This is a genomic window from Rhodococcus yunnanensis NBRC 103083 (genome assembly GCF_001895005.1).
GTDB lineage: Bacteria > Actinomycetota > Actinomycetes > Mycobacteriales > Mycobacteriaceae > Rhodococcoides > Rhodococcoides yunnanense.
In genome coordinates, this window is the sequence record NZ_BCXH01000007.1 from 1 (window position 1) to 57,671 (window position 57,671).

Here is a 57,671-nt window from a genome sequence, read left to right on the forward strand (position 1 = left end):
TGTGGCGCGTTCCGATACAGTCGATCCGCTCGGCTCGTCCGCCGGCACCGACAGCAAGACGGGCCGGTTCTGGAGGATCCTCGTCGCACTACGATGGCCTGCCCTGGTGGTCGGGCTTCCTCATCGGTAGTTCACTGACATATCTGTTGGTTCCTCCCACAAGACCCCCGACAGTGTCGTCGAGTTCGACTCATCGGATCTACTGCCGACGCCGGTCTCGGATCTGTGCGAACTTTGTTCGTGGAGAAGCCCGCACCCGGACCCGTCGGCCTCGTACTGACGCAGAAGCTGTCCACATCGGACACGGTCTCCGACCCGATCGAACAGACAGTCTCTATACCCGCACCAAACCCCGGAGTCCACCCTCGGATCCGACGAGCGTTCAGCGACAACGATGCTGGAGCAACTCGGCGCGGTCGTGGAAGTCGTCCGGGCCGTGGACGCGTCGGTTCCACGCGGCCAGGTACTGGCCGTCGATTCCCCTCCTGGAGTCACCATGCCGACTGTCGTGACGTTGACATCGAGCGCAGACAACGAGGTTCATGTCTGGAGTCGTCCTCACCATCCGCTCGTAGCGCACCCGACCGACAATCCTCGACTATCTCCGTCCTCGACGCGTGCGCTCGGCGAAACGGTCGAGTGCGTCGATGATTTCGTCTGCCTGCCAGACGCGGTTCCGTCGCCCCTTCGAGGTCTGATAAAGAATCCCTGCGTCGACCAGTCGATCGATCGCCCGCTGAGCAGCTATGTCGCTGACACCGAATGTCCTTTGCGCGAAAGGGTTGTCGATCACCGGTTGTGCAATCAGAGCGTCGAGGAGACTCCACACCACGGATTCACGACGCGCTACGACGCTTGCGACGAAACGCTCTCTCACGTCGGCCAATTCGTCGACAAGCATCCTGCCGTTGGATACAGCGGCGAACGCCGCGGCATTCAGACGGCGAATGATGGGTTCGACATCGCCCTGTCGGTACTCGTCGAGGCTCGCAAAATACGCCGCAGTGTCGGCTAGCAGACCCGCGGACAATGGCACCGTGACGCGTTCGACCACTCCTGCCGTACGAAGCATCGTGTGTATCAACGACCTGCCGGTACGGCCGTTCCCGTCGGTGAACGGGTGGATCGTCTCGAACTGCGAGTGCGCGACGGCCACTTGAGGGAGAACAGGAAGATCGGTCCGCGACGCAAACGTGAAGAGATCACCCAAGTAAGCCTCGAGCCGCTCATGATGCGGCGGAACGAATGCGGCTTGGTGGGGTCCGAAATCAGAGCCACCGATCCAGACCTGCTGAGTTCGCCATCGTCCTGCGTCGGGATCGCCTGCGGGCTCCATCAGTGCTTGATGCATGGCCAGCACCGACTCGGCAGACACCGTCGAACCTACTGCCAGGGCGGCCTCCATCGCGCGCACGTTGCCGCCGACGATAGACGCGTTGCGGCTCGTAGGTGAACCCAGCTCGGCCAGCGCGAGGGAGCGTGCGCCGACCGTGAGGTTCTCGATTTGCGACGAAGCAGCGCTCTCGGACCTCAGCAAAATCGAACTCATCGGCGCCAACTCGGTCGACGAGCCGAGGCGCTGCGATGCGTACTCGTCGAATCGAACGATTTCGCGTAGCGCATCCTCGGATTCGGCCGAGACGTCATCGGTGAGTCGGAGTTCCAGATCGGCGATCCGCGGAGGCACCGCAGCCCGGTAGACGCCGCCTGCATGCAGCCTGCGTTGCGTCCTGGAGGCAGCGGCAGAAGACGATTGCCATGGCCGATCTTCGTACTCGACGGCGGCCAGGCCACTGTTCCGATCATTGGCCACCGATGAACCATACCAAACCTTAGGCGCATATCGTCTGGTATGGAACCGTAACGCGCGGACGGATGACCGATATCGATCACCTACACAAAGCGCCTCTCCAGCATCGGAAGCGCCTTCGCGGAGACGCGGTTGCCAACAATCACGCGATGCGAAGAGACAACCGGGATGATCGGTACAGCATCCGCAACGGACGCGGACTTGATATCCGAGACACGGCCCGCCAGCTCGCTCGACGTTCCGACAGGGCAGCCCCGACACGCCCGTAATCGCTATCGAACCCGGACACGCGGTAGCTCTGACGACGATCTGGACCGACTCTGATACGCGCCCCGCGTAACACACCCCTCACACGCACTACGAGAACCAGTAATGGTCTACCCATACCGTCGACAGGACAGACGACGGACGGGAGTAGACGAGGGTGTGGATCAACCGAATCGCCGCAGCACTGGCCCTGGTGTCGGCCGTTCTGCACTTGCGGATGGGCGTGAGCGACATCGCCGGAGCCTTTGTTACGGCGATGGCTCTGCTGTGCGTGTACTGCGCTGTGGACCTGGTCCGCTCGGCAGGCAACCGCGCCTGGTTGATGGTTGCGGTCACCAGCGCAGGTATGTTGCTCGCCCACGCCTCGTTCCCCGCGCATCATCATCACGCAGCCGACCAGACCTCGAGTATGACGATGGCGTCGGTTGTCGCCGCCGCGGAACTCGTACTCGCCGGATCCGTCGTCTTCTTCCGCACCCGCCGCATTCCGCCTGAATTTCGTCCCTACCGATTGCAGGAGCTCCGATGACCGACACGTTCGCACCCGTCACCACCCACCCGCTGGAACCGCTGAACCCGCAGGAGATTTCGCAGGCGTCGGCGATCGTGATTCGCGAACAGAACCTCACCGCCTCGGCCCGCTTCGTCTACATCGAACTGAACGAACCGTCGAAAGAGCAACTGAAGCAGGGACTTACGGACCGTCGTGCATTCATCGTCCTGCGTGACCGCGATGAGCACGCAACATTCGAGGCCGTCGTGTCCCTGACCACCGACGAGGTCGTCTCCTACGAGCAGATCCCGGACGCCCAGCCGCCCATCACGCTCGAAGAGTTCCTGCAGTGCGAGGACGTCATCAAAGCCGATCCCCGCTGGCAGGAGGCGATGATCAAGCGCGGAGTCACCGACTTCAGCCTCGCCATGGTCGACAAGTGGGCCAGCGGACACACCACGGACGACGACAACCCCGGCGGCAGGCGCCTTGCGCGCCCACTCACCTTTGTGCGCAGCGAAGCCCAGGAGAACGGCTACGCCCGGCCCGTAGAGAACCTCGTCGTGACCGTCGACATGGACACGATGGAGGTCGTCGACGTCGCCGACACCGGAGTCGTACCTATCCCCCGGACGCCCGGCAACTACCTACCCGGCTTCTACGAACGCCCCGGCAACGTACCCGAATTCACCGAGCAACGCGCACCGATGAAGAAGATCGACATCACCCAGCCCGACGGGCCGTCGTTCAACGTCGACGGCCACTACGTCGAATGGGCGAATTGGCGCCTGCGCGTGGGGTTCACACCGCGCGAAGGTCTGGTGCTGCACGACGTCAACTATGTCGACCGCGGTACGGTTCGTCCCGTCATCCACCGCGCATCCCTGTCCGAGATGTACGTCCCCTATGGCGATCCCGGCGACAGTCAGTGGAACAAGAACGTTTTCGACGAGGGAGAATACGGACTCGGCGTGCTGGCGAATTCCCTGCAGCTGGGCTGCGATTGCCTCGGCGAAATCCACTACTTCGACGCGTACGTCAACGACCAGGACGGGCAGCCCATCGAGCTTCCGAACGCGATCTGCATGCACGAGGAGGACTACAGCATCGGGTGGAAGCACACGGACTTCCGCGACAATCTAGGTCAGGTGCGGCGCAACCGCCGCCTCATCGTCTCGCTCTTCGCGACGGTCGGCAACTACGACTACGGCTTCTACTGGCACCTCTACCTCGACGGGTCGATCGAATTCGAGATCAAGCTGACCGGCATCATCTCCACCGGCGCCATCGAGCAGGGACAGATTCCCGAGTTCGGCACCCTCGTCGCCCCTGGCTTGTACGGGCCGCATCACCAGCATTTCTTCAGCGTCCGGCTGGACATGAAGGTCGACGGCGAACGCAACAACCTGTACGAGCTCGAAGCCGAGGCCGTGCCCGTCGGACCGGAGAATCCGCACGGCAACGCGTGGCGTCAGACCAAGCGGCAACTGACGAGCGAATCGGAGGCACAGCGCGTCGCCGACCCGCTCAAGGCTCGGACATGGCTGATCGCCAACGCCGACAAGAAGAACAAGCTCGGCGGACACATCGGCTACAAGATCGAACCGTCGGGTGCGGTGGCTTTGCCTCTCGCGCAGCCGGGTTCGCAGCAGGTGCGCCGCGGCGGCTTCGCAACCAAGCACATGTGGGCGACGCCGTACGCCGAGCGCGAGCGCTACGCAGCCGGTGAGTACGTGGCGCAGAACCCCGGACACGACGGACTCGTCGCCTACACGGCGCAGGACCGGTCTCTCGACGGCGCCGACCTGGTCATCTGGCCGACCATCGCCGCCCATCACGTCGTGCGTCCAGAGGACTGGCCGGTCATGCCGGTCAGCCATGTCAGTCTGCACCTCAAGCCGACCGGCTTCTTCGACGGCAATCCGATGCTCGATCTGGCGCCTGAGACTCCGAAGGTCGGTGGGCACTGCTGCGACTGATCGCTGCTGCGGAGCCGGTCGCCACAGCCTGGGCGACCGACGTCCACGATCCTGAGAGTTCGCCGACCCCGCACTTGACGTGGTTCCTCGTCATTCGAGTCCATGGCACGCCAATCCGGATGCCATGGCCCACGCGGCTCCCCGACTCTTCCAAGCGGAAACCTTTCCCACTCTTGCCCGCCCCAATCGAGGACAGCTCATCGGCTAGGTCAAGTAGCCCGAGTGGATAGCAGCTTCGTCGGCGTGCTCGGCACCTACGAGTGGAAATACATAGTGGGCTAAGCACTTTCGTTCACATGGGCGAAGCCCCCACGAACGATGAGGTTCGCACGTTCAACCGCGTCCGGTCCGCCCGGAACAGGTCCACCGAGTACTCGACGGGTCGTTCCTGCTGGTCGTAACCGATGCGCTCGAGCTTCAAGATCGGCGTGCCCTCCGGCTGCCCGAGCAACGCACCGACCGGTGCGGTCACGGTGGCCAGCTCGATCGACTCGTCCGCCATGCACACCGAAATACCCAGCAAAGTCCGGAGCGCTTCGTAGACGGAGTTCAGCGGCGTCTCCAGCACCCGTCCGCAGATGCTTCCGCTGAGGTACATCTGCTCCAGCGACAACGTATCGCCATCGGCAAACCTCAAGCGCAACAACGACACGACCGGCCCGTCGCCCAAAACCCGAGCCGCGTCCGCAGAAGGACTGGTCATCCGCGCGGAAATCACTTTCGTGCCGTCGCGGAAACCCTGTTCGTGCAACATCTGTGGCACACCTTTGACGGTGTTCAAACTTCGCAACAGCCGCCGACTCTGACACACCGACAGCGCACTCTCGGGCGACGGCGAACCGGGAGACACCGCAGTCAGGTAGGCACCACCCGCACGCCCTTTGAGACGGCGAATCACTCCGTCGCGTTCCAGCAGGTCCATGGCCTTGCGGACCGTGGTACGCGACGTACCCAACCGCTCCGCCAATTCGCGCTCGGGCGGAAGACGAGGCACCGAGCGCTGCTCGAGCTCCTCGACGAGGCGCACCAACGCGCCGTGGGTCTGCTCCATCATCAGCACCGGCCCACCTCCTGCTCTCTTTGTCAGCTCAATCTAACGTGCCGTGGCGCCGTCGAACCACCGTCCACCTGCTGATTTACCCATGATTAACACCGCTGGTGTCCTATGTCATTTCACCCCGGCCATGCGTTACATGCAGTTCACACACGGCGAACAAAACCAGAAATGGTCTACGCCCATCGTTCTACCTGTCAAGAGAAGTCCACTCATCGAAAGGTGCACCACTGTGGAGGATTCCCGGTCGGCTCGCGCCGCACTCGGCGTGGAGCTCGCCCGCTCGGCGGGAGAGATCGCCCGTCGCTGGTTCGACACCTCGGCCCTCGCGGTCGAGTCGAAACAGGACGGTTCCCCTGTTACGCAGGCGGATCGCGAGATCGAGCAGTTCATCAGAGCAGAGGTCGCCCAGCATTACCCCGATGACAGCTTCCTCGGCGAAGAGTTCGGCGAAACCACCGGAACGTCGAAGTATCGCTGGATCGTCGACCCGATCGACGGCACCAAGTCCTTCGTCCACGGTGTTCCGCTCTACGCCAACCTGATCGCGCTCGAGGAGGACGGCACCATCGTCGCCGGTGTCATCAACCTCCCCAGCGCCGAGGTGCTCATGCACGCCGAACGCGGCAAGGGATGCTGGAAAAATGGTAAGCAAGTTCATGTTTCGGACAAAACGGAACTCGACGGCGCCTACGTCATGGCCACCTGGCTCGAAGACTGGCATCCCGACTCCATCGTCGACCTCCAGTCCGCGGGCGCCGTGATCAGAACCTGGGGCGACGCATACGGCTACATGATGGTCGCCAGCGGCCAAGCCGAGGCGATCGTCGACTACACCACGCAGGCATACGATCTCGCCCCCATGCCGGTCATCATCGAAGAGGCCGGCGGCATGTTCACCTCGCTCGACGGAGTGCGAGAGATCAACGGCGGCAACGGCATCGCCTCCAATGGCGCCGTACACGACTCGGTTCTCAAAATAGTCAACCAAGGATGACGCACATGAAAGAGTACATTCGCGGCCTGAGCCGGAAGAGCATCATGACGTTCTTCGGCAGTATCTACGCTCTCGCTCTGCTCTTCGCGCTGTTCCCTCCGCTCTACATGTGGGGCAGCGGCATTCGATTCGAGATCCTCGGCATTCCGTTCGCCATCATGTACTGGCTGATCAACGGCGTCGTTCTCGGCCTGACCCTCTGGGGCCTCTACATCGTCGAGGACATCCGCGGCGAACTCGACGAGGACCTCCTCCCCGCTACCGCACCCCTCACTGGAGAATGACATGTTGATCATGCTGGGAATGCTGGCGGTCTTCTACGCCATCGTCATCTTCATCCTCTACACCACACAGCAGAAGACCAGTCCATCGTTCGACGAGTACTCCGTCGGCGGCCGCTCCTACGGCCCCTGGTACGTCGCGATGAGCTACGTCAACTCGTGGTGGCCGGGATCGGTGTTCATCGCGTTCTTCGGACTCGCCAGCGGCGCAGGCGTGTTCGGCCTCTACGGCCTCGCGTACTCGAGCCTCGGAGTCGCGATGATGTACTTCATGGCCACCCGCGCCTGGCGCTGGGGAGCGAAATACAACCTCCGCTCGCAGCCCGACCTCCTGGGCCTGCGCTTCAACTCACGTGGCACCAAGATCGTCGCCAGCGTCATCGGCATCGTCTCGCTGTTCCCGTGGGTCGTCCTCGGCATGCAGGCGCTGGGTGAGGTCTTTCAGATCGCCAGTGCCGGGGCATGGTCCGTCACCACATGCCTGTTCGTCGGCCTGGCCGTCATCGTCGTTCGCCAGTTCTGGACCGTGAAGATGGGCATGCGCGGTCTGATCATGACCGACATGTTCCAGGGCATCGTCGCCTACGTCTTCTCCGCGGGTCTGTGCCTGGTCCTGCTCTCCGGAGTTGCCGGCGGCCCGATCAGCTTCGCCACCCTCGGAGATGTCGCCGACGAGTACCTGAAAGTCCCCGGCGACGGCGATGCCTACGGCCCGTTCTACCTGTTCGCCCTCATCTTCACCGGCGTCGTCGGATCGCTCTGCTGGCCGACGAGCTTCCAGCGCATCTACACCGCGTCGAGCGTGCGTGCGGTCAAGTCCGGCACCATCCGCACTGTCCTGATCTCCGGCGTCTTCTACTCCCTGCTCATGCTCGTCGGCATCGCCGGCACGGTCATGACCGACGTCGCCGATTCACCCCAGACCGGCTGGTTCACCATCGCAGAAAGCTACGGCGGAACATGGCTCCTCGGACTCGCCGCCACCATGGTGTTCGCAGCATCCATGGGCCACATCGACGGCAGCGTGCAGGTCTGCGGCCTGCAGATCGCCAACGACCTCGTCAACTCCGACAAGCGCAAGCTCACCGACAGCCAGCTCACCAAAGTCGCCAAGATCAGCATGCTCGGGTTCATGGCAGCCGCAGCCGTCGTCGCCTACGCCACGTTCAACATGACGCGTCTGCAGCTCCTCGCTCAGATCTCCTACCAGGGCGTCGTGCAGCTCGCCATCCCGCTGTTCCTCGGCATCTTCTGGCGCGGCGGCAACGGCAAGGGCGCGGTCTCGGGCATGATCTCCGGCTTCGCCGTCGCCCTCGTACTCACCGCGGTCTATCCGGACGACATCGCCGGGCTCGGCAGCCTCACCGGCGGCGTCGTCGGCATGGCCGTCAACCTGGCCGTCTTCCTCATCGTCTCCAAGGTGACCGGTACCACGGCCGAGGAGAAGGCACGCGTCGACGACATGTTCGAAGCCGGTAAGCGTCCCGTCCGTACCGCTCCCGCCGATCTGTCCTTCGAAGGCCAGATCGACGAGATGGCCGCCACCCCCGCTCCGGAAAAGATCTGACGTGACATCTGGTCATTCCGCAGGCTCCACTCCTGCGGCATTCTTGGACGATTTCGCGACGATGTCCTCGTTCGGCGCCACCGCAGCTGGCGGCGTCGACCGGGAGGCGGCGACAGCCGACGACGGTCGAACCAGGCGGTTTCTCGCCGACTGGTTCGACCGGCACGGCCTCACCACCACCGTCGACGCTGTCGGAAACATGTACGGCAGCATCGAATTCGTCCCCGGTGCGCCCTACGTGCTCGTCGGCTCGCATCTCGACAGCCAGCCGACGGCCGGAAAGTACGACGGCGCCTACGGTGTCCTCGCCGCCGCTCATGCCGTGCGCGGCATCGTGGAGATGGTGGAACGTGGTTCGCTGATACCGCAGTTCAACATCGCTGCGGTCAACTGGTTCAACGAAGAAGGGTCCCGCTTCTCCCCTTCCCTCATGGGAAGCGGAGTCTTCATCGGCAAGTTCGACGCCGACGAGATTCTGAAGGTCACCGACCGCGTCGGCATCTCCGTTCGAGATGCCCTGTCCGATATCGGCTTCCACGGCAATGATCGACAGCCCGAAGCCGTCTCCTACGCCGAGATCCACATCGAGCAAGGGCCGATCCTCGAGCAAGAAGGCACGACGATCGGTATCGTGACTGCCAATTGGGCAGCGCGGAAGTATTCGATCACCGTGCACGGCGAGCAATCGCACACCGGCGCAACCCATATGGCCCTGCGCCACGACGCGTTGGTCGGCGCAAGCAAGATCGTCGTCGCCGCCAGAGAACTCACCCAGCAGTTCCCCGAGGGTTTGCTGCTGGCCTCTGTCGGGCAGTTCGACGTCGAGCCGAACTCTCCTATCGTCGTGCCGTCCAAGGTCACCATGGCAATCGATATCCGGTCCTCGGATCCCGATGTCCTCGAACAAGCCCACGAGATGCTCATGGCAGCCATCGACAAGGAGACCGAGGTACGCATCAGCATCGACACCTCCGCGCTCCGGCCATCGACCAGCTACCAGATCGAAGGTGTCGAACTCGCCGAGAAGGCTGCCACCGACCTAGGACTGTCGTATCGCCGGATGCTCACCATGGCAGGACACGACTCGGTGAACCTCAAGGACATCGTCCCGACGGTCATGCTCTTCGTCCCCAGTGTCGACGGCATCTCGCACAGTGAGAAAGAGCTGACGCACGACGACGACTTGCTCCACGGCGTCACGATGCTCACCGAAACCGTCGCTCGCCTGGTTCGCGGCGATCTCGAATCCAGTTCGTAGAAGGATCATCCCTTGACCAATCCCCTGCTGACTAAGACCACTGCGGAGCTCCGTGCAAGCTTCGCCAGTGGTGAATCGACGCCGAACGACGTCCTCGACGCGACACTGGCCCATATCGAGACGACCAACCCGGTGATCAATGCAATCGCCTTCGTCGACGAGGCAGGTGCACGCCGAGCCGCGCAGGGAGCGACGGACAGACTCCGCACCGGCCGAGCGTTGTCGGATCTCGATGGCATTCCCGTCACGATCAAGGACAGCATCAATGCCGTCGGAATGCCCTGGCGACATGGGGTATTGGCGAACAAGGATCTGCCGATGTCGACTGTCGACGCTCCCCCGGCCGCGCGGTTGAAGGAAGCAGGCGCCGTCATTCTCGGCAAGACCACGATGCCCGACATGGGCATGATGGCCGCCGGCGTCAGCTCCCTGTACGGAATCACCCGCAACCCATGGGATCTCACGCGCAACACCGGCGGGTCGAGCTCGGGTGCGGGAGCGTCTCTGGCGTCGGGAATCGGGTTCGGCTCTGTCGGTTCGGATATCGCCGGTTCCGTAAGGCTCCCTGCCGGGCACTGCGGGCTCGTCGCTCTGAAACCGACGCAGGGACGCATCCCGCATCTGGCGCCGTCGACGATGCGTTCTGCCGGACCGATGGCACGCACAGTCGACGACCTCATCGACCTGTACCGCATCATCACCCGCCCTGATGCGCGGGACACCTGGGCCCTGCCACACGAGGACACCGAGGACATCCACGCGCCTCTCACTCCTGCCGGGCTCCGCATCGGCGTCATGCTCGACATGGGCTACGGCCCACCCATTTCCGACGACGTACTCCACGTGGTCCACTCTGCAGCGAGCCACCTGCGAGCAGCGGGTGCCGTTGTCACCGAGATGCCCCCGATCTTCGGCGAGGACCCGTACCCGGCTCTCGACCGACTGTTCCAGGTACGGGCTCGGACGGAGTGGGAGTCGATTCCGGAATCTCGACGATCGGAAGTATTACCTGCCGTCGCCGACTGGGCCGTGCCGGCGTCGAATTACACTGCCGCGCAATTCTCTCGGGACACCGATGCGGTCATGCGGTCGCAGGAGATCGTGCGGGCGAGGACGGCCGAGTTCGATTTCGTGATCAGTCCGGTGATTCCGACGGTCGGGTTCGGTGCCGAAGAGGTCGGCCTGAATCCTGCACAACCGTTGGGGCACTGCAGCTTCACTGCGTGGTTCAACCAGAGCGCACAGCCGGCATCGGCGTTGTGCTTCGGATTCGCCGAGCACATGCCCGTGGGGATACAGGTCGCCGGGCCGCGGTTCGCGGATCAGGCAGTCCTGCGTTTGACGAAGTGGCTCGAAAGCGCACGCGAGTTCGACATGAACTGGCCGACGGAAGTTGCGGCAGAGAAGATCGGAGTACTCGGATGACGGTACGAGAAGCACTGAGCGAGTTGGGTGTGTGGGCCAGTGCCGAACTTACATTGGACCCCGCCACCACCATGGCGAGTCCGAGCTGGTGGGGCGCAGACTCCGAGCGCTACTCGGCCAGGTCGACCATCCCCGACGCCTCCGCCGGTTCCGCGGCGTTCGTCAAGGTGATGGAACCGCATGCGCGGGACTACGTCGACGTCGGAGCAGCATTCTCAGCTGCCACTGCCGCCGGTGAGGCCGGCATCGGCCCGAAGATCTTCATCTCCGACGCCGAGACTGGCGTCCTGGTGATGGAGGACTTCACCGGAATCAGCTCGACCGCCACTCTGGATCTGTTCGACGAGGACGCGAACGTCGAGAAGCTCGTCGCACTGCGGACGTCCGTGCACGGGATGACCGGGGTGACGCGTCGGGCATCGGTGTTCGAGGACTTGGCTCTGGTGCGCGGCCTGATCGCCACGGTCGGCGGGGCGCTGCCTGCCGACTTCGACTGGATGCTGCGCACCCTCGCCCCAGCTCAGGCCGCAATCGAGAGCTCCGGCTTCGACGCGGTCCCCTGCCACGGTGATGGCAACGTCTCCAACGTCCTCATGCTCGACGACGGCAGCATGCGCCTCGTCGACTGGGACGTCGCAGCCCTGATGGACCCGCTGCAGGACATCGGCGCACTGTTGGCGGAGATCCGCCCGTTCGACTCCGACGCACGTGAAGTCTTCGAGATGGCCTGGGGGACGTTCGACACCGCGCTGTTCGACCGCGCCCGAATCTACGGCATCGCCGACTCCCTGCGCTGGGCGCTCATCGGGTCGTATGCCGATGCCGTGAAGCCGGGTACGCACGAGTATTCGAAGTTCTCCGACTGGCAATTCCTGCGCGCGCGAGCAGGATTGCGTGACCCACATTTCGACGACCGCATCCGAAACATCTGAGGTGACCATGAACGACATCGCGATCGGATCCGCCCGCACCGAAGCCGAGCGGCAAGTCGAAAAGGCGCTCGCTGCTGTTCCAGAGTGGGAAGGGCTGCAGCTCACCTACTCCCCGGTGCCCGGCGGCCTGATGAACAGCAACTGGCGCATCACCGTCGAAGGCAAGTCCAAGCGCTACTTCATGAAGCTCCCCGGCAGCGGCACCGACGCCTTCATCGACCGAACGCTCGCCAACGAGGCCGCCCGACGTGCAGGCGCACTGGGGATCGGGCCGGAGGTGGTGTTGTTCGATCCAATAACCGGGGTCGAGGTGATCGAATTCCTGGAGGGCTACCGGGCCTGCACCAACGGTGATCTGAAGCGTCCGGAAATTCCGCTGGGGATGATCGATGTGTATCGGACCCTGCATTCGGGCAGCACACTGAGCGTCACGAAGACGATCTTCGACATGATCGACGAACACCTCGAACAGGTCGCTGAATTGGGTGTGCGGCTACCGCGCGATGCGGAGGTGATCCTGACCGAGTACCGCCAGGTCAAGGCAGCGATGTTGGCAGCTGGCCTGGATCTGGTTGCGTGCCATAACGATCCGATGCCCGGCAACATCCTCATCGGCGAGGGGTTGCCGATGAAGTTGGTGGACTACGAGTTCGCCTCCAACAACGACCGCGCCTACGAGCTCGCCGTCCTGGTCACCGAAATGTTCTACGGCGAGCCGCAGATCATGGAGCTGATCGAGGAGTTTTTCGGTAAAGCCGAGTGGCCCATGATCTCCCGCGTCCAGGTCTGCAGCTTCCTCGCAGACGTCAAATGGGGTTTGTGGGGGTGCGTGAACCACAAGCTATCCGATGCCTGGGACTTCGACTACCACAAATACGGGTCGTGGAAGCTGTCGCGGGCGAGAATCAAGATGGGCGATCCGCGGTGGGCCTACTGGGTGCAAGGATTGTGATCGAGCTGGCATAAAACGGTGTTCACGTTCCCTCAGAACCCCTTTTTGCCCAGCCACGTCAGCGCCACCTCGGCGACGTCGCGCCACCCGCTGTCGATGGTCAACGAGTGCCCACGCCCCTCGAACTCGTGGAACTCGGTGTCCGACTCACCCTTGGCATAGAGCCCGAACACCTCCTTGGTGACCTTCAGCGGAACGGTGTGATCCTCGGTGCCGGAGGTCAGGAGCAGCGGTCCGCGGTCGGCGAGGTGGGTGTCCACCTTCGCGGGTGAGTGCTTCGAGAAGTTGGCTGCGGCGTCTTCGAACAGTGGCAGTCCGGGGCCGGGGATGGTCCAGCGGGCGTGTAGATCGTTCGACTCCTCCTCGGTCAGGGTGTTGCCGAACGAATACTTGAACTGCGTATCGGTCAACGACACCGTGCGGTGCCGGTTGGCGGGGTTACCGAGGACCGGGAAGCCCGATCGCAGCTGCGAGAACGGCAGTGCCTTCACACCCTTGATGGGAGCGGGGTCGATCGCCACTGCCGCGGCAGCGTGACCGGTCGCCAGGAGCTCTTGCGCGATCAGTCCGCCGAACGAGTGGCCGACGATCACCGGCTTGTCGCCGTCGACCGCGGTGATGAGGTCCGCGTAGTGTTCGACGATCTGGGCGATGCCGACGTTGTCGAGAGCGTCAGGGTTGTCCCGCGTGGCGGCGACCGTACCGCCATCGCCCGGCCAGCCTGGTGCCGACGTCACGTACCCACGCTCCACGAAGAGATCTTCCCAAGGCTGCCACGCGCTGGAGTGGATCCACAGGCCGTGGATGAAGATCACCGGATTGGTCTTGGCGGTCGGTGAGGTCATTGTCTTTATTCTCCTTCGGTGGGGTGATATCAGATGGTGGGTACGTATCCGCCGTCGATGCGGACGGTGGACCCGGTCGTGTTGCCCGAGCGGTCGCTGGCCAGAAAGACGACGAGGTCGGCGACCTGTTGCGGCGTCGTGAACCTGCCTGTCGACGCGCCGGACGCCGCCGATGCGACGGCGTCGTCCGGGCTGATGCCATTGGCCGACGCAACCTGCGCGGCGATGCCGTCGTCACCCAGCCACAGACTGGTGGACACGGGGCCGGGCGCGATCGAGTTCACCCGAATTCCCTGCGGGCCGAACTCTTTGGACAGACTCAGCGCGTAGCTGGCCAACGCGGCTTTGCCGGCGCTGTAGTCGACGATGTTCCATTCGGGCAACACGGCATTGACGGATCCGGTCATGACGATCGAGCCTCCACCGCGCGCCAGAATGTGCGGGATCGCCGCCCGCGTCGTCCGTACTGCGGACAGGAAGTTCAGTGCCAGCGCAGACTCCCACTGCTCGTCGGTGACCGACAGGATCCCGTCGAACCGGGCCTTCACCGCCCCGGCGTTGTTGACCAAGACGTCGATGCCTCCCCGCCCGGCCGCGGCGGCCACCAGAGCAGCCGGACCGTCGGGCGTCGACAAGTCGGCAGAGACGAAGGCGACGGACCCCGCCGCTTCGAGAGCCTGCAGTTCCGGAGTGCTGCGCCGGGCGCCGGCGACAACGAACGCTCCTGCTTCGACGAACGCCTCGGTGATCGCGAGGCCGATTCCCTTGCTCGCTCCGGTGACGACAACGATCTTGCCGGTGAGGTTCAAATCCATGGGAAGAGCGTGCGCCGACGGTCATGCGACGGACATCGGTCAAACGACTGCATTGCTGTACCAACGCCGGAGCCCTGAGTGCTGTACAACTTATGAGTGCGGGCGGGAATCGGCCTGGTCGGTCGAGACGAAGAGCTGGTCGAGCTGAGCCGGTTTCTGCATGCGCCCGGCCAGGGTGCTCTGGCCATCCGCGGTGACGCGGGCGTCGGAAAGACCGCCTTGATCAACGATATTGTCGACCGAGCTCGGCGCGAGGACTGGCGGGTGCTGCGCGCGATCGGCGTCGAGAGCGAAAGACCGTTCACTCTCGGCGGCCTGAATCAGATGGTTGTCGGGCTGCGGCAGGAGTGGTCCGGGCTCGACCGGCACGATCAGGATGTGTTGGCGCCGGTCTTCGGAGCCGATCCGGTCCAGGCGCCGTCGCCGGTGTCGCTGGCAACGTCGCTGCTGGCTCTACTCGAGGCCGCGTCGCATGCGCGGCCGGTGCTGTTGGTGATCGACGATGTGCACTGGCTCGACGAGCTGAGCGCCACCGTTCTCTGTGTAGCCGGCAGGCGCGCCTGCGACCCGCGGGTGAGGATCATTGCCGCGTTTCGTCCACAGTACGGTGTCGAGTTCTCGACCGCCGGCTGGATCGAGCTCGATCTGGGTCCGCTGAGGTCGGCAGACGCACGGCACATCGTCGATCGAATAGCGTTGTCGCTCAGCGTCTCCACCCGGAGGACTATTCTGGACTTCGCCGCGGGCAACCCGTTGGCTCTCGAAGAGTTGCCACGCTACGCCGATCAAATCGACACGTGGACGGTGTCATTGCCCCTGACCGACCGGCTCGTGACGGTGTTCGGTGGCCGCTTCGGTCTACTCGATGCGCGGGTCCGCACCGAGCTGCTCCGCGCGGCTCTCGACGGCACCCGGGCAGACATGTCCGCCGAGGTGGGATCGCGGTACACGATGACCGATGTCGAGCAGGCCGTCGAGCAGGACCTGTTGACCGTGAGTCCGCTGGGTGACATCGTCTTTCGGCATCCACTGGTACGTGCGGCAGTCATTCATCGAGCCAGTGCAGCCGAGCGACGGGCGGCGCACGCCCACCTGGCCGAGCTGTACGCCGACTCGCTGGTGCGCCGGGCGACTCATCTCGGTGCGGCGTCGACGCTCCCTGACCAGTCCGTGGCCGACCTGTTGGAACAAGCTGCACAACTGTCGATCCGGCGAGGGGGCGCGACTGTCGCTGTCGATTGGCTCCGCCGGGCCTCCCAGCTGTGTACCGACCCGTCTCGGCGTGATGCGTTGCGCGCGGAGGCCGCATTCGTCGCGTCGCAGGCGAGCCGATTCGACGACGCACAAACGTTGACCGACAACGACGAATCGGTGGCAGCTGTCCTCACCGACGCCTACCTCGCGCTCTATCGGGACGGCGACGTGATCGGGACGCATCGGCGCGTACTTCGTGCCCTGCGTGACGCCGGCACTCTCGACGACGCCACGCTGGTGCGCTTGGTCAAGTTGCTGCTGGCCATCTCGCTGTACAGCGGGGACGCCGCATTGTGGGTCCTGACGGACGAGATCGTCGACCGTCTGTCCGACCGGCTCGATGTCGACGCGCTGCTCTATCGCGACGCGTTGGGAGATGTTGCACGACGGGGACATACGGTCGGTGCGCGCCTCTCCGCGTATCGCGACGGGCAGACCTCTCGCGAACCCTGGGACGTAGTGCACGTGAGCGTCAGCGCGTATTTCGTCGACCGCCTCGCCGACTTTCGAGCGACGGTCCAGCACTTGTTCGAACGGGACCACGACCGAGGCGCAGTCACGAACGCGATGACGATGCTGCATCTGCTGGCCCTCGACCAGATCGGGTCCGGGGACTGGGCCGCGGCGCAGCGGTCGGTACACATCGGGGTCGAGCTGGCGACTACCCACCGGAACGAGCTGTTCCGCTACCAGTTCATCGCATACGACGGCTTCCGCGCCGCGTGTGCCGGGGATGCGGTTCATGCTCGGCGGTGTGCGGCCGAGGTCGACGCATGGGCGGGGCCGCGGCGACTCGGCATGCTGCTCGGCTTCGTGCGCCGCAGTGCAGTTCTCGTTGCGCTCGCCGAGGGTGACTACGAGGAGGCCTACGTCGCCGCACTCCGCATCACGTCGGCCGGCGAGTTCCGGCCGTACTCGCATGCGGCGATCGATGTTCTGTTGGACTTCGGCGTAGCCGCTGTACATGTGCATCGACATGATTGGGCGCGGGCCCACGTTGCCGAGGCCGAGCGGTTGAAACTCCGCGACATTTCTCCACGGCTCGAGGCTGTGGTGACCGCTGTCGATGCGATGTCGGCCCCCGACTCGGAGGCAGGGGCGTTGTACGTCAAAGCTGTGGACCATCCCGGTCTACAGGATTTCCCGTTCGACCGCAACAGGATTCAGCTGTCGTACGGGATGTGGTTGCGGCGTCGACGACACACCGCAGAGGCCCGAGAGGTGTTGGCATTGGCGGCCGAAGGCTTCGACGACTTGGGTGCACCGCCATGGGCTGACCGCGCGCGGACAGAGCTGCGTGCTGCCGGAGGTGGAGTGAAACACTCGGATGCCCTGACGGCGCAGGAGCGCAAGGTCGCCGAACTCGCTTCCATGGGCCTGTCCAACAAGGAAATTGCCAGTGAGCTCTTTCTGTCACCGCGGACAGTGGGGGCTCATCTGTATCGAATCTTCCCCAAGCTCGGTGTGAAGTCTCGCGCTGGACTCGGGCAGGCATTGCGAGACGTGCCCGGGCGGTAGAACCAGAGACATCGGCGGCGCGGCCCGATGCAACTCCCATGGGCGCTCTCGGCCAAAGCATGTCAATTCAAGCCGGCAGCCACTCACGCATACAAAGGAACCGGGGACCCTTCTGACGCGCCGTTGTACCGATCCACCACTTTGTTCAGCTCGATTTGAAGGTACAGCGAGTTCAGGCCGAAGACAAAAGCCAACAACCAGGACAGAGCCGGTGAGCACGTGGGCGGCAGACCTGCCTTGATCTGCGCCTCTCGGACGAATCGACCGGTGTTGTGGTAGCTGATGAGTGGGCCGATGACCGTCCAGCCGAGCAGAAGCAGCACCAGCAACGACCCCGCGACCGGCACGGTTCTTCGCTGATCGAAGTCGCGTAGCTCACGATGGATCTTGTAATACCACACAAAGTGGTAGATGCCGAGAGTGATGAGTGGCAGGCCGATCCACACTCCGAGAGGGTTTCGACGCTTCATGGCGAGCCCGTTGGCAACGGGCTGTTCGTAGCCGGCCTGGCCTGACTCGAATTGCGACATTTGTTGGCATTCTCCTGAAATGGCAGGGACATTCGTTGCACGCGAGGCCGCATTACTCTGCTGATTCATGAGGCCAACGATGCCATCGAACGACGGATGGAGGGGTGGGCGCGCTTACGTCCAGACCCTCCTTGGTCACCCATCGTTATCCGGCCGAGCCTGTGGTCGACGAACCTGTCGGGCCTCCGATCAGAGCTGATCCGGTGTCGATCGCCGCAGGGACGAAAGAAGCTGGTCCAACCAGAATTTCCTTCGTCGCAGTGAAAAAGGATCCCGCTGAACGAGTAACTGTTGCAGTGATCAGATACTTGCCGTCGAAGGGCACCTTGACCAAAGCTCCCGGGTTCGTGGTGTTGCACCGCCCATTGGACTCGTGGATCTCGATGAATCCAAAATATCCCCGAATCGTGATTTCGGTTTTGCAGCCGATTCCAAGAAGTTTCTCACCCTGCGACCACGGTTGCACGTCCAGCCAGAACTCCGTCGGCTTCAGGAGATTTCCCTCATAGATTTCCGGCGCTATCTCCTCATAACTCCCCGTGGTGATTTCTATGAAATCGATCGGTGTCAACTCCGCTGCCGCAGGCGACGCGGATACGACTGTCAATGCGGCAGTGACTGCCGTCAGTAATGCCCCGCGAATCCAAAACGGTCTCCTCATGCGCACTCCAATCTTTCATCTTGATGTCAGGCATCCGCAACTGCTCGACACAGATCATTCAGGGTCAGTGCGATGTTCGACGTCCACCGATCGAATGAACTCCGGCCCGTATTTCTATTGTCATTCGTTCGAGGGACTGCGCTAGGGGCGGAAGCTTCGTACGATACGGATTTCATGGCAGTCCGCCGTGTCGTTTCCGTTCGAAAGGCCTCGAGGTGACGAACTCCGAAGTCTGTGTGCGGTGCGGTTCTCGGCTCGCCCTTGGCGCACCGTTCTGTGGGGTGTGTGGTGGGACAGTGTCCAACCGCGCGGTGGCACCGCCTACCGAGGCCGAGCGGGCGTCGCTCGTTCCACCGCCTCCATCGAACGATTCGATCGTTCTGGACGCACAGCTTCTTCCAGCGTCACGAGGACTTCGTCCAGTAGCCACGGTAATCGATTTCGGCGCAGTCGCGTTCGGTCCCTTCGCGTTCACCATGCTCGGGCTCGCGCTGTCCAACAGTGCTGTTGCGGTGATCGTCGGCCCGCTTTCCGCTGTGTGTGTCTGGATCTGGCTCGTGGTGTGGAATGGGGTTCGTGGTCTGTCGTTCGGCAAGGCGGCGCTTGGCTTGCGCCTCGCCGATTCAGCTACGTTCAGACCCGTCGGCGTTGGACGTTCCATCGCTCGAAGCCTGGTGTTCCTGAGTCTCCCGGGACTGTCGGCGCTGAGCACGTTCTTCGACTCTTCCGGGCTCCGCAGAGGTTGGCACGACCGCGTTGCGCGCACCGTAGTCATCGACGTGGTCAAGGGCGCGAACCCGATCGGCCCCCAGATCGTGACGACGGCATTCCGCAAGCCCGACCGTGGTGTACTCGCCGTGGCTTCCCCGGTTCCCGTAGGCCATGTGCCGCCGTCTTCTGCCCTCCCACCGCCTCCGCCCCCACCATCGGGCACTGACGCAATGAGTTCATGACATGCACCTGAAGCTGATTCTACGGCGACCGTCGGGCCAGACCGTCGACCTGTCGATGGTGGCCGACGCCACCGCGTCCGTCGGGGACGTCGCGCGCGCACTCGCCGACGGCGACCCGAGAAGTTCCATCGCGTCCAACCCTGACCTCACACTGACCGTCGAACAGTCGGCGTTCGAATCTGCCGTGGACGGACGACAGCTGGACCCAGGAGTAAACCTCGTCGATTCCGGAGTCCGGTCGGGTTCGACAGTCACCATCGGAAAATACAGCCGCAGCGCCAGTGTGAGCCGCCGCGGGCGAGCGATCGCCATGCTACGGGTGCTGTCGGGCCCCGACGCCGGACGCGAGTTCCTCCTACCGGAGGGAGCAAGCACCATCGGCTCGTCTGCCGAGTCGGACATCTCGCTGAGCGACGGCAACGTGCTGGGTTCGCATGCTCGCATTCACGTCGGCGAGAGCATCGAGATCGTCGACCACACTGCAACGGGTGCCGGCATCCACATGGGCGGCAAATGGATCGAGAGAACTTTCGTTGCTGGATCCGACGTCGTCGGGCTTGGCGACACGACTATCGCGGTTTTCCACACAGTGCGCGCGCGAACCGATTCGATCGACAGCCCGGCGATGGAATTCAATCGCTCACCGCGGGTGATCCGGCGTTTCGACGGCCGCACATTCGAGGCTCCGCAACCGCCGAAGCGTGTCGACCCCAATCGATTCCCGATCGTCTCGATGTTGGCACCGCTGTTTCTGGGTCTCGTGCTCTTCGCGGTTACACGCAATACGCTGACCGTGGTTTTCATCGCCCTGAGCCCGTTGCTGATGCTTGGCATGTACATCGACACCGCATTGCAGAACAAGCGCAAGCACCGCGACGCCATCGAACAGTTCGCAACAGGATTGCGGGCCACGGCAGCCGACATGCAGTCGGCACAAACCATCGAACGGGCCGTTCGCCTCGGCGAGACACCATCTGTCTCCGACGCCGTCGAAGCCGTACACCTGCTCGGCACGTTGCTCTGGACCCACCGGCCCGAACACGCCGGGTTTCTCACTGTTCGTATGGGATTGGGAGATGCCCCATCGCGCAGTGCGCTCGATCTGCCCAGCCGAGCCGAGTCGCTACCGGAATATTGGCAGCAGCTCGAGACCATGCGCGACGAGTTCGCCACCATCACCGATGTCCCGATCGTCGCCGATCTTCGTTCCAGCGGCTCGTTGGGAGTGTGCGGGCCGAGAGGGGTCGTCGACGGTGTGGCTCGTGGCATCGTCATCCAGTTGGTGGGACTGCATTCGCCTGCAGAACTGACGATCGCCGCTGTCGCGTCGTCCGCGACGCGACCCTCGTGGAGCTGGCTCGAGTGGCTGCCCCACAGCGGACCGACCTACAGTCCCCTGTCGGGTGATTTGTTCGCCGACTCCGCCGACGGCGGTATCTCGTTGGTAGCTCGACTGGAAGATCTTGTTCGCGACCGACTGGACGCGTCGGAAGTCCGTACCGGCCTCCGAAAGTCCTTGGACACAGAGCAAGACGGAAGACCCACGTTGAACAAGACCGACCCGATCCTGCCCGTCGTGGTGGTGGTGGTCGAGGACGACGCACCCGTCGACCGATCACGACTCACTCGGCTTGCCGAGCGCGGCCCTGATGCCAACGTCCATCTCATATGGGTAGCAACGCAGTTGACAAGCGTGCCCGCTGCCTGCAGATCGTTCCTCCTCGTCGAGACGAACACGTCAGGCTCGACGGCCGGTGAAGTGCGCGTCGGAAAGCACACTTTCCCCGTCGCCAGCGAAACCGTCGACGTGCCGGACGCTCGACAGATTGCACTTCTGCTCGCGCCTGTCATCGACGTCGGAGTGTCCGTCGAGGACGAGACCGACCTGCCGCGATCGGTCTCGTTCCTCGATCTGGACGACCCATCGATCGCGACCGACCACGACGTGCTGATCCAGCGTTGGGAGCGAAACAACTCCATCCTGAAGCGCTCGGGACCTCCACCACCACGGCGCACTTCCGACAATTCGTTACGTGCACTCGTCGGGTCACGGGGCATCGAGCCGTTTCACCTCGATCTGCGCGAGCATGGACCGCACGCTCTGGTCGGTGGTACGACAGGTTCCGGCAAGAGTGAGTTCCTCCAGGCATGGATTCTCGGGATGGCCGCTGAACACAGTCCCGACCGCGTCTCCTTCCTGTTCGTCGACTACAAGGGAGGAACGGCGTTCGCAGACTGCGTCGACCTTCCCCACTCGGTCGGACTCGTCACCGACCTCTCACCGCACCTCGTCAGGCGAGCCTTGATCTCGCTTCGGGCCGAGATCGGCTACCGCGAGCGGCTCCTCAATCGCAAACGGGAAAAGGATCTTCTCTCGCTCGAGCGTTCACACGACCCGGAGACACCACCGTCACTGTTGATCATCGTGGACGAGTTCGCGGCGTTGGCCAAGGAGATACCCGAATTCGTCGACGGCGTGGTGGACATCGCTCAACGAGGGCGTTCGCTCGGACTGCATCTGATTCTCGCTACACAACGTCCGGCCGGTGTCATCAAGGACAACCTTCGAGCCAACACCAATCTTCGTGTGGCTCTGAGGATGGCAGACGAGGACGACTCGGTTGACGTCCTCGGATCCAAGGATGCTGCCTACTTCTCCCCCGGATTGCCCGGACGCGCGACGGCGAAGGTCGGGCCTGGACGGTTGACGACTTTCCAAACCGCATACACCGGTGGATGGACGGTCGGTGCGGACACACAGACACCCATCGATATCACCGAGATGAACTTCGGTGACGGGAAACCGTGGGATGCCACGGTACAGATGATCTCGACGGACTCGCAGGACACCGACATGGTGCGCGTGGTTCGTTCGATCACACGCGCCGCCGAGCAGGCTCGCATTCCGGCTCCCCGGGTCCCCTGGCTGCCCGAACTACGCCGAACGTACGACATAGTGATTCAACCCGCCTCGGCAATCAGCGGATATTCGCTGGGCATATCCGACGATCCCGCGACGCAGAGTCAACCCGCGGTGTACTTCGATCCGGACAAGGACGGAAACCTCGCCGTGTTCGGTACCGGCGGGTCGGGTAAATCGACGGCCCTGCGCACCGTTGCCATCGCCGCCGTCCAATCCGCTGCAGAGCAAGGGCCGATCGAGATCTACGGAATCGACTTCGGGTCCGGCGGTCTTCGTATGCTCGATGAGTTGCCTGAAACCGGGGCAATCGTCGGCGATGACGACGAAATACTCGGCCGCCTGATGCGCAGACTCACCAGGCTCGTCGACGATCGCTCGGAGAACTACTCGAAGGTCAACGCCTCCAACATCGTCGAGTACCGCACGATAACGAGGCGTCTCGACGAGCCCCGAGTCTTACTGCTGGTCGACGGGATCGGCGCGTTTCGAGAAGCGTACGAGTCCTCGCCTGTGTCGCCGTGGTTCTCGATGCTCAACCAGATTGCGACCGACGGACGCGCTCTCGGCGTACACCTCGTGGTCTCGGCTGACCGTCCCAATGCGATCCCTACGTCGTTGGGATCGACGATTCAACGGCGACTGGTCCTGCGGATGGCGTCGGACGACGACTATCTGTTGTTGGGAGCACCCAAGGATGTCCTCGACCGCGTCTCACCTCCCGGTCGCGGAATTCTCGACGATCGAGAAGTGCAGATCTCCGTCATCGGCGGAGATCCCAACGTGGAAGTTCAGTTCCGTGGCCTTGCCACACTTGCCGACGTATCGAGAGCAGCAGGAGTTCGCAACACGGCGGCAGTAGAACGGCTTTCCGACGACATCGATCTCGCTGTTCTGCCGGACACTGTAGCAAATCGGCCTACGATCGGCATCGCTTACACCGACCTCGATCCCGTGGGTTTCGATCCGCGCGGACTGTTCATGGTCGCCGGCCCGCCGTTCAGCGGGCGATCGTCGGCGTTGCTCACACTTGCACGATCGGTACTGCGTGCCGAACCCGACGTACGGACTTTCTACCTGGCACCGCGCGCCGGCGGCCCTGAAGTCGAAGATGTGTGGGACTCGGTGGCCGTCGGTCTCGAATCGGTAGCAGCCCTGATCACCGAGATCATCGAACAGAGCGAGTCGAGTGGTTCACCGCGCATAATGGTCGTCGTCGAGTCTCTCTGCGAGTTCACCGATTCGATGGTTCAACTCGACCTCGAGCGCATGATCAAGTCGGTCGACGCGGCTGGTGGACTCGTCGTGGGTGAATCGGAAATTTCCACCTGGCAGAGCTCATACGCACTGGGCGGGCCCTTCCGATCCAACCGTCGAGGAATCCTTTTGTGTCCCAGCGATATCGACGGGGAAAGCTTGCTCAACACGCCGCTGGGATCTCGGCAACGTGGCGTCCAACCGCCTGGCAGAGGATTCCTTGTCGCGCAAGGCAAGGCGGTGAAATTGCAACTTGCTCGGCAGCACTGATACGCACGACACACCACACTTGAACGGAGATACAGGTGGCATTCTGGGGACAAGACATCGAGCAGGTTCAGCAGCTTTCCCGTGAACTGAACAACAAGGCAAACGAAATTCAGGGCGTGCTGACGCGACTGACCAGTCAGCTCAACGGCGTTCAGTGGAAGGGCCCGGACGCCGACCGATTCCGTTCCGAATGGCAGGGCACACACACCGCGCAGCTCAAGGCTGTCGTCAATGCACTCCAGCAGGCGTCACAGACAGCGAGTCGCAACGCACAGCAACAGCAGCAGACCAGCAGCAGCTCGTAGATCCTCGATACCGACAAGGATGAGACAATGGCCGAATACGGGGCGGATGTCCAAGAACTTCGCACGCTCGCGAAGCAGTTCTCCGACATCGCCGGCACCCTGGAGGAATCCATCCGCTCCTTGTCGGCTCGGATCTCCAATTCCTCGGCGTGGCGCGGTCCCGACGCCGATCGGTTCCGATCGCACTGGAACACCACGGGCACCGCTCGTCTCAGATCGACGAGCAATGCCATCACCGCGGCTGCCGACATTCTGCGTCGCAACGCATCCGAGCAAGAGAGCACCAGCGCCGCAGCCACAGGCAGCTCTCTTGTCTGCACCGAATCACGTGTCAGTACAAGCAGCATGTACACACGCATCCGGACCGATGCAGACAAGAACAACGACGGAATGACTGTCGACAAGGTCGTCGGGCCGGATGGCGTGGACCGATACGTGGTGTACCTCGATGGGACCGGAGGCGCAGGCGACATGTGGGACGTTCGGAATCGTCTGAGCTCGTACAGCAATGCCTACAAGATATTTGGAATCAATGATCCGTACATCACTGAGCGTATGTCGAAGATCCCATCGGGTGCCGAGGTGATGTTGGTCGGATACAGCCAAGGCGGTATCGACGCGCAGAACATCGCTGCTTCCGGACGGTTCAACGTCACGGACGTCGTAACCTTCGGCTCACCGAAGGTGCCGAATGCGGACCCCGCCTCACGGGGGGTGAACGTGCTCCAACTCGAAGCACTCTTCGATCCAGTTCCCCGTACGGATGCAGTCGCAGCCGATCCTGCTCGCATCGCCGGCAATACCTTGTTCGACGCTGCGGCAGGAGTACTCGATGCCAATCGTGGGTCGACCGAACACTTTCTCGGAGTAGGTGAGGGTCACGACCCGGGCGATATTCACGGGAATCAAGCGAGTTACGAATCGATCGGCCGACAGTTCGACAACACGTCCGACCCGAGATTCGACACAATCAGGCAAAGCATGGCGCGGTACCAGGGAACTGTCACTTCTCAAGACTGACTGCGCACGAATCATGAACCGACCCGACTGAAACGACTTGGAGCACAACGTGACCACCGGATCCGAATCCTCGACCTGGCAGGATCCCAATCCACAGGCCGGGACGCGAGACAACTCCCGCACCGTTCTCGGTGCAACCGCAGCCGCATTGTCGGTCACTGTCCTGAGCGCTCTCGCGGTGACATTGCTGGTCACGGGCGGGTCTGCCGCGTCGACTGCTGAAGTTGCACTCCAGTCCGCGGATTCGATCGGTCCCGGTCCGTTCACTCCATCGGTCGCTCTGTCCAGCCGCGCGCTGTCGGATCTCTCCAGCGACGATGTCCTCGCTCAACTCGCGGGCTCCATCTCCACGAGTTCGTCCGGAATGTCCTCCATCGCCGGTACGACCCCTGGTCTGTACGGCGGCACCGACAACGAGAGTTCCTGCGACGCCGCAGCGCTGGCCAACTATCTCGGCCAGAACCGAGCGGCATCCGAAGCGTGGGCGTCTACCTTCGGGATTTCCACCCAGGCAATTCCCTTCTTCCTCGACACGTTGACTCCCGTCGTTCTGACCACGGATATGCGCGTGACGAACTACAGCTTCGACGGTGAGGCTGCAATTCCGTTCCAGTCCGTCCTTCAAGCCGGCACAGCTGTGTTGGTCGACGCAGCCGGTGTCCCGCGTATCCGGTGCAATTGTGGAAACCCTCTCGGACCACCGGCAAGCGAACCATTGTCCGCCTACCAGGCAACCGGCGAGCGGTGGCCGTCGTACACCGAACAGGACGTGGTCGCTGTGGAGTACGCGACACAGCCCGAGACGGGTGAGCCTGTGCCCGACACTCCCAACAACGCAAAGGTCGACGAGTTCACATTGGTCGATCTCGAGTCCCTGAAGCCCCTCCTCAGGTCGGTAGGAAAGACCATCGACACATCGGCACTCGAACGACCTTCGACCCCACTCCCCGATCCCCGCGGTATGAACCTGCCCTCGGTTCCAGTGACGCAGAGCGCCGACGACACACCAGCGAAAGCCGCCGCGCCGGTCGAGCAGCAGGAGTCCGTCGCCACCCCGGACACCAAATCCCAGAACGCATCACGAGCAGCGACCACTTCCACCCCCACCGCGCCACCGCACGCCGCTGTGTCCGCACCACCGCTACCCACGCTGCCAGCGCCTGCCGCTGCGCAGCTGGAGCCCGGCGACGCCCCGACGCTGTCGCCCACACCGGATCGACCCGTGGTTCCTCTGGTGCCGAGTCCGGCAGCTGTGACTCCACAGATCTCGCCACCACCGACCGGGCTGCCGGTTGCCGAAACCGCGGTCGGCGACGCTGCTCCGGCCGTCGTGAATCTGGAGACAGTGATCACCACTAACGGGGCAGGCGTGACCGTGGGCCCGGATCACTTCCGAGTGTCCGAACGCTTCGAGCGCGACGGTGTGCACTACGCGGATACCAACTACAGGTGGACCATCACCCGACCCAAGGGAAGTGACCTCGGGTACTGCCGTGGCCATGTCACAGTGCTCGACAGTGCTGGGGTCGTACTGGTGCAACACGACGACACTGATTTCAACGCATGCCACGGCGGGGGGAACTTCGCGAGCAGCCTGGAACTGAACAAAGCGGGGACCTACACCGTGGTGGTGGACATCGAGATGGAGCGAGGTCCGACGCTCCATGCCACCAGGACGTTCGTTCTCGACCACTAGGACCGGCCGGAACCCTTGTCAGTCGCCGCGAATCAGCTGCTGCAGGATGCCCATAGCAATTTCGTTCGCGGGCCGACCTCCGGCGGGACCGTCACGCAGCGTGCACAGTACAACGATGGTGGTGTCGCTGATCGGGTCGTGGCCCATGAAGGACTGGAATCCTGGTATCGCACCGTCGTGACCGATCAACGGGCCGTAGGCCTGCCAGGCGAGACCGTAGTCACCGGGACTGGGATCGGCGGATTCCACCGTAACGCTTGCACGACGGCGGGATTGACTGTCCAGGCCCAGAAGTCCCTCGCCACGAACCAGAGCCCGACCGTAGGTCGCAATGTCCGCCGCAGTCGAGATCGCTCCCCCGGCCGCCCAGATCCACGACGGATCGAGATCTGTCACGTCGTTGGGCAGAAGTGTTCCTTTCCTTGCACTTTCGACATCGGACGAAGACAGTTTGACCGAGACTCGGGCCGACGAGTTGGTGCCGAACAGGTAGCCGTGCGGCGACGGCTCGGGCAGCGACGCGTCGCCGGGCTCGGGAAAACTTGTGTGATGCAGTCCGAGCGGTTCGAAGATTTTCTGCGTCAACACTGTTCCGATGTCGTCACCGAGAATCGATTCGACGATGGTGCCGAGCAGGACCGTGTTGGTGTTGGTGTAGCGAAACTCCTGATCGGGTGGCGAATACGGCGTCCCCGCCAATCCGATGGCGAGTAGTTCCTCCGGATCCCACACTCGACTGGGATTCGTGTCCAAGACCGTGTTGAAGTAGCTGTCCTCGGTGTAACTGTAGAGGCCGCTCCGCATGTCGAGCAGGTCCGCAATGGTGATGGCGTCGCCATTCGGAACGTCCGAGCGATACTTCGACACCACGTCGGTCAATGACAGCGCACCCGATTCGACCAATTGCAGCACGACCGTACCCACCATCGTCTTGGTGATCGATCCGACCCTGAAGTGATCTTCTACCGTGACGAGGTCTTCTCTACCGACGGTCCGCGTTCCATACGCGTTCTGCCAGGTCGCGCCCGGGGTACGCACATAGACCACCGCCCCTGGCACGGCAAGCTGACTCATGGTCGTCTGCACGACAGGGTCGACGATGGCAGTCAGGTCTGTGGCCTGCGCAACCGTCGACGATGTGGTCGCAGTCGGCGTCCCTGGACCAGAGGCGGCGTAGTCGGCACCGGCCGAACCCGCACAGCTCACCAAGAGAAGAGTTACCGCGACAAGAGCCGTTCCTCGCCGCGCATTGGATGCTTCGAATGTCGGCATCGCTCAGTATCCGATTGCCGAGAACGTGGCGTCCTTGAAGTTGGTGACGAACAACGTCGCCGCGGCGGGATCCACGGCAATCCCATGCGGGTTGGTTCCGACCGGGATGCTCGAAACCACTGTGTTGGAACGTCCGTCGACCACTGTGACCGTGTTGGATCCGTGATCTGCGATGTAGACGGAGGACGTTGTCGGATCGACTGCCACCCCGACCGGCGACACACCGGCCGGGATTGTCGACACCACCGACTTCGACACCGTGTCGATCACTGACAGCGAATTGTCGGCGTGGTTCGTAACGTACGCCCTGTTCGCCTGCGGATCGACGGCAACACCCCATGGTTCTCCACCGACCGGCACCGTCGCGACCACCGAGTGGCGTGCAGCGTCGATTACCGATACCGAACGATCGCCTGCGTTGGTGACATAGATCGAGCTCGTGTTCGGGTCGGTCGCAATGCCATACGGCTTGGCGCCCACTCGTACAGTTGCTGTCACCTGGTTTGACCGGCCGTCGATGACCGAGACCGAGCTCTCGTCGAAATTGGAGACGAAAACTGTATTCGTGGCATCGTCGACGGCAATCGCATAGGGACCGTTGCCCACTGCAACCACGGCCACGACCGCGTCGGACAGACCGTCGACGACAGTAACGGAGCGACCGTTGGCATCGCTCACATACACCGAGTCGTTCTGTGCATTGAATGCGACGCCTGCGGGTTTGCTCCCGATCGGCACGCTCGCTCGAGTCACACCGCTTCGTGTGTCCACCACCGACATGGTCCCGTTGTCGGAGTTGGTGACGTACGCAGTGTCGGTCGCCGGGTCGAGCGCTACGGCCCAGGGACTCGCTCCGACAGGTGAAGTGATGTTGCGTGGTGGAGCCTCCGACTCGCGGGACAACTCGTCCGAGCCATCCGAAGCAGACTGCGACGCATCTACGGCTGTCACGGCATCGCGCTCCGCCCAGGGTCCGAAGAGATACCACACCCCGGCCGCACTTCCTGCCAACACGATCAGAGCCAGCAGTGTTACCAACGCGATCACCGGAGCCGACCGCTTGCGTGGTGGCCGACTGCCGGGTGCCGGAGGCGGAGCGGGAACCTGCAGTGCGGACGGCAGCGGGTTGGGCTGCCGGGAGATGGGCTGCGGAGCTCTCGGGGGTGCAGACCGCGGAGCTGCCTGATGTGAACGACGCGGGTGAGGCGGAGGTGGGGGCGGGATCGGCACCCCGCCGCGGTCGTCGTTCCCGCTCACTGACGGACTCCTGCTGTGTTCCCGGCGACGTCGCGTGTCGACGAATGACGCGATCGGCCATGCCTCGACGACGGAATCGGTCGACGCGCGAACCGCTTCATCAGCGGTTGGTCCACCGCGATGTAGATCAGATGCGCCGCGGCGACCGACAGCACCAGACTGACCGCTGCCCAGAAGAGCCATCCAGCGAAGTCGTATGCATTGCCGCCGATGAACAGCCTTGTGACAACGACCATCACAGGAAACTGAATCATGTAGAACGCATACGAGATGTCACCCAGCCACACCATCGGACGGGATGAGTTCACCCCCTCGATACCGGCGAGATCTCTGGCCGCGAGCGTGGCGACCACAGCGGCGACTGGAACGACCAACAGAGCAGACATCTTGAAGTTGATGGGCACGACCCAGGTCGCCGCGAAGGCCACAGCCAGCCCAGTCAAGGGCGGTGCCAACCGGATATTCCGCCAGTAGCCTTCCAGGACCATTCGTGCGGCAAGAACCCCGACGAAGAACTCGGGTAGTCGGGACAGCGGGAAGGTGTAGCTGAGCCAGTAGGACGGCGATACCGGGATGTCGTCCTGCGCGAACCAGGCCGGCGAGGCATGGATCTCGAACATCGGCGACACATCTCCTGGAAGGAGCCTCGGGGCGAAGATGTTACCGATTCCGCGCGGGCCGTCGACGAGGAGGAAATACGACACGTGAATAGTTGCGATGACCAGGACCAACACCCCGAATGCCCACCAGAGTTGGTTGGACTTGATCCTGCTGATCAGCGGCATCGACAGCGGAAAGCAGGCGTAGAACAGGATTTCGGCGCACAGCGACCACGATGGAACGTTCAGCCCACCGACCATGGTCCACTTCGGCACCCAGGTATGCACCAGCAGAAGATTGGGAACCCACACCACCGTGCGCGACAACGGCACCGAGGCCGCTATCACGAACACCACGGCAGCAACGATGTGTGTCGGGTAGATCTTGAGCGCGCGCCGCCAATAGAACTGCGGGATGGACGATCCCGGACGAAACGCCCAGTAGATGACGAAACCGGACAGAACGAAGAAGAAGGTCACGCCTGCGGCACCGAGCTGCATGGGGACGAATCGGTGAATGGTCTCGAAGGTCGACGACTTCTGGAACGGGTACACCGGCAGGAAGACCAGGGCGTGAAGAACGAATACTGCGAACGCAGCCCACCATCGAGCACCGGTGAGCGAAGGCAGATTCCGTCGCTTCACCACTCCCGATTCGGGATTCGACACCATCGTCCGCTCAGATCGCGAGTTGGCTGCGCAGCGCGGACGCGACGACCGCATTCCCATGCGGAGTCGGGTGAATCGGAGCTCCGACGTACAGCGAGTCCACACCGGTGAATCCACCGATCCACGGGTCACTGGTGCAGCTACCGTGCCCAGCCGTCACGGCGAGAGAATCGAAGTACTCGATTCCGAGGATCCGTGCAGCTTCTCGCTGAGCGGTATCGAGTGCCGACAGATACGTGATGTACCCGGATGCGTTGGGCTGCACTGCAGTACCCCCTCCGACCTGAATGCAAGCCGTGCTCTGCCCACCGGCGAACACCTCGGGGTATCCGACCAGTACAACCCTGGCGTTCGGTGCGTAGTAGCGCACGTACTCCACGACGGTACGAACCCGATCCGCGAAGGCCTGGCCGCTCACGGCTCGATAATCCGGAAGCCGTCCCTGGTCGGCAGCATCGAGACCGCAGCCGCGAACCAGATCGAGCAAGCAATCCACCGAGGGGAACGCCCGTCCCGGCGACGCCCCCCATGTGTCGTTCCATCCGGCCTGGATGGTGACCGCTCTGGTTTCCGGTCCGAAAGCACCAACAGCTGCCGCCTTGCGCGCCTGCTGGACCAAGGTGTAGCCGTCACCGGTGTCGATGGTGCCGCCGTTGCACGACACGTCGACGAACCGGTCGGTGCCACCGAGCGCCGATTGGTCAGCGAGCTGGGCGGGCCACGATGTCGGAGGACGCACGCACCCGTCACCGCGATCTCCAAGGATAGGTGCCGTCGCGGTGAACGAATCACCCATCGTCACCAGCGTCGCACCGCCGGTGGGTGCCGCACCTGCAGTAGGAGCGGTCAGGAGCAGAGCAGACCCGGTGATTGCCAGAGCACAGGCAAGCAAGGATCGAATACGTGCAATTCTCATCGAGGCGTCGAACTTTCTGTTCACCGAACTGAAGTCGAAGTTACTTTAGACGCTTCAAGGACTATTCGGGCATCTCGAAGCCTGCTCCACGACTTGTTCATTCGAACGACGGACACCGAATCCACACCTCTCACAGGATGCTAGGTTCACCTCCATCTCGACGCGACAGTTTCGATATCGACAGGAGTACACGTTCATGGCCCTTTACCTGAGAGGCATATCGGTTGTCGCTGCAGCCGGATTGTCACTTCTGCTCACCGGATGCGGAGACGAGGAAGCCGCACCCGCGACTCCGACGACGACATCGGTGCTGCAGACTGTCACGTCGTCCACGACAGTTCCGACGACGGAGCCTCCGACTGCCGAACCATCCATCGCACCCGCACCCGCAGAGGTCACTCCCACAGCGGCCGAGTACACCGCTCCGGCTCCTGTGCCGCAGGCACCAGTACAACAAGCGCCGGTCGAACAAGAGCCCATCGAGCAGCAGCAGGTAGAGCAGGAGCCGGAGCCCGCCCAGCAGGCACCCCCGCAACTTCCCGACCCTGGTTTCGAACCTCGTCCTGGCTACTGACGTCCAGTTTCTCGGAACGGCACGACCCTCTCTCGGCTCAGACCGCGGGTCGCGCCGTTGGGCGGGGATCTACCTGGTGGTCACCACAGCGGCGTTCGCCATCTTGTCGTGGTAACCCTGGAGGTTCGGTGAATTGCTGATCGACACGATCAGTGCAATCGACAGCCCCACGGTTGCAATGCTTCCGAGTATTCCGACCGTTCCGCCGTACGTGAGTGATGTCAGCGCACCGACGATGTCCTGATCACTCCCGAGCACGATCATCGACGAGACTACCGATCCGAGGTACATCGGAAGTACGAACGCATTGCGCTTCAGTGCTCGCGCGAGATCCAACCGACCTCCGGTGAATGACCGAACCTTCAGTCCCAGAATGATTTTGCCGACCGTGGTCCCGAAAACTACTTCACCGTAGAGGAAGTACGCGATGGAGCCCAGGGCGACCACCAGACCGATTGCTCCTGACGTCGTTCGATAAGCGTCGTAATCGAACTCACTACCGAGCGCCGCCGAAGAGACCAGCCCACCGATGAACGACACAAGGGAAAGGAGGACGAAGTCGATCAACCGAGCGGCCACCCGGACACCCGTCGTTGCGAGGCGAACTCCGTCGAGAGTGTGATGGTGCTGCGGCTGTGGCGACACGTAGTACTGAGGCTGACGCACAGGTGGGGCCCCGTACATCGGGATTGCCAGCGTTGAATCGACCACCGGTGGGGCAGGAGGAGATGGAGGTGGAGGAGGCGGCCCGGCCGGTTTGCCGTAATTGGGGGGTTGGTCGAATGTCATGACTGCTCCGATGGTCGCGGACAAGCGTCATCGAAGCCTCACATGCCGATCGCCCGTACGCCATCTGCTGTTCGAATGATCTCTGCGGGACCAGTGATTACCCACGGGGCGAGGTTGAATCGGTCCATACAAATCCTTCGAACCATCGAAACATGTTCGGGTTCTGCGGATCCGGGTACCACCCTCGCGGAATTCCCTGTGGTGCCGAGATGTTGGGGATAGACAGCGACAGCAGTGTCAGCAGTACGACCAGCGCAATGATTCCGCCCGAACCACCCCGTGCGATACCGAACTCAGTTGTCCAGGGAAGAAAGAACGAGACGAAGAGCAGAATCCCGGCGACGCCGTCGCGCACATAGTCTCCGACAGGAATGTCGGTGAAGGCCGATCGCGTCGTCGGCCGAATCGACTGCGGCGGTATCGGCGGAGCGACGGGGTTGCCAGGTGGCGGATAGAAAGCTGCTGGCTGAGGCGCACCGTTCGACGTCGGTTGACCGTACTGATAGGGGTTTCTCCGGGCACGCGCCGAACTCCTCGCGAGGATGTGGACAGTGGGCTGAATTATCCGGTAGCGATGGCGCGCTGAACAGTCGTTCGAACAACCGCCGATAGGTGTCCCGTCAGCGTCGATACTTGGTAGTGCCGGACGATCCTCGGCTGTTGCTCACGATCTTGGCGTAACACTGATCGACTGCGATCTGCCTGGAGTCGCACCATCCGTTGGCGGCATCGGCGTCGGCGAAAGTGAGACCCGCGACGGTGATCCACCAACCGCGCAAATCGAATGTCCGCCATTCATCGCTCCACAGCAATCTCACTTCCGGGTACATCAGCCGCAGTTGCAAGTGCTGTCTGAGAATCTGTTCCGCAGTCCAGTGCACGGGCGCGCCGTTGATGTCGGCGGCATCCAAACCTACCCGCTTCGACGAAATCTGTGCGACCCACCGGTCGGCGAGATCGCCTGTCACGAATGGGAAATCCGCGTTGGCTTGCGCGCGCAATGCGTCGAGACTTGTGGTTTCCACATCGGCCGTCGTCGGCGCCGCACTGCGCACCGCCTTGATCGGAGAATTGGTGCGGCTCTCCGACGGAGCGCCGGACGTCAAACTTTCGTCGCTCGTCCCCTCGTCATCACATTCGACGAGCTGGGTGCCCGACGCTGTGGAGTCCGTCAGACTCGACGACGATCCGAGACTGTTGGGCAGGCGCCAGAAACTGTCGAGTTCGTAGAGAAATTCGCGTTCGATCGTGTTCGTCAGATTCGCCGAACCGTTTGAATTCGTTCGATCTGTCCGCGGAAGGTAGACCGGGTCGTCCGAGAAGTCGAAGACAGCCGAAGCCACGCTTGCTCCGCTGTCGGTAATGGACACACGCATCGCGTCGGTCGAGACGATGTCACCGCCGGGGCACGACGCCTTCATCTCCATCTTCACGACGAGACCGGCTGCCTCGGTGCGATATTCGACGGGCGTAAGTGTCGGTGCCTTTCCGCACTTGGTGACGAAATTGTCGCCGTCGTCGTTCTCGTTCGCGGCAGACAACCTGCCTGGTGCACCGGCAGGACCCCCGGTCGGCGGGTAGTAAGTCAGCGCATCGTTGGTGATGTTCGCGAGTCCGACGTTGGCTGTGCCCCACGACCACCTGCTGCTGTCCGAGGTCAGCGACCAACTCGTCGATCCATCGGTGAGATCGACCGCGACGAGTTCGGATTCCGATACGAGCATCACCTTCTCGCCATCCGATCCGGCGAAGGAGAAGTAGTCTCCGACGTCAGTGGACCAAAGTTGCTCTCCGTTGTCGAGGCGATAAGCAGAGAGCGTATCGGTCTCGACGCCGAGGACGACGTCGCCGATGACCTTCTGGAGCGAGAAGGACTGTCCACCCTCGACAGACCACAACTGGGTGCCGTTCTCGATGTCGTACGCCCCGTTCGAGCCGATGTACGGGCGATTGTCCGACTCGGAGACCAGCCACGGTTCTGCGGGCAAATCCTGCTCCACACGGAACTTTTCATTGCCTCTTGTGTCGGCGACGATCGTCGTGTATCCACCACTGGGCTGCGGTATCGCACAGTGCGAACCTGCGAATCCCTGACCCGGAAGCGCGACGAAGTTTCCCAGATCAGGTCCCGACAACAATCGGCCATCGGAAGCGCTCAGTACGTAGTCTCGAGCACTCTGGAAGTGAACGATTCCGTCCACCACCTCGAAGATGTGGGAGTCACCGGACCCCACGCACTCGCTGTCCCACAATTCGTCCGTCGACCATTGAGCCTCGAGATCCCTTGAGTTACCTCGGCTGAATGTGTACCCGCCCCGCTGCAGTCCGTCGACCGTGAAGACCGATCCATCGGAGACTTCCACCATCGAGGCAGTCGGTCGGTCGATCTCCCATTCGATCTCCCCTGTATCGAGATCGAAGAATTGAACTCTCGCGGTGGACTCGGTGGTGTTGCGCTGTCTCACCACACACGGAAGTGTTCCGTCGATTGCCTGCGTCGCACAGGAGATGGTGCCGTCGACCGGAGTAGCCCACTTCACGGCACCGGTCACCGCATCGACGGCCACTACCTCGGTCTGCTGCCCCGGGCCGGTACCGATCGTCGTCATCAAGGTAGAGCCGAGATCGGTGAATGCTGCCGTGCCGTAGCTCGCGGCCAATGAGTCCGGCCACATGAAGATGCCGCCAGGCAGTATGTCTTCGGCAACAAGCGTCCACCCTTGTTGCGGCTGAGTGGGATACGTGTTTGCCAGTTGCCCGGCGACCGGCACGTCCTCATCGGAGGATCTCAGAAGGTCCACGGCGGTCAGTCCGCCGGCGACCAGAGCGCCGACAACTGCTACCGACACCGCCGCGACGATCCATGCACGACGACCAGACCCCGTCCCGGGTGCGGACGTGCCAGGAGGCGGCGGCTGGTTGTATGGCGGCGGCGGGGGCGGCGGTGGCGGGGGCGGCGGTGGCGGCAGACTCATGATCAAGAGCTCGTTCTGTCGGTTCGAGAGACCACGTTCATTCTTCGGTGAGACACAGGACGACGGTGGGATTGCTGGTGCTCACCCAGTCGTAGGAACACGACGATGTGCTGGTGGTGCGACTTGTCACTCGGTGCGTTGCGCTGCTGGATCCGCAGGACGCTTCACCGACGGTTACCGAACTCGTCCCGTCGCCGTTGGTCGCGCCCAGTACTCGCGTGATGCAGTCCCCTACCGATGCATTCTCGATGACCTCGGCTGTGGTCGACGCGTTGTAGTACGCAGTGGTCGTAGTCGCGTACGTCGAATACGACTGCGATGAGTAGTAATCCGATGAGTAGTCGTCGGAGTCGTAGCCGTCGAACGCACTGGCAACCGCACCGGCCAACGCGAGAAGCCACACAATCGACAGCACCCAAATGGAGGTGAAGATGTAACCGATGATGCAGCCGGCCAGAGCAAGACCGCGCCCCTGCTCCCCGGTCCGTTTGATCCGCGACAGCGAGATGTGCCCCAGAATGATGCCGAGCGGGGCCAGCACGATCGCACCGATCAACGCGGCGATCGCAAGACCGTTGGTGGCCGGTGGCTGCTGGTACCCGTATGTCTGCTGCCCGTTCCAGTACGGCTGTCCCGGCGGCGGTTGCTGTGGGGGTGGCGGAGCGGGAGGGGGCGGCGGCGGAATGCTCACCGCGAAGTCCGTCCATTGCACATGTCGGAAATGTACGGCGATGGAGGCGGTTACGGCAGTCGTTCGTTCGGATGACTACGACCACCGATCCAATGCGCGGCGAACCGACAGTCAGGCAGACCGTGGAGCGGGCACGGCGTTCCTACGCGACATTCAACTTGGTACAAATCGGCAGCACATCTGGGCGGCTCGCGAGCAGGGCACTACCTTGGCTATAGCTCCGCGCTGCTGCCGCAACTCCTCGAGTCCCACAGTATCCATACCGACCGGTAGCACCTTTGCCCCGCCGGGCTCTGTCTGCGTGTGCGCGCGTTGTCAGACCGCCGTGCTGATCGAGGCCAAACGCTCAGCGGCAGATTCTGTTCCGAGTTCGAACCGCATTTTCGGATTGTGCAGGTAGAACGCGATCCACGATTGCAAGACGACGGGGTGGACGTCGAAACGTCGACAGTCGAGGTCGATCGTGAAGGTCGGCATCTTCTCGATTCGCCAGAAGCGTGTTGTGTTCCTTCCATGCCCCGAGAGGACGATCTGCGGTTTCAACACCACGCATTGGTACACGACCGGACGCCAGTAATTGAACCGATTCTTGAACTCGCGGTCCTCGATCTCCACGCTGTGGATAGTCTCCCACCTCGCTGCCTTTTCGAAAGACCAACCGCGGTGACGAACTCCGTCGGCATCGAGTTCAACCACGCCGTTACGGACCGAACGCAACGCCAACGACACGTAGAACGTGAGCAACAGTGGGACCGAGATGACAAAGACGAATCCGGAGAAGACGGTGAACGACGCCACGATGACGCTCAACCACAGGAGTCCCCACCGCTCGTAGCGAACGGTGGAGTCACGGACTCGGTCGAGTACAGCAGGTCCGGATCTCGACGAGACCTGATTGAACCACGGATTGATTGCCAACGTGACGGCGCAGAGGGCCATCGACAAGGCCATCCCAGCTTCCCTCCACCTGTTCTCGAACAGCATCGGGAGTGCGATGTAGACGAGGCCCGCAGCGATCACGACTCCGACGCCACTGCCCGCCACCAACCCGACGTGCGATTTACGTAGCGCAACAAAGGGTTCGGCAGTCGACTCAGAAGAGGACATCCCACGCTCCCGTCGCGAGGTCACCGATCGATGCCCCGGTGTCGTACACCGCGTCCCAACCGTCGACGACGGCATCACCCGCACTACCAATGCCTTCCTCGTAGAGCGTGTCGACTGCACCGGAGGTGAATACGCCGACAGCCGCCCCACCCACCGCGCCGACGACCGTACCGAGAACCGGTGCAGGGATCAGGGTTCCGATTGCCGCTCCGGCAGCGACAGAGGCAGCAAAGCTCGCCCCGCCGGAGACGATGGCCTGACCAGCTGGTTTTCCGTTGTAGATATCCCACGCGACGCCGGCGACCGCCAAACCGCCTCCAACACGTGCCGATACGCGTTCCGCCTTCGAGGCCAGGTCCTGTGCAGTCTCGGCGACATCGACCGCTCTGGCCGCGCTGGTGCTTGCGTAGTCCAATTCGCGATAGACCACGGAGGCCGTTGTCCCCTCAGGGGCGTTCATGGCGAGATCGATGTATCTACGCGATTGCGAAACCAGCCATGCCGACTTGTCGTTCAACGCCCACACCTTAAGGTCGATGGCCGAATTCGCAGTGGCATCGATGATTTCGGTTGCAACGAAGAACCAATCGACGATCGGGTTCGTCCAGACTCCCGCCAATGCCTCGGCCGATTCACGTTCGACAGTCCGTGCCGCGGACGCGGCGTCGAGGGCGGATCCGTAGGCGAGCGCCCGATCGCCCGATGATGGTTCTTCGATGACATCGCCGACGACGAACAACCCAGCCGCGGTCGCCTCTTCTCGCGCACCTGCCATCATGTCCAATGCCCTCTGTAGCCCGTCCGCGAAGTCGTCGACCTTTCGAGCGTGATCTCGAGCGGCCGCAGACACCTTCACTGCACCCTCTGCGCCTGCGGTCACCTTCGGGATCGCTACGTTGGAAGCAGGCCCGTCCCAGGCTCCGTCGATTCTGTTTCGCACGGCGAACACCGTGTCTGCTGAATCCTCCACGGCGAGAGCGAGCCCGGCGCGTAGCCAACGGGCAACCTGGCGGACGGATTCAGGATCACCGCCGATGTGAGTATCGATGCTCATGACCTACTCCGCCCACGCCGCGACATTGATCTCGTCGGCTGCGACGATGTCCTGCTCGGCGTATCGAGTGGCGCACTCGTTCAACATGTCACTCATTCCGGCAAGGCCGATCACCAGCTGACCCGCGGAGGTCACGAGATTACTCAGGATGCCGAATATCGCGGCGGTCCCTACTCCTCCGTCGACCTCTGTAGGTACCGAGGGCGCAATTTCGTCGACCCGGATCGCGGCGTCGTTCAAATATCCCGCCTGCATTCGTATTTCCTCGTGATCCACGACGATGCTCATGATGCGCGCGCCCTTTCCGGCACGACGACGTCGAGCAACACGAGTTCGAAGGGTGCCACAACCTTCAGCGAGGACAGGTAGCTGGTGGGAATCACGATCCACGGCTGGTTGCCACCCATGCACGTGCGCAAGCGGTCCAGGGCCGAGTAGGCCAGGAGCGACGACCTGCCGTCACGCGTGCTGCCGAGTAACACACGCGCATCCGACGGGTCCGACACTCGCTCATGACACGGCACATACAGCACCGGTGGAAAATCTGATGGAATCATCACGCGTTGACCCTCCCCTGCTCCGGTGTAAGAACCGGTCCTACAGATTCAGACGCAACGAACGAAAGAACGGTTCCAATCTGCAGCGGAAAGCATCGGCAGGCATGGAACCGCCGCCACCGCAGCAGCGATTCCTCCTTATTCGCAACAAGATTCGACTGTCGCACAGGTGGCGAAATCGACGGCCCAGCGCAGAGGCTCGGAGGAGGCGAGCAGGTTTGGACCACCGGAGAGCGTCGTAGCCCCTTCCACGCCAACACCCGCAGAACCGACTCGGCGACCATCACGGGCTTGTCCGATCCTTCGGCTTCGATCGTGTACACCGTGGTTATCTGTACTCCCCCCGGCGACGTCGGTGTGCGAGAGCTCCCTGATCACGTCCATTACTTCACGGCCGTCGACTTTTCATCGACGGTGCCACTAGCCGACGATTGCGTCGGTCAGAGCCTGCGGCTGTTCCAGCGGAACGATGTGCCCGCAATCTGCGATCGGTACACGCGTCAAATTGTCGGCGAGATGCGCCATTTGATGAGACAAAGCGTCGCGCACTACCCCGCCCTCGACGGACGTCACAGGCATCGTCAGTCGCGCAGCCGCGAGCCCGCCGCGGAACAGCGCGGAGTTGCGCTCGGCCCAGCGGTAGTAACGAAAGCCGGCTCGTAGCGCATCGACGCCTGTGTATGCATCGATGAACGCGGCACGGACATCGGCACCGATGTCCTGCTGGACACTCGGTCCGGTCAGGAAGTAGTCGAGGTACTCGGCCTCGTGTCCTGCCAGAACGTGCTCGGCCAAGCCCGATGTCGCATGAAAACCGAACCACCACGGCGGACCGGCCGCCAAGAACTTCTCCGCCCCAGGCACATTGGGCAAGACTCCCTCCATCACGACCAGTCGGTGCACCCGGGACGGCCGAGTCAGCGCCGCATACACAGCGGTGGGCACGCCGGCATCGAGCGCAACCACAATTGCGTCGGGAAGATCCAGGGCGTCGAGGATGCCCACCACATCAGCGGTGGTGGTGGCGACATCGAATGGAATTTCGGGTCGTTCGCTTGCACCGACACCACGCATGTCCGGTGCGATGACGCGGTAGCCGCGATCGGCCAGCAAGGTGCCCACGGTTCTCCACACCTCCCACGTGTGCGGCCAGCCATGGATGAGCAGGGCGGGTGTCCCGTCGACCGGTCCGGCGAGCGCAACGTTGAGCACCACACCGTTCGTGGTGATGCGCGTAAGGGTGAAGGTTTCTGTTCGATCGAAGCCCGTGGTCACATATCCTCCTATAGTTACTGTTGGTTACCGACCAGGTTCGTCCGAAGCCGTGCGTTGCACAAGAACGCACTTCCAAGAAAGGTGGTGAGTCCGCGGTGACTACCACCGGTGATCTCTTCTCCCCTGACTGCCCCACGCGCCAACTCCTCGACCGCATCGGCGACAAGTGGACATCCATGCTGGTCAAACTGCTGGCCGAGCGCGGGCCCGAAGGTGCGCGCTTCTCCGAGTTGCTGCGCGGTGCGACGGGCATCAGCCAGAAGATGCTGTCGCAGACCCTGCAGAAGCTGGCTGCAGATGGTTTGGTCGAAAGGGAGGTCGAGCCGACGGTCCCGCCGGCAGTGCACTACCGGCTCACCGAATTGGGACGATCCCTCGAGGAATCGCTGGCGTTGGTGCGGGCGTGGGCAGAAGCGCACATGCACGAAATCGTCGACTTCCGACGAGCCGCATCCGTGGCTCCGAAGGCGTGAACCCTCAACGGCGACGGCCCGAATTGCGGTGAAGAACTTACCGAATACCACCTTCATTTGTTCGACGACGTCGATGTGGCTCTGTAACACCTCGACCATGTTGTTCGCGCCACCGGCGGCCTTCTGTGAATAGATCCTTTGCAGTTGCTTGCCGGAGTCGAAGTCGCCTATTTCCGCGTAGGCGGTAGGTACTGTTCCAGTTCTGACACGTGCTCCTGCACGACAACACACGGATCGATGCCATCCTCGCGGTTTCTGTAGATGACCGAAAAGACAACAACTCCGGGTGGGACGTCGATTGCAATGTTGCAGTCTTCGATCGACTGTGCGACGTCGGTTTTGTAAAGAAAGGAGTCACGGCCGTCGATATTCAGATTGCGACCGTCGATATTGGAGACGTCGCTGCGTTCTTCATCGACAGTATGCTGGAACGACGACTTCACGCTGAGTGTGTACGGGACATCGACGCCGTCCGGTCTGAAGGAACAGCGTGCCCAGTCGTCCACATGAATTCCTTCGCCCCACCCCTCGTCTCGATAGTCGGGATTCAAGTCGGTCGCCGCTATTACGTCTGGCGTAATGCTGCACGGATCCCAGCGCTCGCCTGCTACGGCGGACCCCGCGGTGCTGCCCCCACATCCGGCGAGCAGGACAAAGACTCCGATCAACGCAGCCGCCCGTTTCCGCACTCAACCCCCTTGATCACGGTGTTCAACACGTTAGACGCGCCACGCACTCGTGTGGTTCCGTTCGATTGCGGCGCCACAGACCAAGCAGGTACGACCACGGCGTCACTCCCTCGTCCGTTTGATTTGCGACAGTGAAACGTGCCTCATGATCATGCCGAGCGGCGCCAGAGGGATCGTGCCAATCAACTCCGCGATCACCAGACCGTTCGTGGAAGACGGTTGCTGGTAGCCGCACAATTGTTTCCAGGCAAATCCCGTATGCGGCTACTCCTCGACGGAGGAGCAAGGTCGCGCTGAGTCCTTCGCAGTCAATCCGCTCCGGGGATACGGGCCGCGTCGAATCCAAGTGCATGTTTCGTCATCAATCGTCTCCTATTTCGGCGCGGCAGGAACCGCAGATTCCAGATCGGTCACGTGGTCGAGGACCACTTGGCAGGCGTCAACCCCATCGTCTATCCGGTACAGGGCGGTGAACACGACAACGCCACCGGGAACCTCGAGGGCGATCTGACAGTCCCTGATTGCGACACCGAACTCCGTCCTGTACGTATACGCATCGCGCCCACCGATTTTCGAGTCACGTCCCTCACGGTTGGATTGTTTCGCACGAGCTTCCGCGATCGTGTGGTCGGTGGACGACATCACGCTCAATCCATACGCCGAGTCGACCCCGCCAGGCGCGTGGAACACACAGCTTCCCCAGTCCGGAACGTCGATGCCCTCACCCCATCCCTCCATGCGGTACTCGGGGTCCAATCCCGTTGCCGCCAGTGCTTCCGGCGTGATGCTGCACGGATCCCATCGCTCAACAGCAATGGGACTCCCCTCGACGCCGCCGCCGCACCCTTCAAGCACGACTGCCCCGGCAATCAACGCCACCACCCATTTTCTCACCGAACCCCCTCGATCACGACGGTCATCCCGTCAGGAGCGCCGGGCATCGATCGGAGCAGCGTCCCTATCTCGGCTCCCGCTGCCCGAGGTCCACAGCATTCATTTCATCCTGCTCCGTGGTCGCGGCGAAAAGTTTGTCGAACACGGCCTTCATTCTTTCCACTACGTCGATGTGGCTTTGCAACACGTCGAACAGATTGTTCGGACCACCCACCGCTTTCTCCGAGAATATTCGCCTGAGGTCCTTGCCTGATTCGAAGCTGCCAAGCCCTTCGACGTTCGCTAAATCCGCCGCTTTGGCCTGGTGCTCCTTCAGCTTGTCGATGAACGTTGTGCAGGCACGGCTGCAGGCGCCTGCAGCCTCGGCGTTGAGGGTTAACTGTCCTCGATCAGCTGCAACACCAAGCGATTGCCAAAGCGAACTTCCATCTTCGCTCATCGTCGGGCTCCTACCTGGCGGCTGCCGGAAGCGCGGACTCTAGATCGGTTGTATGTTCGACAACGATTGCGCACGGATCTGTTTCACCTTCCACGTACTCCAAATAGTTGACCGAGAAGATCACAACGCCAACTTGCATGTCGATGCCGACACTGCATGCAACCGCCGACCTCCCGATCACCCTCCTGTACTGAAACGCATCACGGTCCCCGATCTCGATGGCACGCCCCTCGATGTTGCGCGTGTCCTGCTGTATCTCCGTGAAGCTGTGGACAAGGGACGACTGCACGCTCAGAAAGTAGGGAGCGCCGACGCCCGGGGGTTTGAACGAACATCGCGCCCAGTCGTCTACGACAATTCCCTCACCCCATCCAACATCTCTGTACGAAGGGTCCAGTCCCGTCGCTGCGATCGACTCAGGCGTAAGGCTGCACGGATCCCATCGCGTAGGCTCGGCTTTCGCAACGGCGTCCACGTGGCGACTGCAGCCGCCAACTAGCGCCACTAGAGCGCACCCGACCACCATCCACTTCAGCACGCGACCCCTCCTCTGAACCAGTCGATAGGTTAGACGCAGAGGAGTCGGGTTCGGTTCCACAGTGACAGTCGATCGCATTCAGTTCGCACTCGGAGCTCACGGAGATGGACGTGGACATCATGGATGGTCGGTACGTCCGGGCTCCCCCAACGAGCACGCGATGGAGTTCAACGCCATTGCTTTCATGTGCGCCGAAACGGTGCGTCGTGGTCCCATCGCCCGGGCTGGACCTGATCGAGGCGATCCCCGCGCCGCCGCACTGATGTGGCGATACACCGACGCTAGAGCGCCGCCGGAGTCCCACCGAGGCACTGCCGCGCGAGCGACCGGCTCCACCCAGGCCGCCCTGCATCTCCTCGTCCAATGTCCGACCCCACAGCTCCGACGAGCGTGAGCACGTCCAGCGTCGGCCGCGCGAGATACTGCGTGTACGGGCGCTTCGAATCCGGCACCCGCCAACCCGTCGCCGACAGTGAATCGAAAATCGCCGCGTTGCGTTCGTCGCTGTCACAGCCGGCCGCCACGGTCACGAGAAGTAGAACGCCGGCGTCGAGTTCCAGGTCGGTGTTGCCGACCGGTAGGCGCGCCGCCGCTCGATGCCACAGGCCGACGGGATCTTCTGCAAGTCTCCGCCCGTCCTTCGTCAGAACGAGTCGCCCTTTGAGGACTCGGGCGAGCCCGAAGTCCTTCACTGCCGCACGCATCCAATGCACCTCATGGTTGTCGATCTCGCGCGAAGAGTTACTGATCCAGTCTCTCCCCCAGTCCAATTCGTCACGCAATGCGGTGACGTCGACAGGACGCAAGTAGCCCGCAGCAGTCAGCTGCAACCCCTCGTCGCCGATGCGCGCAAGCATCCACGACAGCTTTTCCATCGCCACACCCGCGACGACCGAATCGACATCGGTGTCGTCGAAATCGATTCGCCGAAGAATCGGTGTCAACAGCGTGTGGTGTTCGAGCGGCGCACGTCGGATCGTCGTACCCAGCAGCGGTGCCGCTCGGAGCACTCGCCCGCTCAGGTCGTCGAGCTCACGCCGCGAGGCGATCCTCGCGTTGGCCTCGGCGACCTCGAATCGGCCCACCTCGAAGGAACCCGCCCACTCGCGATAGTGCTCGTGCTCCTCGCGCCGCGGGTCTGCGAGCACTGCCAGAAAGTCCGCGTAACCGTGCACACCGCCACAATCCTCGGGCGGACATGCGCCTTCGCCGTCGAGGCAGCGAACTCCGTCGTCACCTACCGGACCGATTGCCTCCAGGACGATCCGGTGTTCCCAGTTGTCGCCGAAATCGTACTGATAGCCGAGGTTGTCGCCCACCTGCGACAACAATCTGTCGACCGGAACATCGTCCTCACAGATTCCGGTACCGTCGTCATCTTCCTCGAGCGTCAACCTCATCTCGAATCGGCGACCGTCCTCGTACGAACCGTCGCCGGTATAGAAAGCATGAAGATGCCGGTCTTCCCAGCCCATGGCATCCTGAATCACGTTGTGCAACTCCGGCAGAAGGATATTCGACGGCACCGCGATCCGCCGCCACACCGCAGGCACCACGTCGTCCAGCGAAACTTTCAACGTCAACAGCGCAGGGTTGTCAGACTCCGTCACCTGCATGACCCTAGCTCAGCGATCCCGAGCCGGGACGACGTGAGATCCAGTCGGGCATGGGAGTTATATCTCGATCAAACGTCAGCCAAGTTGGGAGCACTACTCACGCACCGGAGCTAGAGACGCGTCGACGCGTAATCGCAATATCGCCGGGACACTGGTAGCCAGAGCAACCCGACGGAGAGGAGGCCGAGGACCACGATGGTCACCACCAAGGGCCCACCGAGCAACCCGAACAACGAGAGCACCGCGAGTCCCGATGCCCAGGTCCGGGGCCAGTGCTTCCCCTGATGAACCGCCCGCGCAAACAACCCGTACCCGAATGCGAAGGCCGCAGCAACTGTCACCATAGTGAAGACCATAGCGATGGTCGCTCCCCCGATGTGGTCGTCGGTGTACGAGATCGCAGCCCCTGAGGGTTCCATACCGACCAGGTTCTGCACCCGCCCCTGCAGATCCAGGATCGTCAGTACGCCCAGCAGTGCGGCCAGCACCGAGAGCGCAGCAGCCAACACCAACGCACCGAACGCGACGTGCATCGACAGCGGCCTCGCCACCAGCGGCGCGCTGTGGCCCTGCGGCGTGCCGAGAGCGAAAGGGTCCGGCGACGCGGGCGGTCCCCCGCGACCGAAAGGGTCATTGATCGGCTGTGGTCCGGAAGGAGTATGTCCGTTGAACCACGGGTCACCGTTCTGCGTCATGAAGCCACTCCTCCGTCCTAGAGCACGCCGTTCGCGGACAGGACCCAACGGACCGGGTCGAGGCACCGGAAGGGTGAGATGCCGTTGTCGTGCAGTCGACTTCCTTCGGGCGAAGCTCCGAGCGCAGATACCGCGAAGAAGCGGTGAGGATATGCCTGCCCCGTCTGCGTGTTCGTCACCGACCTGATCACGGGTCCGGCGTCGAGCCTCTGCAGCAAGCTGCGGACTTCCTCCTGCAGGAGTCTGCCGTCATCTTCGTTGTAAGTCGGTCCATCCATGCTCGGGTCGCGTGAGAAAGCCGCACCCGGGTTGGACATGATCTCACTCCACTGACTGCCGTTGACGTTCTGCAGAGCCTGCAATGCGTCGAACTTCGACAGAATCATTGCTACGCGCGGAGTTTGCCGGTCGATCAGGTCGGTGACCGTGCGGAATACCACCCTGGGATCGCCACCTCGCGCCCCCTGCATCGGGATGAGATCCATCAGTTGGTGGGCGATCTCCTCGACCCGCAAAGGGTCGAACAAGAACAGCACTGCGTCGGACAGGCCGAAGAAATGCCAGTGATGCCCTTCGGTGTTCGCGTTCTCCAGGTCCTCACCGGCGACATCGCGAATCACCAAGTACTGCTTGACGCCCTGCCAGATTCCCAGGCTGAAGATCAGCGGATCACGCTGATACGAACTCGCCGTGTTGACAGTCGGGGTCGGCTTCAGCAATCCGCGCTCCTCGTAGAGCGGACGCTCGTAGAACTCCCTGTAGTTGCGCTCGGTCTCCTGATTGGCTGGATCGACCGATTGCCCATGCCGCTCCACCAGTCGCTGAAGTTGTTTGATCATCACCGCGATGTACACGGTCTTACCGGTGGCGCGTGCACCGGCCATCGTGATGCACGTGGCGTTTCCCCAACGCCAGTACGCTGGCAGCTTGAAATGGCAGATCGGGCACAGATCGACTGCTGGTGCCCCGAGTTGTTCCTCCGCGTAGTTCGGGGTCGGCGTCCAGTCGGGAGGCCCGTTCTCTGGCTTTCTGAGCTCGATTGTCCTGCCTGTCACAACGGGTACGCCACTGTACGCAGACGCGCGCTTGTTCTGCTCTGTCTCCGTTGGTGTTTCGGCAGTCCAGGCGAACCACTCGGGCGACAGGTGATTGAAGCACCTGGGGCACTTGGTCATAGCGAAGATCCTCGTACGTCGTTCGTGATGCGATCGTTCAGTCGACGTAGAAACGACCGTACGACTTCTTCGACCACAGCTGGTTGGGAGACGAGATAGTCGCCAGTGTCGGAACCATCGGGTGCAGGGGAAACCACCGCGCCGGCAAACGCGTTCACCCTCAGCGCGGCGCGCGACGACGACGCGACCACGGTGGCATATCGTGAGTCGGCTACCTCGTGGGTACTCGCCACCGAATCCGATGCAGAGTCGGTGACGAGCACGACCATGGTGTCCGGTCGCACCGCGCCGAATTGCTCGCCGGTCCCGAAGCCGATGCCTGGCTGCGCTGTCTGGAGATGCGCGTGGACGGTCTGTCCCAAATCCCCCGGCCCACCGAACGGCAGGTTGGTCGACGTGTTCCCCACTATCGTGACCTCGGGATTGCGATCGTACGAAATTACCGTCGACACTCCTGCGAGGATCTCCATGATCGCGCGCACACTGCCATCCGCGACAGCAGGCAGCATGGAAGCGCTTGTATCGACCCGAATATCGAGCATTGTCTGCTGACTGTCCGACAATTGGTCGACGCGGAGAACCGATCGGGCAGCAGCCCGCGCCGACGAAGCCAACGGTCCCAGCTCGATCTCCGGCTCCTCCAACCGAGTCACCACTGCAATGCGGTCACCGTCCGGTCCGATCGTGGCGAGTTCGAGGTAGCTCAGACCCGACACATCCCTGGGGGTGAGCTGCGCGCGATCAGGATCCGGCTCGTGCGCACTGTCCACAGCGACGGACACATGAATCGTGGTTCCGCTCGGAAATGTCGAATTTCCTTGTGCGGGAACGGCGACAAGGAGCATTTCGTGCTCCACCCTCGGGAGGATCAACATCCCCGGACCATGAGTGATGACGGTGGGGTCCGAGGTGCCGCCGCGACGGACATCGAGCGAGACAGCTCCTGCGACACCGACCACTGACATCGACACCATCAGTGGTCGTTTCGGCAGGTGGGCTCTGCTCTTACCATCCAGTACATAGGTGACCATCAGATGGTGTCCTTTCGACGATCCTGCATTGTTGCATTGTCTACCACTGCGACCCGCGTTCTCCGCCTGACCCGGTGTCCGAAACCGGCTGACGAATACCTCGCAACTCCAGCCACTCCCTCACGTACCGCGGGTAAGCATCGAAGATCATCTCGGCATCACGCGCGGGCATCTCGCGTACAAGCGGCCACATCGCATCACGCAGTGACTCCGCGTCCGATGGACCCGTATAGAGGCGCTTGCGCACCAGATCGGATATGAAGTTGTCCTCACCCGAGTACTGTCCCTGAGCCCGTGAATGACGCTGTCCTACGAAATCGACGAACGACTTGCCCGCCAGTCGCGAGACGTCGACGATGCCGCGCGTCATGAGGCCTCGAAGCTGAACCGGTTGCGACTCTGCTGTCGCCTCGAGGTACGAGCAGCATTCGACGCTGTAGACCGAGACATCCCGTCCGAGCGAACGCGCCACAGAGAAGAGGAGTCCCAACTTTCGCGAAAGGTCTTGCGCCAGTTCCTTTGCCTCGCTGTTGCGGCCGAAGAATCCATCGTAGTCATTCATGATCGGAGCGAAGTAGGTGTCGATGAAATCTACGACATCCTGACGCGTCAGATCACTCCAATCCGCGAGTCCTCGCAACGCGCCCCACGCCAGGGTGACCTCGTCGGCGTCTCCACCGCCGCTTGCATTGCTCGGCTGGTAGCGCGCGCCGGTCAGATACGCCAAGACAATGCCGAGTGACGCCGATGCCTCCTCGTGCACAACCGAGTGTCGAGCTGCCTCGAGTGGCACGAGGTTGCCGAATACCTTGAACAGTGTGGCGACGTCGGCGAGAGACAACGTGTTCAGCCTGCATAATTCTCGGAGATCTTCGGATCGGTCGCCCGGGTCGGCGCGTTGCCGTTGGTCATCGAGAACTCCCCACACTGCCAGGCCTGCATGCGCTCTCACGTGCGCCCGCTCGGCCGGCGATGCCCAGTCGCGCATCAACGCGCTGTACACGCACTCGGAGAACATCGCGACATCGTAAGAATTATCGAGACCGTCCGTCAGATCAGGTATTCGCCACAGCTCTGGTACTTCCAGCTTCGATGGAACGAGCCATCGGATCACTGCCTCTGCGAATCGGTGACCGAACCGAACCTCTCTCGATTGCGGCATTGTCGCAAGTGCCCGACGTACGACGACCTCCGCCGTGCGCTCGTCGAGGCGTCGGCCCACCGCTGCGACGATTCTCGGTCCGGCCAGTGGATCCATCAATTCAGCAGCCACGACTTCGAACACCTGGCACAGCTGCTCGACGAGATCGAAATTTACTGCTGCCTGGGTGTTGGTCGTTACGAGGATTTCGGCGACCCGCAGAATGCGCACCGCCAGATCGACCTTCTTGACGAGTCGATCACTGCCCAGATGTGCGAGTTCGCCGAGAAGAGCGTCGATATCCGAGGAAAGAGCACTCGGCGCCGGGCCCGCGAACTCTGCACCGATCTCACCGGCGGGATGACGGCTCATCCATTCGTCATCGCGAAGCGCAAGCCTGATCAGGTCACTGAGAGCGACTGTGGTATCGCGAGATTGCGACTGTGCACGAACGAGCGCAGTCTTCGCCTCGTCCGCTGACTGCGGAGCGAACTCGGCATCGATCCGGTCGGACAGCTCGGCGAGTCGTGAGTCGGGATGAATCCCGGGCGGTCGCTGTTCGGAGACCACCCTCGACGCTTCTCGCCTGACATCCTCGATGCTTGGAATCGACAACACGGCGATCGCCAGCGGCCACATCGGCGACAACCCGTCATCTCCGGCTTCCACCGCAATCGCGTCCTGAAGTTCGACGACGGACTGAGCAGTGGCGTAGTCGCTCAACGCCGCCTGTGCCAACATCGACCACGGCGTCACCTCGATCGAGACTCCGTTGTGCGTCCGATGGGGGACGTCATCGAGCTCTCCCAGAATCGGATCGTCCTTCGAGTCGAGGACAATTACTCCCCCAAGAGCTTCGAGGGCCTCCTTCTCGGAATCAGGGGCGACGGTCAGATGAATCTTTCGCCGAATGTTGTCGGCGACGGCACTCGCCCGATCGTGCGTACTCCAACTGAACCGCCTGCTCGTCGCAGGAGACATGAAGAAGCTGACCGCGCCGATCCAGAATGTGGCGGAAACAGAACTGTCGGTCAACAGGACTACCGGTGGCCCACCTTCCCATGCATGTGCCACTGCATCGAGGAGTACCTGCAGCACCCCGAGGCGAAAGACGCTGACATCTGTCAGGAAGGCCAGTACCTCGTCTCGGGTAACGGCTGTTCCAAGTTCTGGAAGAGCCGTCGACGACACAGTTGCGGCTCTCGTGGCGGCGGGCCCGTAGGGCATCGACCACGACGGCGACATCCACAGTTGAACAGGCCGGAAGGCCGGTATCGAATCACCGACAGCGCGGTCGAGCACGACGTGCGCAAACACATTCCCCGGTCGACCGGATCCGTCGGTGCCCGCTTCGACGGTATGCCAATAGGCCGCACCGCCCGGCACCTCCGCATACATCAACCGACGCTGGCGACCTTCGATTGCCTCCGGTGTCGGATACCGTTCCAACGCAGGTTGCAGGTCGAATCGAGTCGACACCCGCGCGGTGAGTGTGTCGCGCTCGCTCGGATCCAGATCACCGGACATGTCCTTGACTTGCCATCCACCCCCGCTACCAGATCCGTCGTCGAACGACGTGTAGATCAAGTGCGCGAAACGCGCAGAACCAAGCGATGTCACCGGTCCGGTCCCGCGTCGGGGCCCAGGATCAGCTGTGCAACAGGAGGATCCAACAGTGCATACGACTTTGCACGTACGGAGTCTATGTCCAAGAACAGTCTGACATAGCCGCGACGGTCGGAAACGTCCGCACTCCAGCCGGTGGGTGTCCATTGTGGGCCCAAGCGCGGGGGTAGAAACTGCCTCATCTGGCGACCTGCATGGTCGTTCTGGTCGCTCAACAGCAACGCCTCACCGTCCCGCGCACTGAGGGGCAGCCGTTCGTGATTGTAGACCAACGTGAACGGAGCCGGAGGCTCCAATTCGCCGTCGGCGCCCATCGTGATCTCCAGCCGAGTTCCGCCATTCGGAGTGACGATCTTGTTGAGTAGATACCACATACTCGCGAGACCTTTGTAGTCCAAAGTGGTGACTGTGCCGGATACTCGTTCACCGCGCGAGTATGCGATCGGGACGAGGTGTACCGAACAACCTCCTGGCGGCAGTCGCTTGAAGAACAATCCCCCGTCACGCTTGTACTGAGTTGCCGAAATCTCCTGATTCGGTTGGCTTTCCAACAGCTCTTCGGGCACATGATTCCTCGGCCCGTAATATGCGTACACACTTGCTGCGGCCTTCGGCCAACCGAAGGTCACCAGCTGGTTCGTGCAACGCTCCACGATCCGCGCGTCGGTCACCGGGGCAATCGGACGGGTCTGCACCGTCGTCTTGCCTACGCGCGCCGACCCGTTGAGAAGAGTGACCGGGGTCAGGTATGCGCGGTCCCACCCAACAGGCCAAGGAATCCTACGCATCCTCGACGTGCCCCCCTCCCCTGCCTCGATGGGCTGGGCGAGTTGAGTTTGCCGTGAGAGGCCCTCGACTTCGATGGCTCCTTCCGGAAGCGCTGCGAAACGTAGACCAGCGTCGGGTGCGGTTTCGGTCCGGAACACCACTACATGACCGGAATCTGGAGCCGTCCAGGACAGTTCGAACGAGGGCTTGTTCGGATCAGGGTCCGGATGAACCGTCAGGTCCTCGACCGGCTCGAGCACGACCGACACCAGAATCTCACCCTGCGACGTTGCCGATTGCCGAACTCCATCTGCAACGGTGACCTCGGAAATGGCCCGATACAGATATCTTTGGCCACGCGAGACATCTTCGTCGACGAACCCGGTGAGGTTGGCGGAGTGTGGCTCGATCTGGTACCGAGGATCGTTCGATACAGCGGACATGCCGTCCAGCGGTATCCGATAGATCCGCACAGCTCTGGTCCCTTGAAAGGCCGACCATCGACCGATAACCCGGCCTTCGTCCTCGGTGAGCTCGAAGCCTGTCACAGGACTCACCGCTTCACCGTGCGCGATCTTGTCCGGTTGTTGCATCGTCGCGTCCGCCGCGTCGTGGCCGAGGTGGCACCAGACCTGATAGTTGCGCACTGCAGACGTCGACGGTCGTTCGTCGACCCACGTCGTCAACGAGGTGACACCCAGAAGTTCGCCGGCTTCGGGCTTGTACGGTGCGGTGATCTCGCCCGAGATGACGCGGTACAAGGCGACCGAGCCATCGGCATCCGGGTGCGGAGCCCACGAAAGCCGGTGTCCCTCGCTTGCCTTCGCGACTTTCAACGGCGCCGGCTGAAATGTGCTCTCGAAGTTGTACTCACAGAAGTCCGAGGATTCGAGGCCGTCGAAGTCGGAGGTGTCTCTCGGGGCGGGAGTGGGCGTCGACGGTCGTGGCTCCGCTTTCTTCTCGTGTCGCGCTGGCGTCTGCCGACCGTCTGCGTCGCCAGTTCGATCGACTTGTGGCTCCTCGACTACCGGGCTGACAGCGGCCGCCGCGGTCTCCGATTCCGCGTCTTTGCCGCCGATGTTGGAGAAAACCTCGGCGATGCTGCCTGCCAACGACACCGACGGCCCACGCAGTTGCTTGCGGATCTGCGTTGCCGAGGTGTGACCGTATTTGATCAGGTTGTGGAATGTGATGTCCTTGATCGACGCAGCAGCGGTGTCTCCCGCCGCGATCCTCTCCGCCCGCCAGGCCAACAAGGCGTCGATAGGTTTCCGCTCTGCTGTCTCGCCTTCAGCTGTGGACGACGGCGGTGTGTCGGTGCGCGGCTTTTCGGTCCGGGGCTTGGCTGGACCGCTGCGTGGAGTACGAAGCTCCTCCGGCAAGTGCCTGAGCACCTCGGAAGGATCCATCCCGAACTTGATCTGGTGATTGATATGCGTGATCGTGTCGGCCCAGTCTGCGGCAGCCGCCGACACACCGGATTTCGACCACCCGTCGGGGTCACTCGAAATCGTCTGAATGTCGCGGGCGGTCGGGACTCGAAATCCCACGCCTTCGGCCGCTGCGGCCCACTGAGTCAACGCTGTCGAGCGCCGAGCCTGCTTGTCGGTCGCCATGTCAGAATCTGAACTCTCTGTTCTGAGGAGGGTCGTAACTGTCGGGCGGCAGCGCAGGTTGCACGTCGGTGCTTCCACGGCGATCCGGCATCTCCGGCACGGTCCATTCCTGTGCCTCGGCGGGTGAGCTGATCGCTCCGATTGTCAGCTGGTCTGCGGACAACCCGTCGCTGATCTGCGTCGCGACGCTGACTGTGCCGATTCCGGCCCAGCCACGCTGGCGAATATCGTCTTTGACCGCAGTCAGGCCTTGTGTCGTTGCAAGATCGGTGACCATCCCGCGATCGAAATGATCGACCCGTCCCTGTCCCGGAGCGTCGGCTATCCCCGCCATGAAGTCGACCAACGGTACGAAGGTCTTGGTTCCGTCGATGAGGACTTCGATCTGCCCGGTGAGTGACTGCACGAGTTCCGATTTCGGACCCAGGAGATTCGTTCTGGCCTTGTCCCACATCAAAGCAGCACCGGTGGAGGAGAACGATCCGCGGAAGAAGTCCCTCGACCAGCGGTCCAACGAGGAGGCAGATCCACTGCCCGGAGCTCGCCACAAGAGAGTGGGATCGGCTTTGATATCTCGCCCGTCGCTACCCAACGAGTCTCCGGCGTTGACCATTGCTCGTTCCCACGGTGTGCTGAGCCAGCCGAGCCCGAACAGATCCTGGCGTAAGTACTCCGCGGTGCTCGCAAGCTGATCGGGATGCGGGTTCGCGTAACCGATTCCGGTGTTCTTCGGCAGACCCCACGCGATGCGCCCCTCGTGCGAGCGTTGGAATGTGTTCGGCCCCAATGGCTCGGCGAGGAACGCACCGAGCGCCCGGCTCCAGGAGAGGTACTGCGAGTAGGCATCGCCGAGACGATCCAGGTCGCGTAGAGCTGTTCGAAGGTTCGCCTCGTCTGCCTGCTCGTTGGCGGCCGCGGTTTTACGCTTGTTCAGTTCTTGGAACAGATCGCGTTGCCCTCTCAAGAACACCGTCACGAGTGCGACGATCCACAAGACGATCGAACCAACGATGACGAGTGCACCTATCCACCAGTCGAACCAGGCTTGCGCAATGCCGACGGCCGATACGGCGATCACCAGCAGGAGAATCACCGACGTGATCTGGATCCATCGTGCGAGTCGATTATGACCCTTGCTCTCGGCGGGCGCCGGCCTGTCTGCGTGGGCCCGTAGCCTGGCCAACAAGTCCTTGACCTCGCGATGGCGATCGTCGAAGTTCCGCGCGAGTGTATTGCCGACGGCAACGGCGAAACTGTTGCCGGTACGTGCGCGCCATTCGTCGAGCGCTGAACTTGTCCGCCGCGCTTCGATTCCCAACGACGCATCCTGGTCGAATTCACTCAACCGGCTTCGCAGTTGGACAGCGCCGATCACGTCGGTCGCATCGACACTGTCGATCTCGACTGTCGCTGCCACCACACCAGGGATACGGTCGAATTGTTCTGCCGGACCTGGCACCACATCCGACGCCCGACGAAGCACACCGCGACTCGCCCCGATCTGTACGGGCGGCAACTCTGCCGACCGCGCGCCGCCGTCAGCGAGCGTCATCGCAGCACGTGAGTAGTCCTGCCAGAGGTCGGAAAGGTCCGCGCGCGCAGCGTGGTGTCGCTCGTCGTCCACAGACTCGATAGAGCTGCGGAGCTGGTGCGTGGCCGAACCGACCTGAGACCAACTCGCCGACCGCCCCTGCGACGTTCGGCCGTTGGCCACAACTTCGTAGGCCGAGGGATTGTCACCGAACACCGTCGAGTGCACAGCGCCCGCCACCGACGACGACACGCTGTCGACGACGCGTGCGTACCAAGCCGCAGGCGCATTGCGGAGCGCGGCTCCAAGGAACGAGAAGAACATCTTCAGTGCTGCCCAGAACCCGATCGTCTGAGTCTGCTCGACCGCATAGGGCACTCGATCACCCTCGAGTACCGCTCGGTGCTTGTCCCAAAGATTTCGAGCCATCGTGTGCGTCGCGAGCTGTACGTCGTCGACGTAGCTCACCGGCGCGCCGCCTTCTCTGGGCAGCGGCAATTGACCGTCCTGTTCGAAGATCTGTCTGCGTAGCGAGTTCTCGACTTCGGACGTATCCAATCGTCGATAGAACGACCTCGTGAGGCTGACGAGATTGCCGGGAAGCACGGGTTTGTCGTCGAAGGGAGCGTGCTCGACGTCTGCCCACAGCCCTGCGACAGCCGCCGTCACCGGTGCGGCATGCCGTCCGATCTCGAGGCTGTTGTCCTCGACCGACAGGGCGATGTGCCCCATTCCGGGTCCGCGCGCGTCTTCTGGAGCGATCAGGATGTTGTGCCACCCATCGAGCGCCAACACCGAGTTCGTGGGCGGTACTCCTCCAGGTCGCCCGAGGAGCAACCGCAGCCGAACGATGCGGGCACCACCGGATGTGGAGGCCAACAACTCGGCGAGCCGCCTCTCGGTGTCGATGCTCAACGCCGGCGCATGACCGGTGAGAGGCACGAACACGCATAGCCGAAGGGTCAGAATCCGCTGCGATGCAACGACTTCCTGAATCGTCGTGTCGAACTCGCGGCCGTGCTCGATTCTCGTTGCAACAACAGGCGAACGATCCGCCTCCGAACCGTCCACCCACAGGAACGGGCGGACCAACCCGACGGCCGAGAGATCCTTCAGTACGTCCTTGATCCCGCCGGCAACACCGTGGGGCGCGAGAAAGACGGTGAGTTCGGCCATCAGTTCGTTCCTCGCTGTGGGATCTCGAACGAGTCCGCACTGGTCGCCCACGATCCGACGGGAGGTGCCGGAGGTGGTGTGTCGGTGCTTCGTGCCGGTTCCAGGGCTGCGGTGAGGCACTCGTCGATCAGTGATATCAACTTGCCGGTTCCCCAGAACACGTCAGGAGCCAGGTCTCTGTAGATCGGTGTCTTCGTTGCTTGCGCCCGAACGGTGATGTTGGAGAACACTCCACCGCCGACCGCGCCTGCCTCGCCGACGGCACCGCCGGAGCCAGGAGGCATGTAGTGCTTGCCTACGAAGTCGCGCTCCTCCTCCAACCACGCTTTCGTTCTGGCAGCGCGATCCTGCGGCGTCACGGTGTCACCGGTATCGGCAACTGCCGAAGCCAATCCGGTTCCGGTGTTTCCACTTCGGAGCCAGTCGGTCAGATTTGCTGCCGCTGCCAGCGCGAAGATGCCGCTGACCTCGTCCTCAGTGGACGAGTCGTACAGACGCCTGAGCGCGCGGTACGGCTGCATCGACGACATCACCGGCGGCTCGTGCGACTGCGCTATTGCCAGTAGTACCGACTCGATCACTGCCGGCAGCCAGTCGTAGTCGGCCGCGAATTCCGACGGCGGTGTCAGCAATGGATTCGGGAAGTTGAGCCATCTCCCGGCTTCACCGTCCCAGATCTGCGCGGGCTCGATGAACGGCGATTTGGGCAGGAAGATTCGCCCGAGGATCTGACCGAGCAACCAACCGCCGACCATCGCCTGACGCTCGGCCTTGTGCATCGGGAGAGAAGCTGCCAACGGGCGCGCACGGCGTAAGTGCCAGAACGCTTTACGCTGAGATGGCGACGATTCCAGCCACTGCCTCGAGGCCGGACCGATGACCGAGTTGTAGGCGAGTGGCGAGTAGTTGGGGTACGAGCCGAAGATGTCGATGCGCTTGATCTGTTTCTCGTCGGTCAGTGCGTTGACCAGAACGTCCTTGGTGGTCTGGTCGATTCGCACGCTGCGCTCGAGTTCAGCGGAGAGGTCGTCGGCGATGCTCTGCCCGTCGAACGGGATCGCAGAGAACTTGAAGCGGTACTTCATCTGCTGATCGTTGTGAATCGCTTGCATCGCAGTCTCGTTGACACTGGCGAGGGGCCTGGCGAGAGCGATGGCTTCGCCGAACTTCGATACCAGATCACGACGCCGGCCAGCGAGTTCGGACTCAGCGGCCCCTCCCCCGGTGACGAAATCGTGTAGCGATACCGAGCAGAACTTGTCGAACGATTCTCCGGTGCGGCTCACGAACTTTCGGGCTCGTGCGAGCAGTTCGTGCGGCCGAGTGTGCACGTTGTACGCCGCGGGTGAGGAAATGATGGACTCGCCGGTGGCCGGGTTCGTGGGAAAGACACGGGATCGCCACGATGCGGTGCGTTCGACGAGTCGAACGGTCTCACCGGGTGCGCGGCTACCGTCGATGGTCGGCCA

General features: G+C 62.4%; 49 protein-coding genes (1 of these 49 running past the window's edge). 18 read left to right on the forward strand and 31 right to left on the reverse strand.

What is annotated here, in order from left to right:
* Window positions 1-598: 598 nt before the first annotated feature.
* The gene (locus tag RY1_RS13225) at window positions 599-1,813 is read right to left on the reverse strand and encodes a Fic family protein (RefSeq protein WP_072804054.1); all 1,215 of its coding nucleotides are present in this window, start codon (window positions 1,811-1,813) and stop codon (window positions 599-601) included.
* A gap of 421 nt (window positions 1,814-2,234) precedes the next feature.
* Here RY1_RS13225 and RY1_RS13230 point away from each other — a divergent pair, with 421 nt between their 5' ends.
* Both RY1_RS13230 and RY1_RS13235 read left to right on the forward strand, forming a co-directional pair.
* On the forward strand, window positions 2,235-2,606 hold the full coding sequence (locus tag RY1_RS13230; protein WP_084727393.1) for a hypothetical protein: 372 nt from the start codon (window positions 2,235-2,237) through the stop codon (window positions 2,604-2,606).
* The gene (locus RY1_RS13235; RefSeq protein WP_072804055.1) at window positions 2,603-4,549 is read left to right on the forward strand and encodes a primary-amine oxidase; all 1,947 of its coding nucleotides are present in this window, start codon (window positions 2,603-2,605) and stop codon (window positions 4,547-4,549) included. The genes RY1_RS13230 and RY1_RS13235 overlap by 4 nt, the downstream gene beginning before the upstream one ends.
* A 292-nt stretch (window positions 4,550-4,841) precedes the next feature.
* On the opposite strand, the gene RY1_RS13240 is transcribed toward RY1_RS13235, so the two are convergent.
* Window positions 4,842-5,603, reverse strand: a complete 762-nt coding sequence (locus RY1_RS13240) for a GntR family transcriptional regulator (RefSeq protein ID WP_139279826.1) — start codon at window positions 5,601-5,603, stop codon at window positions 4,842-4,844.
* A gap of 232 nt (window positions 5,604-5,835) precedes the next feature.
* On the opposite strand from RY1_RS13240, the gene RY1_RS13245 reads away from it, so the two are divergent.
* Genes RY1_RS13245 through RY1_RS13275 form a run of 7 tightly spaced genes read left to right on the forward strand, consistent with a single transcriptional unit; the run spans window position 5,836 to window position 13,015 of the window.
* Window positions 5,836-6,600 (forward strand): inositol monophosphatase family protein, encoded by a 765-nt coding sequence (locus RY1_RS13245; RefSeq protein WP_169914687.1) that lies wholly within the window; start codon window positions 5,836-5,838, stop codon window positions 6,598-6,600.
* A 5-nt stretch (window positions 6,601-6,605) separates the two neighbouring features.
* A complete protein-coding gene (locus RY1_RS13250; RefSeq protein WP_052060045.1) occupies window positions 6,606-6,884 on the forward strand; it encodes a hypothetical protein in 279 nt (92 codons plus the stop codon).
* Window position 6,885: 1 nt separating this feature from the next.
* Window positions 6,886-8,448: a sodium:solute symporter family protein gene (locus RY1_RS13255; protein ID WP_072804057.1), complete on the forward strand. Its 1,563-nt coding sequence runs from the start codon at window positions 6,886-6,888 to the stop codon at window positions 8,446-8,448.
* Between the two features lies 1 nt (window position 8,449).
* Window positions 8,450-9,706: a M20 family metallo-hydrolase gene (locus tag RY1_RS13260; RefSeq protein WP_072804058.1), complete on the forward strand. Its 1,257-nt coding sequence runs from the start codon at window positions 8,450-8,452 to the stop codon at window positions 9,704-9,706.
* Between the two features lie 12 nt (window positions 9,707-9,718).
* A complete protein-coding gene (locus RY1_RS13265; RefSeq protein ID WP_072804059.1) occupies window positions 9,719-11,131 on the forward strand; it encodes an amidase in 1,413 nt (470 codons plus the stop codon).
* Window positions 11,128-12,063: a phosphotransferase gene (locus tag RY1_RS13270; RefSeq protein WP_072804060.1), complete on the forward strand. Its 936-nt coding sequence runs from the start codon at window positions 11,128-11,130 to the stop codon at window positions 12,061-12,063. Before RY1_RS13265 ends, RY1_RS13270 begins: the two co-directional genes overlap by 4 nt.
* Window positions 12,064-12,070: 7 nt before the next feature.
* Entirely contained in the window at window positions 12,071-13,015 is a 945-nt protein-coding gene (locus RY1_RS13275; protein ID WP_072804258.1) for a choline kinase family protein, read from the forward strand.
* Between the two features lie 32 nt (window positions 13,016-13,047).
* On the opposite strand, the gene RY1_RS13280 is transcribed toward RY1_RS13275, so the two are convergent.
* Entirely contained in the window at window positions 13,048-13,860 is an 813-nt protein-coding gene (locus tag RY1_RS13280) for an alpha/beta hydrolase (RefSeq protein ID WP_072804061.1), read from the reverse strand.
* 29 nt (window positions 13,861-13,889) lie between these two features.
* Window positions 13,890-14,675: an SDR family NAD(P)-dependent oxidoreductase gene (locus RY1_RS13285; RefSeq protein ID WP_072804062.1), complete on the reverse strand. Its 786-nt coding sequence runs from the start codon at window positions 14,673-14,675 to the stop codon at window positions 13,890-13,892.
* A 96-nt stretch (window positions 14,676-14,771) separates the two neighbouring features.
* Here RY1_RS13285 and RY1_RS13290 point away from each other — a divergent pair, with 96 nt between their 5' ends.
* Window positions 14,772-17,447, forward strand: a complete 2,676-nt coding sequence (locus RY1_RS13290) for a helix-turn-helix transcriptional regulator (RefSeq protein ID WP_084727396.1) — start codon at window positions 14,772-14,774, stop codon at window positions 17,445-17,447.
* Between the two features lie 83 nt (window positions 17,448-17,530).
* On the opposite strand, the gene RY1_RS13295 is transcribed toward RY1_RS13290, so the two are convergent.
* Together RY1_RS13295 and RY1_RS13300 are read right to left on the reverse strand one after the other, a co-directional pair.
* Complete coding sequence (locus RY1_RS13295) at window positions 17,531-17,977, reverse strand: DUF4234 domain-containing protein (RefSeq protein ID WP_072804063.1); 447 nt, start codon at window positions 17,975-17,977, stop codon at window positions 17,531-17,533.
* Between the two features lie 145 nt (window positions 17,978-18,122).
* Window positions 18,123-18,638, reverse strand: a complete 516-nt coding sequence (locus RY1_RS13300) for a hypothetical protein (protein ID WP_139279827.1) — start codon at window positions 18,636-18,638, stop codon at window positions 18,123-18,125.
* Window positions 18,639-18,934: 296 nt separating this feature from the next.
* On the opposite strand from RY1_RS13300, the gene RY1_RS13305 reads away from it, so the two are divergent.
* Genes RY1_RS13305 through RY1_RS13325 form a run of 5 tightly spaced genes read left to right on the forward strand, consistent with a single transcriptional unit; the run spans window position 18,935 to window position 27,059 of the window.
* The gene (locus RY1_RS13305; RefSeq protein WP_072804065.1) at window positions 18,935-19,591 is read left to right on the forward strand and encodes an RDD family protein; all 657 of its coding nucleotides are present in this window, start codon (window positions 18,935-18,937) and stop codon (window positions 19,589-19,591) included.
* Window position 19,592: 1 nt separating this feature from the next.
* Window positions 19,593-24,038: a type VII secretion EssC family protein gene (locus tag RY1_RS13310; RefSeq protein ID WP_072804066.1), complete on the forward strand. Its 4,446-nt coding sequence runs from the start codon at window positions 19,593-19,595 to the stop codon at window positions 24,036-24,038.
* A 35-nt stretch (window positions 24,039-24,073) separates the two neighbouring features.
* Window positions 24,074-24,343 carry a WXG100 family type VII secretion target gene (locus RY1_RS13315; RefSeq protein WP_072804067.1) on the forward strand — a complete coding sequence of 90 codons (270 nt, stop codon included), beginning with the start codon at window positions 24,074-24,076 and terminating at the stop codon, window positions 24,341-24,343.
* 27 nt (window positions 24,344-24,370) lie between these two features.
* Window positions 24,371-25,363 carry a WXG100 family type VII secretion target gene (locus RY1_RS13320; RefSeq protein ID WP_072804068.1) on the forward strand — a complete coding sequence of 331 codons (993 nt, stop codon included), beginning with the start codon at window positions 24,371-24,373 and terminating at the stop codon, window positions 25,361-25,363.
* Between the two features lie 49 nt (window positions 25,364-25,412).
* Window positions 25,413-27,059 carry a DUF6777 domain-containing protein gene (locus RY1_RS13325; protein WP_139279828.1) on the forward strand — a complete coding sequence of 549 codons (1,647 nt, stop codon included), beginning with the start codon at window positions 25,413-25,415 and terminating at the stop codon, window positions 27,057-27,059.
* Between the two features lie 18 nt (window positions 27,060-27,077).
* Here the strand turns inward: RY1_RS13325 and RY1_RS13330 are convergent, their stop codons facing one another.
* The 4 genes from RY1_RS13330 to RY1_RS13345 are packed head-to-tail and all read right to left on the reverse strand — an operon-like array spanning window position 27,078 to window position 31,652.
* Window positions 27,078-28,331, reverse strand: coding sequence for a serine hydrolase domain-containing protein (locus RY1_RS13330; RefSeq protein ID WP_072804070.1), 1,254 nt, complete (start codon window positions 28,329-28,331; stop codon window positions 27,078-27,080).
* A gap of 3 nt (window positions 28,332-28,334) precedes the next feature.
* On the reverse strand, window positions 28,335-29,588 hold the full coding sequence (locus RY1_RS13335) for a YVTN family beta-propeller repeat protein (RefSeq protein WP_169914689.1): 1,254 nt from the start codon (window positions 29,586-29,588) through the stop codon (window positions 28,335-28,337).
* Window positions 29,585-30,832, reverse strand: coding sequence for an acyltransferase family protein (locus RY1_RS13340; RefSeq protein WP_245819641.1), 1,248 nt, complete (start codon window positions 30,830-30,832; stop codon window positions 29,585-29,587). The genes RY1_RS13335 and RY1_RS13340 overlap by 4 nt, the downstream gene beginning before the upstream one ends.
* Window positions 30,833-30,866: 34 nt before the next feature.
* On the reverse strand, window positions 30,867-31,652 hold the full coding sequence (locus tag RY1_RS13345) for an SGNH/GDSL hydrolase family protein (protein WP_371829474.1): 786 nt from the start codon (window positions 31,650-31,652) through the stop codon (window positions 30,867-30,869).
* On the opposite strand from RY1_RS13345, the gene RY1_RS30590 reads away from it, so the two are divergent.
* On the forward strand, window positions 31,636-31,821 hold the full coding sequence (locus RY1_RS30590) for a hypothetical protein (protein ID WP_245819643.1): 186 nt from the start codon (window positions 31,636-31,638) through the stop codon (window positions 31,819-31,821). The two genes, RY1_RS13345 and RY1_RS30590, sit on opposite strands and share 17 nt — an antisense overlap.
* 147 nt (window positions 31,822-31,968) lie before the next feature.
* Window positions 31,969-32,346 (forward strand): hypothetical protein, encoded by a 378-nt coding sequence (locus tag RY1_RS13350; RefSeq protein WP_072804073.1) that lies wholly within the window; start codon window positions 31,969-31,971, stop codon window positions 32,344-32,346.
* A gap of 69 nt (window positions 32,347-32,415) precedes the next feature.
* On the opposite strand, the gene RY1_RS13355 is transcribed toward RY1_RS13350, so the two are convergent.
* The 9 genes from RY1_RS13355 to RY1_RS13395 form a co-directional block, all read right to left on the reverse strand.
* Window positions 32,416-33,012 (reverse strand): RDD family protein, encoded by a 597-nt coding sequence (locus RY1_RS13355; protein ID WP_169914693.1) that lies wholly within the window; start codon window positions 33,010-33,012, stop codon window positions 32,416-32,418.
* Between the two features lie 220 nt (window positions 33,013-33,232).
* The gene (locus RY1_RS31000) at window positions 33,233-33,490 is read right to left on the reverse strand and encodes a DUF7937 domain-containing protein (RefSeq protein ID WP_072804075.1); all 258 of its coding nucleotides are present in this window, start codon (window positions 33,488-33,490) and stop codon (window positions 33,233-33,235) included.
* A 265-nt stretch (window positions 33,491-33,755) separates the two neighbouring features.
* Window positions 33,756-35,984 (reverse strand): outer membrane protein assembly factor BamB family protein, encoded by a 2,229-nt coding sequence (locus RY1_RS13365; protein WP_245819644.1) that lies wholly within the window; start codon window positions 35,982-35,984, stop codon window positions 33,756-33,758.
* A gap of 163 nt (window positions 35,985-36,147) precedes the next feature.
* A complete protein-coding gene (locus RY1_RS13370; RefSeq protein WP_072804260.1) occupies window positions 36,148-36,801 on the reverse strand; it encodes a DUF4190 domain-containing protein in 654 nt (217 codons plus the stop codon).
* Window positions 36,802-37,116: 315 nt separating this feature from the next.
* Complete coding sequence (locus RY1_RS13375) at window positions 37,117-37,908, reverse strand: hypothetical protein (protein WP_245819645.1); 792 nt, start codon at window positions 37,906-37,908, stop codon at window positions 37,117-37,119.
* Entirely contained in the window at window positions 37,895-38,962 is a 1,068-nt protein-coding gene (locus RY1_RS13380; protein ID WP_072804077.1) for a hypothetical protein, read from the reverse strand. The genes RY1_RS13375 and RY1_RS13380 overlap by 14 nt, the downstream gene beginning before the upstream one ends.
* Window positions 38,963-38,965: 3 nt before the next feature.
* On the reverse strand, window positions 38,966-39,250 hold the full coding sequence (locus tag RY1_RS13385) for a hypothetical protein (RefSeq protein ID WP_072804078.1): 285 nt from the start codon (window positions 39,248-39,250) through the stop codon (window positions 38,966-38,968).
* Entirely contained in the window at window positions 39,247-39,519 is a 273-nt protein-coding gene (locus tag RY1_RS13390; protein WP_245819663.1) for an SAV_915 family protein, read from the reverse strand. The genes RY1_RS13385 and RY1_RS13390 overlap by 4 nt, the downstream gene beginning before the upstream one ends.
* Window positions 39,520-39,939: 420 nt before the next feature.
* On the reverse strand, window positions 39,940-40,794 hold the full coding sequence (locus tag RY1_RS13395) for an alpha/beta fold hydrolase (protein WP_072804079.1): 855 nt from the start codon (window positions 40,792-40,794) through the stop codon (window positions 39,940-39,942).
* A 95-nt stretch (window positions 40,795-40,889) separates the two neighbouring features.
* On the opposite strand from RY1_RS13395, the gene RY1_RS13400 reads away from it, so the two are divergent.
* A complete protein-coding gene (locus tag RY1_RS13400) occupies window positions 40,890-41,267 on the forward strand; it encodes a winged helix-turn-helix transcriptional regulator (RefSeq protein WP_072804263.1) in 378 nt (125 codons plus the stop codon).
* 167 nt (window positions 41,268-41,434) lie between these two features.
* Here RY1_RS13400 and RY1_RS13405 read toward each other — a convergent pair whose 3' ends face one another.
* The 12 genes from RY1_RS13405 to RY1_RS13460 form a co-directional block, all read right to left on the reverse strand.
* Window positions 41,435-41,956, reverse strand: coding sequence for a DUF3558 domain-containing protein (locus RY1_RS13405; protein ID WP_245819646.1), 522 nt, complete (start codon window positions 41,954-41,956; stop codon window positions 41,435-41,437).
* 372 nt (window positions 41,957-42,328) lie between these two features.
* Window positions 42,329-42,850 (reverse strand): DUF3558 family protein, encoded by a 522-nt coding sequence (locus tag RY1_RS13410; protein ID WP_245819647.1) that lies wholly within the window; start codon window positions 42,848-42,850, stop codon window positions 42,329-42,331.
* 64 nt (window positions 42,851-42,914) lie between these two features.
* Window positions 42,915-43,289, reverse strand: a complete 375-nt coding sequence (locus RY1_RS13415) for a hypothetical protein (protein WP_072804080.1) — start codon at window positions 43,287-43,289, stop codon at window positions 42,915-42,917.
* Between the two features lie 10 nt (window positions 43,290-43,299).
* Window positions 43,300-43,827 (reverse strand): DUF3558 family protein, encoded by a 528-nt coding sequence (locus RY1_RS13420; RefSeq protein WP_169914695.1) that lies wholly within the window; start codon window positions 43,825-43,827, stop codon window positions 43,300-43,302.
* Window positions 43,828-44,108: 281 nt separating this feature from the next.
* Window positions 44,109-45,437, reverse strand: coding sequence for a plasmid pRiA4b ORF-3 family protein (locus RY1_RS13425; protein WP_169914697.1), 1,329 nt, complete (start codon window positions 45,435-45,437; stop codon window positions 44,109-44,111).
* A 116-nt stretch (window positions 45,438-45,553) separates the two neighbouring features.
* Window positions 45,554-46,138 carry a hypothetical protein gene (locus RY1_RS13430; protein ID WP_072804082.1) on the reverse strand — a complete coding sequence of 195 codons (585 nt, stop codon included), beginning with the start codon at window positions 46,136-46,138 and terminating at the stop codon, window positions 45,554-45,556.
* A 17-nt stretch (window positions 46,139-46,155) separates the two neighbouring features.
* Window positions 46,156-47,313 (reverse strand): TRAFAC clade GTPase domain-containing protein, encoded by a 1,158-nt coding sequence (locus RY1_RS13435; protein ID WP_072804083.1) that lies wholly within the window; start codon window positions 47,311-47,313, stop codon window positions 46,156-46,158.
* Window positions 47,310-48,287: a hypothetical protein gene (locus RY1_RS13440; RefSeq protein WP_139279831.1), complete on the reverse strand. Its 978-nt coding sequence runs from the start codon at window positions 48,285-48,287 to the stop codon at window positions 47,310-47,312. Before RY1_RS13440 ends, RY1_RS13435 begins: the two co-directional genes overlap by 4 nt.
* Before the next feature lie 97 nt (window positions 48,288-48,384).
* Window positions 48,385-51,105, reverse strand: a complete 2,721-nt coding sequence (locus RY1_RS13445; protein WP_072804085.1) for a GAP1-N2 domain-containing protein — start codon at window positions 51,103-51,105, stop codon at window positions 48,385-48,387.
* Complete coding sequence (locus tag RY1_RS13450) at window positions 51,102-53,495, reverse strand: SaeA-related protein (RefSeq protein ID WP_084727402.1); 2,394 nt, start codon at window positions 53,493-53,495, stop codon at window positions 51,102-51,104. The genes RY1_RS13445 and RY1_RS13450 overlap by 4 nt, the downstream gene beginning before the upstream one ends.
* Before the next feature lies 1 nt (window position 53,496).
* Entirely contained in the window at window positions 53,497-56,202 is a 2,706-nt protein-coding gene (locus RY1_RS13455) for an AAA family ATPase (RefSeq protein WP_072804086.1), read from the reverse strand.
* Window positions 56,202-57,671, reverse strand: the end of a protein-coding gene (locus tag RY1_RS13460; protein WP_072804087.1) for a tubulin-like doman-containing protein. 2,136 nt of this gene lie beyond the right edge of the window; the window shows 1,470 of its 3,606 coding nt (coding positions 2,137-3,606); its start codon lies beyond the right edge, outside the window; it ends in the stop codon at window positions 56,202-56,204. The genes RY1_RS13455 and RY1_RS13460 overlap by 1 nt, the downstream gene beginning before the upstream one ends.

Excerpts from the sequence above, each read along its gene's own strand:
- RY1_RS13235 (WP_072804055.1), top strand. The coding sequence starts at position 2,603 with ATGACCGACACGTTCGCACCCGTCACCACCCACCCGCTGGAACCGCTG.
- RY1_RS13240 (WP_139279826.1), bottom strand. The coding sequence starts at position 5,603 with ATGATGGAGCAGACCCACGGCGCGTTGGTGCGCCTCGTCGAGGAGCTC.
- RY1_RS13250 (WP_052060045.1), top strand. The coding sequence starts at position 6,606 with ATGAAAGAGTACATTCGCGGCCTGAGCCGGAAGAGCATCATGACGTTC.
- RY1_RS13255 (WP_072804057.1), top strand. The coding sequence starts at position 6,886 with ATGTTGATCATGCTGGGAATGCTGGCGGTCTTCTACGCCATCGTCATC.
- RY1_RS13270 (WP_072804060.1), top strand. The coding sequence starts at position 11,128 with ATGACGGTACGAGAAGCACTGAGCGAGTTGGGTGTGTGGGCCAGTGCC.
- RY1_RS13275 (WP_072804258.1), top strand. The coding sequence starts at position 12,071 with ATGAACGACATCGCGATCGGATCCGCCCGCACCGAAGCCGAGCGGCAA.
- RY1_RS13280 (WP_072804061.1), bottom strand. The coding sequence starts at position 13,860 with ATGACCTCACCGACCGCCAAGACCAATCCGGTGATCTTCATCCACGGC.
- RY1_RS13285 (WP_072804062.1), bottom strand. The coding sequence starts at position 14,675 with ATGGATTTGAACCTCACCGGCAAGATCGTTGTCGTCACCGGAGCGAGC.
- RY1_RS13295 (WP_072804063.1), bottom strand. The coding sequence starts at position 17,977 with ATGTCGCAATTCGAGTCAGGCCAGGCCGGCTACGAACAGCCCGTTGCC.
- RY1_RS13300 (WP_139279827.1), bottom strand. The coding sequence starts at position 18,638 with ATGAGGAGACCGTTTTGGATTCGCGGGGCATTACTGACGGCAGTCACT.
- RY1_RS13310 (WP_072804066.1), top strand. The coding sequence starts at position 19,593 with ATGCACCTGAAGCTGATTCTACGGCGACCGTCGGGCCAGACCGTCGAC.
- RY1_RS13320 (WP_072804068.1), top strand. The coding sequence starts at position 24,371 with ATGGCCGAATACGGGGCGGATGTCCAAGAACTTCGCACGCTCGCGAAG.
- RY1_RS13330 (WP_072804070.1), bottom strand. The coding sequence starts at position 28,331 with ATGCCGACATTCGAAGCATCCAATGCGCGGCGAGGAACGGCTCTTGTC.
- RY1_RS13345 (WP_371829474.1), bottom strand. The coding sequence starts at position 31,652 with ATGGGTGATTCGTTCACCGCGACGGCACCTATCCTTGGAGATCGCGGT.
- RY1_RS13350 (WP_072804073.1), top strand. The coding sequence starts at position 31,969 with ATGGCCCTTTACCTGAGAGGCATATCGGTTGTCGCTGCAGCCGGATTG.
- RY1_RS13375 (WP_245819645.1), bottom strand. The coding sequence starts at position 37,908 with ATGTCCTCTTCTGAGTCGACTGCCGAACCCTTTGTTGCGCTACGTAAA.
- RY1_RS13380 (WP_072804077.1), bottom strand. The coding sequence starts at position 38,962 with ATGAGCATCGATACTCACATCGGCGGTGATCCTGAATCCGTCCGCCAG.
- RY1_RS13385 (WP_072804078.1), bottom strand. The coding sequence starts at position 39,250 with ATGAGCATCGTCGTGGATCACGAGGAAATACGAATGCAGGCGGGATAT.
- RY1_RS13390 (WP_245819663.1), bottom strand. The coding sequence starts at position 39,519 with ATGATTCCATCAGATTTTCCACCGGTGCTGTATGTGCCGTGTCATGAG.
- RY1_RS13415 (WP_072804080.1), bottom strand. The coding sequence starts at position 43,289 with ATGAGCGAAGATGGAAGTTCGCTTTGGCAATCGCTTGGTGTTGCAGCT.
- RY1_RS13430 (WP_072804082.1), bottom strand. The coding sequence starts at position 46,138 with ATGACGCAGAACGGTGACCCGTGGTTCAACGGACATACTCCTTCCGGA.
- RY1_RS13435 (WP_072804083.1), bottom strand. The coding sequence starts at position 47,313 with ATGACCAAGTGCCCCAGGTGCTTCAATCACCTGTCGCCCGAGTGGTTC.
- RY1_RS13440 (WP_139279831.1), bottom strand. The coding sequence starts at position 48,287 with ATGGTGTCGATGTCAGTGGTCGGTGTCGCAGGAGCTGTCTCGCTCGAT.
- RY1_RS13450 (WP_084727402.1), bottom strand. The coding sequence starts at position 53,495 with ATGGCGACCGACAAGCAGGCTCGGCGCTCGACAGCGTTGACTCAGTGG.
- RY1_RS13455 (WP_072804086.1), bottom strand. The coding sequence starts at position 56,202 with ATGGCCGAACTCACCGTCTTTCTCGCGCCCCACGGTGTTGCCGGCGGG.